We start from the raw sequence: 57671 nt of genomic DNA on the forward strand, positions 1-57671 counted from the left end.
AAATGCTCGTTAAGATTAAATAAAAATCTTACTTATTCAATAAATAAAAAAGGCGAAATTCTGAAGAATTTCGCCTTTTTTATTTTCGCTTATCATTGATCTTATTTCAACTTCTTTTTTACAGCGACTTCTTTATATGCTTCTATAACATCTCCCACCAGAATATCATTATAGTTCTTTATTTGAATACCACAATCATATCCTTTAGCCACTTCTTTAACGTCATCTTTAAAACGTTTAAGTGCTTGTAAAGTACCGTCATGAACTACAATACCATCTCTGATAATTCTAATTTGAGAATCTCTAAAGATTTTACCAGAAGTTACCATACAACCTGCAATATTACCAACTTTAGATATCTTAAAGATTTCTCTGATTTCCACATTACCTGAAACCTCTTCTTTCATCTCTGGAGACAACATACCCTCCATTGCATCTTTAAGATCATTAATGGCAGCATAGATAATAGAATATGTTCTAATATCTACTTCTTCTCTATCTGCTACTGCTCTGGCGTTTCCTTGAGGACGAACATTAAATCCTACAATAATTGCATCTGAAGCCGTTGCTAAAAGTACATCACTTTCTGTAATGGCTCCAACACCTTTATGTAAAATATTTACCTGAATTTCTTCTGTAGATAATTTTTGGAAAGAATCTGTTAAAGCTTCTACAGAACCATCTACATCTCCTTTTAGGATAATATTTAATTCTTTAAAGTCTCCTAATGCAATTCTACGCCCAATTTCATCTAACGTTAATGTTTTCTGTGTTCTTACAGATTGTTCTCGCTGTAATTGAGAACGTTTCGATGCTATTTGTTTTGCTTCTCTTTCGTCTTCAAAAACATTAAATTTATCACCTGCTTGAGGTGCACCATCTAGACCTAAAATTGATACTGGTGTTGATGGTCCTGCTATTTCTAGATTATTTCCTTTATCATCAAACATAGCTTTTACTTTACCACTATGCTTACCTGCTAAAATATAATCTCCAATTTTTAATGTACCTGCTTGTACTAAAATAGTGGTTACATAACCTCTACCTTTATCTAGCAATGCCTCTACAACAGCACCAACTGCATTTTTATTAGGATTTGCCTTTAATTCTAAGACTTCTGCTTCAAGAAGTACTTTTTCTAACAACTCATCAATTCCTTGACCTGTTTTTGCAGAAATATCTTGCGATTGTATGTTACCACCCCATTCTTCTATTAATAAATTCATAGAAGATAATTGTGTCTTTACATTATCTGGATTTGCGTTTGGCTTATCTATTTTATTTATGGCAAATATAATTGGTACACCTGCTGCTTGCGCATGTGAAATGGCTTCTTTTGTTTGCGGCATCACATCATCATCTGCTGCAACCACAATAATTACCAAATCTGTTACTTGAGCTCCACGAGCACGCATAGCTGTAAAGGCTTCGTGACCTGGTGTATCTAAAAATGCTATTTTTTGATCTCCAACATTTACCGAATACGCACCAATATGTTGTGTTATTCCTCCACTTTCGCCCTCAATAACATTGGCATTTCTAATGTAATCTAGTAAAGATGTTTTACCATGATCTACGTGCCCCATTACTGTAATAATTGGTGCTCTTGTTTCTAAATCTTCTGGCTTATCTATTACTTCTTCTATAGATTCTTCTACTTCTGCACCAATAAATTCTACTTTATGGTCAAATTCTTCTGCTACAATAACTAATGTTTCTGCGTCTAAACGCTGATTCATAGTTACCATCATTCCTAAAGACATACACGCAGAAATAATGTTTGTTACAGGAACCTCCATCATTGTTGCAACTTCACTAACTGTAACAAATTCTGTTACTTTTAAGATCTTGTTATCTAATGCTTGTGCTTCTTGTTCTGCTTCTGATTGCTCTCTTCTGGCGTCTCTTTTATTTCTTCTATACTTAGCTCCTTTTCCTTTAGAAGATTTTCCTTGAAGTTTTTCTAACGTTTCTCTAACTTGCTTCTGGATATCTGCTTCTGTTGGCTCTTCTTTTTTAACATTACTAGGTCTTTGGTTGCCTCTTCCTTTAAAACCACCTCTATTGTTACCTGGACCTCTATTTCCAGGTCCTCTATTGCCTGCAGTTCTATTACCAGGACCGCCTGCTTTGTTTACAATACGTTTACGTTTCTTTTTAGGATCAGTGCCATCTTTTTTAGCTTCTGGCTTTTTCTTTTTAGGTTTTTCAAATTGCTTTAAATCAATTTTTTTACCTGTAAAATTAGGTCCATCTAACTTTTTGTATTGTGTTTTTATAGCCTCCGCATTCTCTGCAGTAATCTCTTCTTTTTTCTCTTCTTTTTTTACTGGAGCATCAACTTTAACAGGAGCGACGGTTTTTGGCGCTTTTGGCGCTTCTTCCGTTTTAGGTGTTTTCGGAGCTGGTTTTTCCTTTGGAATTAACTTAGATTTAATAACCAAACCTTCTAATTTAGGAGCTTTTGCTTTCACAACCTCAACTTCTTTTGGCTTTGGTTTTTCTGGCACCACTTCTTTTTTATCCTCAACAGGTTTTTCCACCTCTTTTTTAGGTGAAGGTTTACCTGCAGCATCAATATCTATTTTACCAACTGGCTTAAAGGCTAATTTTTCTGCTTTTGCTTTAAGAACTTCTTCTTTTTTAGCGTCTTCTGCTCTTTTTCTTTCTTGCTTAGCTTCTAGTTCTAAACGAATTGCCTCTTTCTCTTTTCTTTTTTCTTCTCCAACTTCCTTAGATGCCGCTTTTTTGCTTGCATCTGTTTGGAAACCATCAAGAAGTACTTGATAGACAGCACCAGAAATTTTAGTAGTTGGTCTAGATTCAATTTCGTGACCTTTATCTGCTAAATATTCTACTGCTCTATCAAGAGAAATATTTAATTCTCTTAAAACTTTATTAAGCCTCATTGTTTTGCCTTCAGACATATATTATTTTTTAGCCTTTAATTTTGTAAAAATATGACTTTTTACGTTTACTCTATAATTTTTAAACTACATCTTAGTCTTCAAATTCTTCTTTTAAAATTCTTTGAACATCTAAAATAGTTTCTTCTTCTAAATCGGTTCTTTTTACCAATTCTTCCACACTTGTTTCTAAGACGCTTCTTGCAGTATCTAAACCAATTTTCTTGAATTCTGTAATTACCCAGTCTTCAATCTCATCTATAAACTCTGTTAATTCTACATCTTCTTCTTCTAAACCTTCTCTCTTAACATCTATTTCGTAACCCGTTAATTCACTGGCTAAACGAATGTTAACACCACCTCTACCAATTGCTTTAGAAACTTCTTCTGGTTTTAATAAAACGCTTACACGTCCTTTTTTACCATTTTTTTCTTCTTCGTACATCTCAATTTCCATAGAAGTCACTTTTGCAGGACTTAATGCTCTTGAAATAAACAATTGTTCGTTTTTAGTGTAATTAATTACATCGATATTTTCGTTTCCTAATTCGCGCACAATTCCGTGAATTCTAGATCCTTTAACACCAACACAAGCTCCAACAGGATCTATTCTATCATCATAAGAATCTACAGCTACTTTTGCTTTTTCTCCTGGAATTCTTGCCACACCTTCTACAGTAATTAAACCATCAAAAACTTCTGGAATTTCTTGTTCAAATAATTTAGTTAAAAATGCTGGCGATGTTCTAGACAATATAATTGCAGGTTTATTACCTCTTAATTCTACGGTTTTAATTACACCTCTTACGTTATCTCCTTTTCTAAAGAAATCTGAACGAATTTGCTCGCTTTTTGGCAAAACAATTTCATTTCCTTCATCATCTAACAAAATAATGGCATTATGACGAATGTGGTGCACTTCTGCACTATATAAATCGCCTTCTAAATCTTTAAATTGTTTAAATATATTAGTGCTATCGTGTTCGTAAATCTTAGAAATTAAGTTTTGGCGTAATGCTAAAATAGCTCTTCGTCCTAAATCAATCAGCTTTACTTCTTCAGATACATCTTCACCTATTTCAAAATCGGGTTCAATTAATCTTGCTTCTGCTAATTCTATTTCTTCATTATCATCTTCAGAAAAACCATCTGCAACAACTATTCTATTTCTCCAAATTTCTAAATCTCCTTTATCTGGATTGATAATAATATCAAAATTATCATCAGAACCAAACTTACGTTTTAAAGCAGCTCTAAACACTTCTTCTAAAATAGACATTAATGTTACTCTGTCTATACTTTTATTATCTTTAAATTCTGAAAACGAATCAATTAACGCTATATTCTCCATTACATTTTTTGCTTAAAATACAATTTTCACTTTTGCTTCTTTAATATCTATGTAAGCTAAAGTTGCTGTTTTTTCTACAGTTACTTTACCTTTCCCAATTGGTTTAGGTTCTCTAGCTTTCCATTTTAAGACAATTTTATCTTGATCTGCTGCTGCTAAGGTTCCTTCTAATTCTTCTGTTTCGGTTTTTACTTTAAGAATTCTATTTATATTCTTTATGTACTGCCTTTTCTCTTTTAAAGGATATGCAATATCTGGTGTAGTTACTTCTAAAGAAAAATCGGTCTCTTCTCTATCTAAATTACTTTCTACGCTTCTACTAATTCTAATACATTCGCTTAAAGGAACGCCTTTATCGCCATCTACAGTTATCTGTATTTTATTGTTTTCTGATATGTTTAAATCAATTAAAAACAATGTTTCGTTCTCTTGTAACGCTTCCTCTACTAAGTTTTTTACTTTTTTCTGATCCATTTTACACCTTAAAATAAAGTATAAAAAGAGGGGCCTTTATAGCCCCTTCTTTCTTCATTTACATTAAATTTCGATGCAAATATACAAATTGTTTGCGATTTAACAAAAGTATATTTGATACTATATTTTATAGAATATAATCTGTACTTACAAAATTAGACGATTTTTTGTCTAACAACTCTTTTAAAATAGCACTATTGTAAGCTGTATCTTTTGCCGCTACAAAGGTTCTTATAGAAAAAGAACGTAATGCATCATGCACACTTAATGTAGCAACTGCAGAATCTTTTCGACCTGTAAAAGGATATACATCTGGACCTCTTTGTGCAGCACTATTTAAATTTACTCTACACACTAAATTTACCAAAGTATCTATTAAAGGTGCTAATGTTTTTACGTTGCTACCAAACACACTTACTTGTTGGCCATAATTAGAAGCGGCCATATCATCTAGCGGTTCTTGTATATTTTTAAAAGAAACAATAGGTATTACTGGCCCAAATTGTTCTTCTTCAAAAACTCTAGATTCTTTTGATACGGGATATAAAACTGCCGGAAAAATATAATTTTCTGTAGTTTCACCTCCTTTTTTATTAATAATTGCTGCGCCTTTTGCTACTGCATCATCAATTAAACCTTGAATATATGCAGGTTTATTAGGTTCTGGTAATGGCGTTAATTTTACGTTATCTTCCCAAGGATTTCCAAACTTTAAAGCGTCTACAGCTTTTGTAAAACGTTTATTAAACTCGTCTACAATATGCTCATGTACATATAATATTTTTAAAGCCGTACAACGTTGGCCATTAAAAGATGTGCTTCCTGAAATACATTCTGCAATTGCCAAATCTAAATCTGCATCTGGTAAAACAATTCCTGGATTTTTTGCTTCTAAACCTAAAACCAAGCGCAATCTGTTTTTCTGCGGATGATTTTCTTGTATTGCATTTGCTGATTTACTATTACCTATTAAAGCTAAAACATCTACCAAACCTGTTTTCATTATTGGTGTTGCCAGCGTTCTTCCTCTACCATAAATAATATTTACTACACCTGCTGGAAAACTATTTTGAAAAGCTTCTAAAAGTGGCGATAGCAATAAAACACCATGTTTTGCCGGTTTAAAAACGGTTGTATTCCCCATAATTAAAGCAGGAATTAACAGCGCAAAAGTTTCATTTAAAGGATAATTATAAGGCCCTAAACAAAGTACAACGCCTAATGGCCCTCTTTTTATGTGCGCGTAAACTCCACTATGCTTTTCAAACTTTGCAGAATCTCTATCCATTTTTTTGTAGTCTTCAATAGTATCATAGATATATTCTACAGTTCTATCAAATTCTTTTTCTGAATCTGGTAAAGATTTTCCTATTTCCCACATTAATAATTTTACAATGGCTGCTCTTTTGGTTTTCATTTGCGCTGCAAACTTTTCCATAGCTACAATTCTATCTTCAACTCTCATTGTTGGCCATAAACCCTGACCTCTATCATAGGCTTTTACAGCTGCATTTAAAGCATCAATACCTTCTTCTCCTGTTAAATTTGGTACAGTTCCTAAAAGTGTAGGTTTGTATTTTTCTGTAGATGAAATTGTGGAATAAACAGCCGCAGTTTCTCCTGTCCATTTTTTTAATTCTCCACCAACTAAATAGGTATTTTGATTTAAAGGTGTGGTAATTTTATATGTATCTGGAATTTGTTTTAATGTTTCTGTCATAATTTAATTTTAATAAAAATCTTAAAATTTAAGTAGGTTATTTCATCTTCAAAATTATATGAAAATAGTAGGTGAACTATCCTTTGCTATCTTGAAAAACCAAAGGATTATAAATAAATTATTAAAATTGAAGTTTCTTTTAATTTATACTAAAAATTGAAATAAATCTGGCATTTCGTTTAAATATTCACCAAAAAAATTACGCTCTTTCATTCTTTGCATTAATGGTTCTAAATCTGATTTGCATTGTAGTTGTAAACCCACAACTGCTGCCCCATTTTCTCTATTGGTTTTTTTTGTGTATTCAAAATGCGTAATATCATCATTTGGCCCTAAAATATCTACAACAAACTCCTTTAAAGCTCCTGCTCTTTGTGGAAATTTTACAATAAAGTAGTGTTTTAAATTTGCATAAAGCAATGCTCTTTCCTTAATTTCTGCTGTTCTAGTAATATCGTTATTACTACCGCTAACAATGCAAACTACATTTTTACCTTTAATTTTATCTGCATAAAAATCTAATGCTGCAATACTTAACGCTCCTGCAGGTTCTACTACAATAGCATCTTTATTATACAAGTCTAAAATAGTTTGGCATACCTTGCCTTCTGGAACTAGAATTACATCTGTTAAATTTTGTTTACAAATTTCAAAATTTAAATCTCCCACTCTTTTTACAGCAGCACCATCTACAAAAGAATCTATATTTTCTAATGCTGTATTTTTATTGTTTTTTATAGATACCAACATAGAAGGAGCTCCTTCTGGCTCTACACCAATAATTTTTGTGTCTGGTGATAATTCTTTAAAGACAGAAGATAAACCTGCAGATAAACCACCACCACCAATAGAAACAAATACATAATCTATTTTTTCTGTGGCTTTTTTTAAGATTTCTAAACCTACAGTTGCTTGTCCTTCAATTACTTTCTTATCATTAAAAGGATGTATAAATGTTTTTTCTTTTAAATCGCATTCTAATTTTGCTGCATTATAAGCATCATCAAACGTATCACCTTCAATGACAATATCAATAAAATCTTCACCAAACATTTTTACTTGATTAATTTTTTGATTTGGTGTTGGCGAAGGCATAAAAATAGTACCTTTTATTTGTAGCAATTTACAAGACAAAGCTACACCTTGCGCATGATTGCCTGCACTTGCACACACAATACCATTTTGTTTTTCTTCTAAAGTTAAAGAAGACATTTTGTTGTATGCGCCTCTAATTTTATAAGATCTAACCACTTGCAAATCTTCTCTTTTAAAGAAAATGTTTGCTTTAAATTCTTTAGAAAAAGTACTATTTATTTGTAATGGCGTTTTATAAGCAACACCTTTCAGTTTTTTTGCAGCTGCCTTTACGTTTTCTAAACTAGGAAAATAAATTTCGTGATTTTGCATAATCAAATGTAAAAAGAAAACTTATAACTTCTTATAAATTGAGTTTTAAAATAATTGTAAATCTTAAATAATGTTCGCTATTTTGAGTTGTTTCTATTTGATAAAAATTCCTTAAAAAGGAATAATAAAACAACTGCTTAAAGAGGTTTCTATGCTTCTCTTTTTTCTTTATATTTTCTTTGAGATGAAAATGTTATAGATTGAAAAGAAAGCATTCATTACTTTTAAGAAGTAAAAAAACTGTTTTTTAAGCAAAAAAAAAGTACAGTTAAAAACTGTACTTTTTTTTGCTTATTCTGCTTAATTTTAAGCAGATTTTATCACTTTCATTGCAGTCATAGAAGCTCTTAATTCTGCGCCTACTATTTCTACTGGGTGATTTCTAATGATGCTATTAATTTTGATTAATTCTTGGTTATCTACACCATTTTCTGAACTAAATGATTTTCCTATTACATTGGTAGAAACCGTTTTCATAAAATCTGTTAATAAAGGCTTACAAGCATGGTCAAATAAATAACAACCATACTCTGCAGTATCAGAAATTACACGATTCATTTCAAATAATTTTTTACGTGCAATGGTGTTTGCAATTAATGGTGTTTCATGTAAAGACTCATAATAAGCAGATTCTTCAATAATTCCAGCTTCTGTCATTGCTTCAAAAGCTAACTCTACACCAGCTCTCACAAAAGCAACTAATAATGTTCCATGATCAAAATATTCTTGTTCAGAAATTTCTTCACTTGTAATTTCTTGCTTTTCAAAAGCAGTTTCTCCAGTTGCTGCTCTCCAAGTTAATAAGTTTTTATCATCATTTGCCCAATCTTCCATCATGGTTTTAGAGAAATGACCAGAAATAATATCATCCATATGCTTTTCGAATAATGGACGCATAATATCTTTTAATTCTTCTGATAAACGAAACGCTTCTATCTTAGCAGGATTAGATAACCTATCCATCATGTTGGTAATTCCACCATGTTTTAATGCTTCCGTAGTAGTTTCCCAACCATACTGAATTAGTTTTGCCGCATAACTTGCATCAATTCCTTCTTCTACCATTTTATCAAAAGATAAAATAGCACCTGTTTGCAACAAACCACATAAAATAGTTTGTTCTCCCATTAAATCAGACTTTACTTCGGCTACAAAAGAAGAAGCTAATACTCCTGCTCTATCTCCACCTGTTGCCACTGCATATGCTTTTGCTTGTGCCCAACCTTTGTTTTCTGGATCATTTTCTGGGTGAACTGCAATTAACGTTGGTACACCAAAACCTCTTTTATATTCTTCACGTACTTCAGAACCAGGACATTTTGGAGCCACCATAATCACTGTTAAATCTTCTCTAACTTTTGTACCTTCTTCTACAATATTAAATCCGTGAGAATAACTTAATGTTGCTCCTTTTTTCATTAACGGCATTACTGCATTAACTACTTTGGTGTGTTGTTTATCTGGTGTTAAATTTAACACTAAATCTGCTGTTGGAATTAACTCATCATAAGTACCCACAGTAAAACCATTAGAAGTTGCATTTTCATAAGATGCTCTTTTTTCATCTATAGCTGCTTGACGCAAAGCGTAAGAAATATCTAAACCAGAATCTCTCATGTTTAAACCTTGGTTTAAACCTTGTGCACCACAACCTACAATAACTATTTTTTTCCCTAAAAGTACAGCTACTCCTTCTGAAAATTCAGAAGAATCCATAAATCTACATTTTCCTAATTGCTCTAATTGTTTTCTTAATGGTAATGTGTTAAAATAATTTGACATTTTATTTAATTTAGTTATTGTATGTTTTTAACAATGTTGATATTTTCATTTCTTCTTTGGTAACTGCAATTAAACCAGATCTTGTGTATTGCATAATACCAAAAGGTGCTAGTTTGTTGTATAAATTTACAATTTCCTCTTTTTTTCCAGATTTTTCTAAAACAAAAAATTCTTTATTTACAGTTACTATTCTAGCATTACTTTCTTTTATTATATTTTGAATTTGACGTTCTTCAAATAATAATTCAGATTTAATTTTAAATAAGCCGGCTATTTGATAAATAATTTCATCTAAAGTGTGGTAATAAGCTTTAATTACCTCTACTTGCTTTTCTATTTGACCAATAATTTTCTGAATTCCCACCTCATTCATATTTACCACAATGGTAAATTTAGAAACACCATCAATTTCTGATGGAGAAGTATTTAAACTCTCAATATTAATATGTCTTCTTTGAAAAATTGCTGAAATTCTATTTAGCAACCCAATATTATTTTCAGTATAAACTGATATTGCGTATAATTGTTTTTCTTCTGTACTCATACTTTATAATATGATAGAAAAAAGATGATAGAAATAAGATAGCTATCTTTGTTTTACTAAAACCTTTAATCTTTGTTCTTTATGCTCTTTTCTTATTCTTTAATTACTCTAATCTAATATCTGCAACACTTGCGCCAGAAGGAACCATAGGAAAAACATTTCCTTCTTTTTCTACACAAACTTCTAAGAAATAAGCTTCTTTACTTTCCATCATTTCTTTTACAGCTTCCTTTAAATCTGCTCTTTTTACCACTTTTCTAGCTTTTAGATAATAAGCTTCTGCAATGGCTACAAAATTTGGATTTGTCATTTCTGTAGAAGCATAACGCTTGTCAAAAAACAGTTGTTGCCATTGACGCACCATTCCTAAAAATTCATTATTTAAAACCACAACTTTTACAGCTGCTTTTTGCTGAAAAATAGTACCTAATTCTTGTATGGTCATTTGGTAACCACCATCACCAGAAATAGAAACTACTTCGCGTTCTGGAGCCGCCATTTTTGCACCAATTGCCGCTGGTAAACCAAAGCCCATTGTACCCAAACCACCAGAGGTAATATTACTTTTGGTTTTATTAAAGTCTGCATATCTACAAGCAATCATTTGGTGTTGCCCAACGTCTGTTACAATTGCAGCTTCTCCTTTACTTTGTATGTTAATTTCATTAATAACTTCTCCCATAGTTAACCCTTCTTTAGTTGGATGGATGTCGTTTTTAATTACTTTATTGTATTCTATATCGTATAAATCTTTAAATTCTTGATGCCATTCTGTATGAGAATTCTCTTTAATTAAAGGTAAAATAGCGGTTAAACTAGCTTTTGCATCTCCCAAGACAGCAATATCTGCTTTTACATTTTTACTTATTTCTGCAGGATCTATTTCAAAATGAATAACCTTGGCTTGTTTTGCATATTTATTTAAATCGCCAGTAACCCTATCGTCAAAACGCATACCAATAGCAATTAAAACATCACATTCATTGGTTAATTTATTTGGCGCATAATTACCATGCATACCCAACATACCCACATTTAAAGGATGAGAAGTTGGTATAGCAGAGGCTCCTAAAATTGTCCAAGCTGCAGGAATACCTGCTTTTTCTACCAAAGCAATCAATTCTTTTTCTGCTTCACCTAAAACAACACCTTGCCCCCAAATAATAAATGGTTTTTTAGCATTGTTTATCACTTTTGCAGCAGCTTCTACAGAACTTACATCTGTTTTTGGAACAGGATTATAGCTTCTAACTTTTGTACATTTTTCATAAGAAAAATCAAACTCTTCAAACTGTGCATCTTTAGTAATATCTACCAAAACAGGTCCTGGTCTACCACTTTTAGCAATGTAAAATGCTTTTGCTAATGCTGCAGGAATATCTGCTGCTTTAGTAACTTGGCAGTTCCATTTGGTAACAGGTGTAGAAATACCTACAATATCTGTTTCTTGAAAAGCATCTGAACCTAGTAAATGTGAAGGAACTTGACCTGTAATACACACCATTGGTGTAGAGTCTATTTGTGCGTCTGCAATACCTGTAATTAAATTGGTAGCTCCTGGACCAGAGGTTGCTATAGCAACACCAACTTTACCAGAAATTCTTGCAAAACCTTGTGCAGAATGTGTTGCACCTTGCTCGTGACGTGTTAATACATGATGAATTTTGTCTTGAAACTTATATAATTCATCATAAACAGGCATTATTGCACCTCCAGGATATCCGTAAATAATTTTTACTTCTTCTTCGATTAAACATCTAACAATTGCCTCACTACCAGAAATACGTATTGTAGATTTGGTTGTATTTTGTATTGATTTTATGGTTTTTGTTTCCATATTGTATCTTTTTAGATGAGAGAAAAAAGATGATAACCTAAAGACTTTCTAATCTTTTTCTTTTCTCTTTATTTTTTGTCTTTACTCTATTTATTTATTTTCTAAAGCTGCTATACTTAATCGAATTCAGCATAAAAAGCTTAAAAAAAATTTACAAATCTGTAACACAGCCTTTAGAAGCAGATGCTACTGTTTTTGCATATTTGTATAAAATACCTTTTTTATGTTTTGGTTCTGGAGCAACCCATTTTGCTTTTCTTTCTGCTAATTCTTCATCAGAAATTAAAACATTTATAGAATTGTCTTCTGCACTAATTTTAATTTTATCTCCTGTTTCTAATAGTCCGATTGCGCCACCATTAATTGCTTCTGGTGTTATATGCCCTACTACAAAACCATGTGTACCTCCAGAAAAACGACCATCTGTAATTAAAGCTACAGATTTACCTAAACCAGCTCCCATAATTAAAGAAGTTGGCTTTAACATTTCTGGCATTCCTGGACCTCCTTTAGGACCAACGTATCTAATAACAACAACATCTCCTCTTTCTACTTCTCCGTTAGAAATTCCTGTATTAGCAGCTTGCTCACCATCATAAACAACGGCTTTTCCTTCAAATAACAAACCTTCGTTTCCAGAAATTTTTGCTACAGCACCTTCTTCTGCAAGATTACCATATAAAATCTGTAAATTTCCTGATTTCTTTAAAGCATTTTCTTTTTGATAGATAATGTCTTGTTCTTCAAATTCAATTGCTTCTACATCTGCTAAATTTTCTGCTAATGTTTTACCTGTAACCGTCATACAATCGCCATGTAAATATCCATTTTCTAATAAATATTTCATAATTGCAGGAATACCACCAACACCATGAACATCTTCCATTAGATATTTTCCAGATGGTTTTAAATCTCCAATTAAAGGAGTTCTATCACTTACCCTCTGAAAATCATCTAAAGTAAAATCGATATCAGCAGCATGGGCAATTGCTAAAAAGTGCAATACTGCATTTGTTGACCCTCCTAAAGCATTTACTAAAGTAACCGCATTTTCTAAAGATTTTTTAGAAATAATATCTTTTGGCTTTAAATCTAATTCTAACAAGTTTTTTATAGCTCTTGCTGTTCTTTCTGCTTCAGATAATTTATTAGGGTTTTCTGCAGGAATTGATGAATTATAAGGCAATGCAAAACCCATACATTCTATTGCAGATGCCATTGTATTTGCTGTATACATACCACCACAAGCACCAGCTCCTGGTATAGCTCTTTTTATAATTTCTTTATATTCTGCTTCATCTATTTCTCCTGCTACTTTTTGCCCTAGAGCTTCAAAAGCAGATACAATATTTAATTTTTTTCCTTTGTATTTACCAGATGCTGTAGAACCACCATACATCATTATAGAAGGTCTATTTAAACGCAACATTGCAATAATGGAACCTGGCATATTTTTATCACACCCAACAATAGCTACTAATGCATCATAACTTTGTGCATTCATTACTGTTTCCATAGAATCTGCAATAATATCTCTAGATACCAAAGAGTAATTCATACCTGATGTTCCCATAGAAATTCCGTCTGAAACACCAATAGTATTAAATCCTAAACCTACCATATCTGCAATATTACACTCTACTTTAACTTCGTCTTTTAAACGATTTAAGTGCATATTACAAGGATTACCATCATAGCCTGTACTGGCAATACCAATTTGGGCTTTTCGCATATCATCATCTGTTAATCCTGCTGCATATAGCATGGCTTGAGACGCTGGCTGCGATTCATCTTGTGTTAATCTTTTGCTATGTTTATTTAATTCCATCTATTAAATTCTTCAAATTGTTGACTAAATTATTCTATTTCTCTAATTTCTTTGCATTAAATGCAATCTGACTCTTTACACTCATGCCTTACAAAAAATATATAACTAACTTATTTACAGGTGATTAACATTATATTATTATGATACTCAATCCTTAAAATAAATTCAAAAAAAAACTTCCAAATTAAAGGAAGGTTTCTTTACAAATTCTAAAAAGACAGCTTCCATATCAATAGGTAATCGTTACCTTGACAATTGCGTTTAAAGTTATATGTAATATTTGTTGTTTCATGAATACAAACGTATTGTTTTTTTTAAATTATGGTACTTTGACCAGCATGCATGTTTATAAAATTTAAATTACTATCTTCTTGATTTAAGATGTAATCTGCTATAAAATCTCCTACTTTAGATGTTTTTGCAGGATATTTATTTTTACCTTTAATATCTTCTGTGGTAATATTTAAATCTAAAGATTTTTCTACGGCTCTTTCTATAGCATCTGCCTCTTCAGTTAAGCCTAAATGCTCTAATAACATGGCTGCTGATAAAATAGATGCTAGTGGGTTTGCTATATCTTTACCAACTGCTTCTGGATAAGTTCCATGTACTGGCGTAAAAATTGCATTTTCTTCTCCAAAAGAAGAAGAAGCCAAAACTCCTATTGACCCAGAAATTACTGCTAACTCATCAGAAAACAAATCTCCAAACAAATTATCTGTAAGAATTACATCAAATTTAGTGGGTTGCAAAATTAGTTTTTTTGAAGCATTATCTGCATACAAATACTCTAATTTTACATCTTTATATGTTTTAGCAATTTCTGTAACTGTTTTTCTCCACAAACGTGAAGTTTCTAACACATTAGATTTATCTATTAAAGTTACTTTTTTCCTTCTGCCTTGTGCAGCTTTAAAGGCACGGTGTGTAATACGCGTTATTTGATGCACACTATATGTAGAAATATCGGTTGCAATTTCCCCATCTTCACTTAACTCTTTCTTACCAAAATAGCTACCACCTGTTAATTCTCTAAAAACAACTATATCTGTACCTTTTACAATTTCTCTTTTTAAAGGAGAGTTTTTAATAAGCTGACTAAATACTTTAACAGGGTTTATATTGCAGTATAAATCTAGTTCTTTTCTTAAAGTTAACAAACCTTGTTCTGGTCTTATTCTTAAAGATGGATCTTGATCGTATTTTGGATCTCCTATTGCACCAAATAAAATAGCGTCTGCATTTTTACAAACCTCAATTGTTTTTTCTGGCAAGGGATTACCTTCTGTTTCTATAGGTGCAGTACCTAATTGCGCTTCTTCATATAAGAAAATATGATTGTACATTTCTGCAACAGCATCTAAAGCTTTTTTTGCTTGGTTGGTTACTTCTGGACCAATACCATCTCCTGGAATTACAGCTATTTTATATTTCATCTTTTAAAAATATAATAGATATTTTATAGTATTCTAACCAAAGAACAATTAAATCATTGTTATTTTAGAACTTTCACTTACTTTTTTCATAATTTGATGAATATCATCATCCTTAACTTCTTTTTGCTTATCTGCAGTTTCTAAAAAAGTTTTATACGCACTATCTAATTGTACCTTTGTAAGTTCGTAACCTATTTTCTTAGCTCTATACGCCAAAGCTGCTCTACCACTTCTAGCTGTTAAAACAATTGCACTCTCTGTTACTCCAACATCTTCAGGATCCATAATTTCATAAGTTTCCCTGTTTTTTATAACTCCGTCTTGATGAATTCCAGAACTGTGGGCAAATGCATTTGCCCCAACAATAGCTTTATTAGGCTGTACAGGCATACCCATACTTTCTCTTACCATAATAGAGGTATCATATAATAACTTTGTATTTATAGAAGTTTCTAAATTTAAATAAGGATGTTGCTTTAACACCATTACTACTTCTTCTAAAGCTGTATTACCTGCTCTTTCACCAATACCGTTTATGGTACATTCTATTTGACGAGCACCATTAATAACACCAGAAATAGAGTTGGCTGTAGCCATACCCAAATCATTATGACAATGACAAGAAAGTATTACATTATCAATTCCTTTTACATTTTCACGTAAATATTTAATTTTTGCCCCATATTCTTCTGGCAAACAATAACCTGTTGTATCTGGAATATTTAACACAGTAGCACCTGCTTTTATTACAGCTTCGCACACTTTAGCTAAATAAGCATTATCTGTTCTACCTGCATCTTCTGCGTAAAACTCTATATCTTCTACAAAAGATTTTGCATAAGAAACTGCTTTAACAGCTCTTTCTATAACGGCATCTCTAGAAGATTTAAATTTATATTTTATATGAGAATCACTTGTACCAATACCTGTATGAATTCTTGGATGCTTAGCAAATTTTAAAGCTTCTGCAGCTACTTTAATATCGTTTTCTACAGCTCTAGTTAAACCACAAACGGATGCATTTTTAACTATTTTAGCAATTTCTGAAACCGAATTAAAATCTCCAGGACTAGATACAGGAAAACCAGCTTCAATAACATTTACACCTAATAAATCTAAACGTTCTGCAATAACTAATTTCTGTTTTGTATCTAATTTACAACCAGGGACTTGCTCACCGTCTCTTAAAGTTGTGTCGAAAATTTGTACTTGATTATTTTGCATGATTTCTATATTATATATCAAATATATGTATTGTGATTTGCTTATATTTATGAAGTTGCATAAATTCACGATTCCTAAGAGATTCACGAAATATATAAAATACTGAATAACAATATTATATGAGTAAAATCATTACATCCGCCAACCAACAAAATGATGCCCTTTTTGTGCTAATTAAGTCTTTAACTAAATCAGAAAAAAGGCAATTTAACCTATATGTAGGCAGACTTGGTGGTAATGTTGATGCCAAGTTTTTCTCTCTTTTTAAGTTTTTAGAAAAATTAAAAACTTATGATGAAAAGGTTATTATTGGCAGTGGTATTGTTTCTAAACAACAATTATCTAATTTAAAAGCACATTTATACAAACAAATTTTAATTAGTTTACGTTTAAATCCTGCGCATAAAAACGTTAGAATTCAAATTAGAGAACAATTAGATTTTGCTACAGTATTGTATCAAAAAGGATTATACAAACAAAGTTTAAAATTGTTAGAAAAAGCTAAAAACATGGCTTTAGATAATGAAGAAAAAAACATAGCTTATGAAATTGTAGAATTAGAAAAAGTTATAGAAACACAATATATTACTAGGAGTTTAAGCAATAGAGCAGATCAACTTTCTGTGCAAGCCAAAGAATTAAGCCAGCAAAATGTTATTGCCAGTAAACTTTCTAATTTATCACTGCAATTATACAGCCATCTATTACAAAACGGCTATGTGAAAAATGAAAAAGAGCTAGAATTTGTAAACAAATATTTTGCAGAAAGATTACCAAAATACAATTATAACAAACTTGGTTCTCGCGAGCGTTTGTGGTTATTTAAAGCCAACCTTTGGCATAGTTTTTTAGTTCAAGATTTTTTACAAAGCTATAAATACGCTAGCAAGTGGGTTAATTTATTTAAAGAAAACAACAAACTAATTATACTACATCCTGTTTTTTATTTAAAAGGAATTAATTATTTATTAGAAGCCTCTTTTTTAGTTAAAAAAGTAACTACGTTTAAAAAAGAGTTGGCCTTATTTGAACAAAATATTGAAGCAAAAAGTATTCCGTTAAACACCAACACAGAGTTATTAATATTCCAATACTTATATGCTAACAAATTACATTTACACTTTTTAGAAGGTAATTTTATAGAAGGTGAATATTTAGTAGAAATTATTAATGCAAAAATTGAAGTATACAAAAATAGACTAGACAACCACTACATAGTAATGTTGTACTATAAAATAGCATGTTTATATTTTGGCATGGATAAAAACAAAGAATGCATTTTCTATCTTCAGAAAATTATAAAATCTAAAAACTTAAGTTCTGCAGAAGATTTACAATGTTTTGCAAGAATTTTAAATTTAATTGCGCATTACGAATGTGGGTTAGATTACGATTTAGAAAGACAATTTATAGATACTTATAAATTTCTATTAAAAATGGAAAACCTGCAAGAAGTACAAAAAGTGTTTTTAGCCTCTATTAGAGATTTAAGTGATGTTTTTCCTCATGAAATTAAGGGAGAATTTAAAAAAATTCATGCAAAACTTAAAATTTTCGAAAACCATCCTTATGAAAAAAGAGCTTTTTTATATCTAGACATACTATCTTGGTTAGAGAGTAAAATACAGAACAAACCAATTGCATTAATTATTAAAGAAAAAACAAAATTATTAGCAAAATAATTAAATTTAAATAAAATAATGTATTTTATTTTATGAATTTAACAGAAGTTAAAACTAAAATAAAAAAAATCTTTAATACATAAACGTATTTTAATTAATACTACTACTTTTGCTTTGTGCATTTTTCTAAAACAAACATAAAAAATATACAAACCACAACTGTGGTTGCAATCGCTATGGGAAATAATACACGTACTTCTACAATTACCCTTTAGGGGTTCTCTATATTATACAAACTCAGGTAAAACAATTTCGATACAATCGAAAAAAGCATTATAAAACATTAATTTTCATTATTTTATTTCAAACAAAATGAAAGTATTAAAATTTGGCGGTTCATCTGTCGCAAATTCAGAAAACATAAAAAAAGTATTAGCAATTGTTGCTAATGCAGCTCAAAATGAAAAAGTTGCAGTTGTAGTTTCAGCATTTGGTAAAACTACCAATAATTTATTGTCAGGAGCTAATTTAGCTTTAAGCGATATTAAAAAAGCAAAAGAAAATCTTTCAGAAATTGAAGATTTACACAATCAAATTATAGAAGAGTTAATTACAAATAACAAAACAATTATTATAGACAAAGTAACTAGTTTATTTGATAATTTATATTCTATTTACGAAGGTGTTTTTTTACTACAAGAATTGTCAAACAAAACTTTGGCTAAAATTTCTAGTTTTGGCGAAAGATTATCGTCTTATATTATAGCAAACGCAGCTAAAGAAACTTTAGACGCTACACATAAAGAAAGTAGAACATTAATTCTTACAAATGATGATTTTCTAAACGCACAAGTAGACTTTGAAACTTCAAACAAAAATATTAAGTTATTTTTTAAAGAAAATAAACACCAAGTTACACTTTTAGGAGGTTTTATTTCTGCGAACAGCAAAGGAGAAACAACTACTTTAGGAAGAGGAGGCTCTGATTATACTGCTGCCATTTATGCAGCCGCTTTAAACACAAGCGAATTACAAATTTGGACAGACGTTCCTGGTATGTTTACTGCAAATCCTAGAGTTGTAAAACAAGCCTATGCTATTTCAGAAATTTCTTATGAAGAGGCTATGGAATTATCGCACTTTGGTGCAAAAGTTTTGTATCCTCCAACAATTCAACCTGCTTTAAGAAAAGAAATTCCTATTCGTATTAAAAATACTTTTGAACCAGAAAATGTTGGTACTTTAATTTGTAAAAATCCTAAAAACAATAACGAAGTTAAAGGAATATCACATATAGAAGATATTAGCTTAATTACGTTAGAAGGCGGTGGAATGATTGGAATTCCAGGTTTTTCTAAGCGTTTATTTGCAACACTTTCAGTAGCAAAAATAAATGTAGTTTTTATTACGCAAGCTTCATCAGAACACTCTATTTGTGTTGGTGTTTATGAAAACGATGCTACCAAAGCGCAAGCACTTTTAAACGAGACGTTTCATATAGAAATTGATAGAAAAAAAATACAACCAATACAAGTAGAAAATAACTTGGCAATTATTGCTGTGGTTGGAGAAAGCATGAAAAACTACCAAGGTTTAAGCGGACAAATGTTTAGCGCCTTAGGTAAAAACAACGTAAATGTTAGAGCAATTGCACAAGGTTCTTCAGAAAAAAATATTTCTGCAGTAATTAATAAATTCGATGCAAAAAAAGCATTAAACACTTTACACGAGCAGTTTTTTGAAGAAAAAACAAAACAATTAAATCTTTTTGTAACTGGTGTTGGTAATGTTGGCGAACGCTTTTTAGCTCAATTAGAGCAACAAAAAAGATTTTTAAAAGAAAACCTAAAGCTTAAAATTAGAGTAATTGGTCTTTCTAATTCCAGAAAAATGGTTTTTAACAATTCTGGAATCGATTTAAAAAACTGGAAAGAAGCTTTAGAAAATGGAGAACCAACAAGTTTAGATAATTTTTACAACGAAGTTAAAAAAGCAAACCATAGAAATAGTGTTTTTATAGACAACACAGCAAATCAAGCAGTTTCTGAAGTTTATGAAAAATATTTAAGAGATAGCATTTCTGTAGTTACTTGTAATAAAATTGCGTGTGCTTCTAATTATTCAAATTATAAAACCTTAAAAGAAGTTTCTAGAAAATACAATGCCGATTTCTTATTTGAAACTAATGTTGGTGCAGGTTTACCTATAATTGATACGCTTAAAAATTTAATAAATTCTGGTGATAGAGTGCATAAAATTCAGGCAGTATTGTCTGGTAGTTTAAACTTTGTTTTTAATAATTTTAATGAAAACGCAACGTTTCATGATGTTGTAGCACAAGCACAAAAAGAAGGTTTTACAGAACCAGATCCTAAAATAGATTTAAGCGGTATAGATGTTGCTCGTAAAATTTTAATTTTAGCAAGAGAAAGTGGTTATCAATTAGAATTAGAAGACATAGCAAACAATTCTTTTTTAACAGAAGAAAGTTTAAACACAACTAATAATGATGATTTTTATGCTTCTTTAACTAAAAATGAAGCACACTTTCAACAGATATTTAAAGCTGCAAATGACAAAGATTGTAGGTTAAAATATGTTGCTGAATTTGTAGATGGAAAAGCAAATGTTGGATTACAACACATTGCCTCAAATCACCCGTTTTACAATTTAGAAGGAAGTGATAATATTGTCTTATTTTTTACAGACAGATACCCAGAAAATCCTTTAATTATAAAAGGTGCTGGTGCTGGTGCAGATGTAACTGCTTCTGGTATTTTTGCAGATGTAATTAGAATTGCTAATAAGTAAGCAGTCACAAACAGACTGACTGCAAACTGAAGACTGTCAAATGCAAACTGAAAAAATGGATTATTTAAAAATATTTTCTCCGGCAACTGTTGCTAATGTTTCTTGCGGATTTGATTCTATGGGTTTTGCTGTAGATGCCGTTGGCGATGAAATGACCTTTACCAAGACTGCAGAAAAAGGAGTAAAAATAACAAATATTACGGGTGCAAATTTAACCTACAATATAGATGAAAATGCAGCAAGTGCTGTGGTTAAAAAAATGCTATTAGATGCAAATGCAGATTTCGGAATTGCATTAACCATTCACAAAGGTTTTTCTCCTGGAAGTGGTTTAGGAAGTTCTGCAGCAAGTGCTTCTGGCGCTGCTTTTGGCGCAAACCAGCTTTTAGGAAATCTATATTCTGAACTAGAGCTTACCAAATTTGCCATGTTTGGCGAAGAAGTAGCTTGTGGAACCCCAATTGCAGACAATGTTGCTGCAGCCATTTATGGTGGTTTTGTATTGGTTAGAAGTTACGAACCTTTAGAAATTATAAAATTACCAGTTCCTAAAGATTTAAGCGTAGTTGCCATTCATCCACAAGTAGAAATAAAAACAAAAGACGCTAGAGAAGTTTTACCAACAGAAATTCCGTTAAAAAACGCCATTACACAATGGGCAAATGTAGGTGGTTTGGTTAGTGGCTTGTATACAGATAATTACGAGTTAATTAGCAATTCTTTAGTAGATTTGGTTGCAGAACCTGCCAGAAAAGCTTTAATTCCGTTTTTTGACGAAGTTAAAAACAGTGCTGTAAAAGCAGGTGCTTTAGGCGCAGGAATTTCTGGTTCTGGCCCAACCATTTACGCTTTGTGTGAAGGCAAAGAAACCGCGCAAAAAGTATACAAAGCTATAAACGAAACGTACAAAAAAACAAATATAAATTTTACCTTATTTACTTCTAAAGTAAATGCAGCAGGAGTAAAAATATTAGAATAAAATAGTTGTTGGTTTATTGTTTTTGATAGTTGGTTTTAACCAATACTAAAAACTACAAACCAAATGCAAAAAACAAAATTATGAACTACTATAGTTTACATCATAAATCGCCAAAAACAACTTTTAAAAATGCAGTTGTAGAAGGTTTGGCTAAAGACAGAGGAATTTATTTCCCAGAAAATATTACTCCTTTATCTAAAGATTTTATTGAAAATATAGAGAATTACACTAACAATGAAATTGCTTATGAAGCCATAAAACAGTTTGTAGGTGATGAAATTCCAACGGAAAAATTAAAAGATATTATTGCAAACACACTTACTTTTGATTTTCCCGTAGTTCCCGTATCAGAAAATATAGGAACCTTAGAACTGTTTCATGGACCAACCATGGCTTTTAAAGATGTTGGCGCCAAATTTATGGCACAATGTTTAGAGTACTTTAACAAAAAAAACAAGGAAGAAGTTACCGTTTTAGTAGCTACTTCTGGAGATACTGGTGGTGCTGTTGCAAACGGCTTTTTAGGCGCAAAAGGTATTAATGTTGTTATTTTATATCCGTCAGGAAAAGTAAGTGATATTCAAGAAAAACAACTAACAACTTTAGGGCAAAATATTACTGCTTTAGAAGTAGATGGTGTTTTTGACGATTGCCAAGATATGGTAAAAACTGCTTTTTTAGATGAAGAAATTACCAAAACCTTAACCTCTGCAAATTCTATTAATGTTGCACGTTGGCTACCACAAATGTTTTATTTTTTCTTTGCATACAAGCAATTAAAAAAACTAAATAAAGAAATTGTATTTTCTGTGCCAAGTGGCAATTTTGGTAATATTTGTGCAGGAATTATGGCTCAAAAATTAGGCTTACCTGTGAAACATTTTGTAGCTTCTACTAATGTAAATGATACTGTACCTAATTTCTTAAAAGACGGTGTTTACACACCTAAAAAATCTAAAGCAACTATTTCTAACGCAATGGATGTGGGTAACCCAAGTAATTTTATTAGAATTAGAGAATTGTTTAATAACGATTTAGAAACTTTAAAAAATGCGTTTTCTTCTTTTAGTTTTTCTGATGATGCTACGCGTGCTAAAATGAAAGAAATTCATAAAAATTCTGGCTATGTTGCAGATCCTCATGGAGCTGTTGGTTATTTAGGATTAGAAAAATACAACTTAAACGAAAACGAATATGGTGTGTTTTTAGAAACTGCACATCCTGTTAAATTTTTAGATGTGGTTGAAGAAACTTTACCTGTAAAAGTTGCTATTCCGCCACAAATACAAAAAGTAATAAACAATAATAAAGTAGCTATTAAGACGAGTTCTTATGAAGATTTAAAACGCTTTTTACAACAGTAACTATTATTTCCATCGTTCCATAGTTTTTAATTCTGGCTTACCGCCAATTTGCCCAGATCCAGAAGCTACATAAATAGAATTGTCAAACAAAATTGCGCCAGAACCATGCCTGCCTTGTTTTAATGATGGAAAAATTTTCCATTCCAAAGACTTGGTATGCAAACCTTCAACATCATTATGTGCTGTTTTTTGACGACTAGATTCTCCTCCAATAACTAAAATATAGTCTTCATACAAAACAGACATTGCACCTGCTCTTTCTGTTGGAATAGTAGTATTTAACGTAAGCCATTCTTGCAGTTTTATATTGTACACATCAACCTCTGCAATGGTTTCAGAAAAAGTATTTTTAGGCGCTTTAGACAACCTACCTCCTAAAAGATAAATGTTTCCATTATTTTCTACTGCTTGAAAATGATCTCTAGACCTTGGTGCATCTGGTAAAATAGACCAAGTTTTAGTTTTTAAATTATAAGCATCTAACCAGTTTTTATGATCAGATGTATGCCCATTTTTAATACCACAACTTATATAAACAATATCTCCTACAATACAATTACCTGTAGCACCTCTTAAACGCTCTTTTGGTATTTTTCCTTCTATTCTCCAAGCATCTAATTCAGGATTATACACATAAATTGCTTCTATTGGTGTTTCTAGCGGATATTTACCGGTGAATGCTCCTATTACATAAACCTCATTATTATAAACTACCGGCTGAAAATGATGCATTTCTACTGGTGGTTTTGCTCCAATTGTCCACTCTTTTGTCTGGGTATTATAAATGCTTACTGGCTTAATTTTTCTTCCTCCTAGTAAATAAAATTTATCTTTAACAGAAACAAATGCAGCTTCATGCCTTTCTATGGGTTTAGAGTTATTACTGCCACTTACAAACTGCCATGTTTTAATGGTATCCTTACTTTTTTTACAAGAAGAAAATAGCATTACAAAGAGCGTAAAAAATATTGTAAATTTCATAAGTATCAATTACAATACAAATATAGTATTTTCTGTAAAAGCGTAATTTTTGCAGTTTTTAATTGAATTTCTTGTATTTAAACCTGTAAACAAACTAAAAGCAGGCAAAATCAACCGATTTTTATTCATTTGAAAACAAGGTAACTTTATGCGTTGTTTGCCTCTACCTTTAATAAAAACTCCTGGATGAATATGCCCAGAAATAGTAAAAACACCTTCTATTTCTTCAACATTATCATGTACAAATTTTAAATTCTTAATATTTAATTCTGAACTAAAAACTTCAATATCAAACTGCTTATAAATACAATTAGATAAACGATCGTGGTTTCCTTTTATCAATTGCAATTTTAAATTACTAAATTGCTGAAGCCACATTTTAAATTCATCTAAATCTTTGTTGTATCCCGCGTGAAATAAATCGCCCACAACAATTAAATTTTCTGCTTTAAAATGTAGTATTAATTGTTTTAAACGTTCTAAATCTGTGGTTAAAACAGCTGTAGGAATTGGAATACCACTTTTTTGAAAATGCGCAGCTTTACCAATATGCAAATCACTTAAAATTAAACTTTTTTGAGTTTCCCAATATAAAACACGCTGATTGGTAACTTGTAAAATTTCATTTTTTAGTATAATTTCTTTAGTAACTATAGTTAAAGATTGCATTTTTTTTTAGGCTTTTAACGCTTGCTTTTGTATGCGTTCAATGCGCTTACTTAAATCTTCATTAGACATGGTTCCTCTTAAACTGTCTACTTTTAATGGAAAGCTCAAAGGTGTAAAATTCTTGGCTTTTTTCAAAATAATTTTACTTTCAGAAATACGTTGAAATGCTTTTTGCAGTCGTACTTTTTCTAACTCATAATCAAAAACTTCATTATACGCTTGTTTTAGTAATAAATTATTAGGTTCATGATCATTTAAAACTCTAAATATTAAACCAGATGAAGATTGCAGGCTTTTGCTGGTTTTTCTATTACCCGGTTGCGTTTGAATTACCAAACCAGCAACCACAGCAATATCTCTAAATTTTCTTGATGCCATTTCGCTAGCGTTTATACTTGCAGTGACGTCTTTTATTAGATTTTCTTTAGAAAAAATTGCTACAATATTTGCTTCATTTAAAGGAATTTCTTGATCGCTTAACAACTCAAAACCATAATCATTCATGGCAATTGTAAAGGTTAACTTTTTTATTTGGCTAATTCTATATGCAATTAAAGATGCCATAATTTCGTGCACCAATCTACCTTCAAAAGGGTAAGCAAATAGATGAAAACCTTCTTTGGTTTCTATCATTTCTACCAAAAATTCATCGTGTTTTGGTATATGTGAGTTTTGCTCTTGTCTTTTTAATAATGGGTGCAAAAATTTCAACTCTTTTTCTCTATTATTTGGCGTTAATGCATCACTTAATTTTAGTCGTAAAAAATGAGTTAAATAAGATGTTAAAGGCAATCTACCTCCCAACCAACTTGGTGTAATGGCTTTCTTTTTTTTGCTTCGTTTTACCAAAACAGTCATATCTTTTATTTGTTTCACTTCTAAAACTATTCCTCCTAATATAAAAGCATCTCCTTTTTTTAATTTCGATATAAAAAACTCTTCTATCATGCCAATATAACCGCCAGAAAAGAATTTTACGTATAACATAACTTCACTCACAATAACGCCAATATTCATTCTATGCATCATTGCAATTCGTCTACTTTTTACTTTATACAAACCATCTTCTTCATCTAAAACTACTTTGTGAAATTCCTCATACGCGTGCAAAGTTTTTCCACCTTTGGTAATAAAATGAATACACCAATTAAATTCTTCTAAAGTTAAATACTGAAACGCATGAACTTCTTGCAACATTTTAAAAGTTTCATCTCCTTTAAAACCTTCGCCAACGGCTAAAGTTACTAGAAACTGCACCAAAACATCATACGTTAGCACCATTGGCGCTCTAGCTTCAATCTGGTTTTGTTTTACAGCTTCTTTTACAGCTGCAACTTCTATTAATTGCAAAGAATGTGTGGGTACTGCATACATTTTAGAGGTTTCAAAAGGTGAATGCCCACTTCTACCAGATCTTTGCATAAAGCATGCAATACCTTTTGCAGAACCAATTTGTATCACACAATCTACAGGTTTAAAATCTACACCCAAATCTAAAGAAGATGTACAAACTACCGCTTTTAACAATCCGTTTGAAATGGCATCTTCTATAAAATTACGCTGTACTTTGTCTATAGAACCATGATGTATGGCAATTTGCCCAATTAAATCTGGCTCTTCTTCAATTAGAATCTGATACCATAATTCGCTCTGATTTCTGGTATTTGTAAAAATTAAAGTGGTGGTGTTTTCATAAATAATAGGAATAATTTTAGAACTCATTGTTTTTCCTAAATGACCTGCCCAAGACAACTCTTCTACTTGATCTGGCAATAAAGAAGTTATGTTGATTTTCTTCTTTTCTTTGGCACGAATCATGGTAGTTTTTAAAGGATAAGGAATTAGCACATTTTTAGCTTCTTCTAAGTTGCCAATAGTTGCAGAAATGCCCCAAATTCTAGTTTTGTTTGATAAATTTCGAATTCTAGCAATTGCAATTTCTGTTAAAACTCCACGTTTAGAACCTAACAATTCGTGCCATTCATCTACAGCAATACAGTTTACGTTTTTAAACCAACGCGAATTTCTTTTTTGAGAAAACAACAAATGCAAAGTTTCTGGTGTGGTTAACAAAACATCTGGCATTAAACGTTCTTGTTTTCTGCGGATGTTGGTGGGTGTATCTCCATTTCTAACAGCTACTTCCCAATCTAAACCAATTTCTTCTACAGCAGTTGCCATGGCTTTTGCCAAATCTTTTGCCAATGAACGCAAAGGACTAATCCAAATTAATTTTAAGCCTTTTTTGTATTTTTCTGGTTGATTTAAATAATCGATCACAACGGCTAAAAAAACAGAAAATGTTTTACCAAAACCTGTTGGTGCCACTACCATTCCACTAAAATTATTGTGGTAACGTTCCCAAGTTTGCGCTTGAAAACTAAAAGGGGTTTGCCCTTTTTCTTGCATCCAATTTTGAATGATTTGATAACCTTGGGTTTGTTTAAAGTTGCTCAATGGTGGTTTGTGGTTGGTGGTTTTTGGTTTTTAGAACTAACGTCATTGCGAGCTACGAAGCAATCTGCTTATTGAATTAACAGGTTGTTGCTTCACTCTGTTCGCAATGAACTTTTTTTTAACTTGTTTGAATTAATGCTTTTACACTCTCAATGGTATCAATATCTTTTACAGTTTTGTCTCTTCGCCAGCGTTTTATTCTTGGAAAACGTAAGGCAACTCCGCTTTTGTGTCTTTTACTATAGGCAATGCCTTCAAAAGCAATCTCAAAAACTAATGCTGGTTTTACAGTTCTTACAGGTCCAAATTTTTCAATGGCATTTTTATTTACCCATTTAGAGATTTCTGTAATTTCTTTATCGGTTAAACCAGAATATGCTTTGGCAACTGTTACCAATGTATCATTATTTTTAACGGCAAAGGTATAATCTGTGTATTTAGAACTTCTTCTTCCACTTCCTTTTTGAGCGTAAATCATAACTACATCAATAGTTAAAGGATCTACTTTCCATTTCCACCATTCGCCCTTTTTTCTTCCTACATGATATAAAGATGTTTTTTTCTTCAACATTAAACCTTCAGAATTAAAACTTCTGGCATGGTTTCTTAATGCATCTAACTCGTTCCAATTTGTAAAATTGATAATTTCTGATAAATGCAAAATATCATTTTTGTTTTGTTGAAATAATGTTTCTAATAGCATGCGTCTTTCTTGCATAGATTGTGTTCTCAAATCAACTTCATCTAACTCTAAAATATCATACACATAAAAACCAACAGGTACTTCTTCTAATAATTTTTTAGTTACATTTTTTCTATTCAAACGTTTTTGTAAATCGTTAAAAAGCAAAACAGCACTATCTTTTATGGCTAATATTTCGCCATCAATTACAAAATTGCCTTTTAATTTTGCAATGGCTGTTACCAATTCTGGAAACTGTTGGGTAACCAATTCTTCTCCTCTACTCCAAATAAAAACCTCTTCTTTTCTTTTGATGATTTGTCCACGAATTCCATCCCATTTATACTCTACTTGCCAATCTTTTTCATTACCTAAATCTGATAATTCTTTTTCTAGAGCATAGGCAAGACAAAACGGATAAGGTTTAGAATTATCATAATTTATATGTGTGCCATTTATCAAATCTGCAAAAGAAATGGAATTTGGTGTCCAATTACCAATAATACTATGCATCAGTTGGTTGGCATCAATTCCTGATAATTTTGCCAATGCATTTACCAAGTTTTTTTTAGAAACGCCAACTCTAAAACTACCGCCAATTAGTTTGTTAAAAATTAATCTTTCTTGAGATTGCAAACCATTCCAAGCTTTTAAAACATAGGCTTTTTTTTCTTCGTCTGTTTTTGGTTTTAGGTTGATGAGCTCCTCAACCCAAATATGCAGTGGTTTTTCAATTGTATTTTGTGGATTTGGTAATAAAAGTGCAATGGTTTCTCCTAAATCTCCCACTGATGAATAGCTTTCTAAAAACAACCATTCTGGAAGTTGCGTAATTTCCATGACCCAGCTTTTCATTAAATTAGATTTTACAGGCCTGCTTGGTCTTTTTCCTGTAAACAAAGCAATTAACCACAATTTATCTTTGTCTGGTGCTGTTTTAAAATAATTAACCAAAGCATCTATTTTTGCATTGGTTTTATTGGTGATTTCAATTGCGCTAATTAGGTTAGAAAAGTCTTTCATAATTATGCAGTTTCTTTTTTATCTGCTGCTTCTTTCGCCATTTCCTCATCTCCAAATTCGGTTTTTAATTCGTGTGCTTCTATGCCAATTTCATTTAAATATTTAGAAAACACAGCTTGTGAACCGTGCGTTACATATACTTTTTCGGCCTCTGTAGCTTTTACTGCTTGTAAAAGTCCGTCCCAATCTGCATGGTCACTAACCGCAAAACCTGCATCTACGCCTTTCCAACGTCTGTTACCACGAATATGCATCCAACCAGAGCAAATTGCAGTAGCTGCATTTGGTATTCTTTTTAACATTTTAGAACCCAAAAGTGCAGGTGGCAAAATGATGATTTTATTCTGAATATCTGCCTTTTTAAAATCTGGTGTTAGTAAGGTTGTTTTGGGTAAATTAATTCCAGAATTTACAATAGCATTATTTAAATGATTAATTGCATTGTGCACATAAATATCATCTACACCAGCTAACAAACTCATCATTCTTTGAGCTTTACCTAAACTATACCCTAAAAAAACACTGGTTCTATTATTTTGTTGATTTTTAAAAACCCAATCCTGAATTTCTGTTTGTAATTCTTGCTCTGTTTTCCATTTATAAACTGGCAAACCAAAGGTACTTTCTGTAATAAATGTATGGCATTTTACAGGCTCAAAAGGTGTGGTTAAAAAATCTGATTGTGTTTTATAATCGCCAGAAAAAACAACTACATACCCCTTATATTCTAATCTAATTTGAGCAGCGCCAATAATATGACCCGCAGGAAAAAATGAAACTTGAACTCCGTTTATATTTTTAGGTTCATTATATGCTAGACTTTCAATAGAAATATCTTGTCCTAATCTGTGTTTTATAATGGCTTTAGAATCATTATGGCATAAATAATGCTTATTTCCCCATCTTGAATGATCTGCATGACCATGAGAAATAATTGCATAATCTACAGGATACCAAGGATCTAAATAAAATTTTCCAGGTATGCAGTAAATCCCTTTTTTTGTGAATTTTACAAGTTTCAAAAAAACGTTTTTTTTGTTTGTATAAAAATAACGTTTTGCGCACACTTGTTATAAATTATAAGTGCTTTTTAATAATTCTTTAGCTTTTCTATTTTTATTACTTTTAAATTGATAAAGTGTATTGTATAAAGCCGCATAACAGTACAGGATTCTTTTAAAGCTACTTTCTACTAATTTTGATACAAGTCTTTACCTATAAAAGTTTTCATATGTCAATTAAAAAATTACAGTATCCTCTTATCTTATTATTTTGCTTAATTCTTTTGTTTAATTGCCAAACTTCAAAAAAAGAAAAAAATGAGGAGAAGCAACCAAACATTTTATGGCTGGTTACAGAAGACATGGGTCATTATATCCCTTCTTTTGGAGATTCTACTATTGTTACTCCTAATTTAAGCAGGTTGGCTAGTGAAGGTGTAATTTACCCAAATTTATACTCAACATCTGGAGTTTGTGCACCAAGTAGAGCTGCAATTGCAACAGGTATGTATCCGTCTAGTATTGGAGCAAATCATATGCGTACTACATCTTACAGTGAAGTAACTGGCGTACCAAAATATGGTGCAGTGCCTCCTGAATACGTTAAAATGGTAAGTGAAACATTGCGTAAACAAGGTTATTATTGTACAAATAATTATAAAGAAGATTATCAATTTAGAGCGCCTGTTACAGCTTGGGATGAAAGCAGCCCTTATGCACATTGGAAAAACAGAGCAAAAGAACAACCCTTTTTTGCCGTATTTAATTTTACAGACACACATGAATCTGGTTTATTTGAACCTTATGGATTTAGGGAAATAGAAACAAGACATTATTATGCTGGAGATAGATCTTATAATTGGAAAAATAAAGGAAAATCTCATGCAAACAACAGAATGACAGAAGCAGAAACTCCGGTTCATTTATCAAAAGACACTAAATTTAAAGTACCACCATATTTACCAAACAACGCAGTAACCCAAAGAGACCTTTGGAAACTCTACAATAATATTGCAGAAATGGACAAACAAGTTGGTGCTGTTTTAAAGCAATTAGAAGATGATGGTTTATTAGAAAACACTATTGTAATGTTTTATGGCGATCATGGTGGACCAATGCCAAGAGAAAAAAGACTAATTTACGATTCAGGTTTAAAAACACCAATGATTATTCGTTTTCCAAATAAAAAAAATGCGGGTACTAAAAATGAGCAGTTATTAAGTTTTACTGATTTTGCACCTACATTACTTTCATTAAGCAATCAAAAACCAGCTGATTATTTTCAAGGAAAAGCATTTTTAGGAAAATACAAAGCAGAAGAACGCAAATATATACATGCAGCAGCAGATAGGTTTGATGGTTTTACAGATGCTATTAGAGCAGTAAAAGACCATCAATTTAAATACATAAGAAACTACAAACCAGAACAAGGATATTATTTACCTGTTACTTACAGAGAAAGAATACCAACAATGCAAGAATTACTGCGATTGAAAGAAGAAGGCAAATTAACTGATGCACAACAACAATGGTTTAGAGATAAAAAACCAAAAGAAGAATTATTTGATTGCATTAATGACCCTTTTGAATTGAATAATTTAGCAGAAAAACCTGAATATCAAGAAAAATTAGCAGAATTAAGTGCTGAAATGAACAGATGGTTAAAAGAAATAGGTGATAATCCTAATTTAGCAGAAAAAGAATTAGTAGCAAAATTATGGAATGGGAGCAAAACAAAACCAGTTACGTTAGCTCCTATTGTAAACATAAATAATGCTAAAGTTACCATTAGTTGTGCTACTAAAGGCGCTTCTATTGGCTACAAAACAGACCCAAAAGCTAAAAGTTGGCAAGTATACACCACTCCTTTTACCATAAAGCCCAATAGTAAATTAATAGTAAAAGCGCACAGAATTGGTTATGTACCAAGTGAACAAATAGCACTTGACGTTTCTAAATAAAATTATGATGGTTTGCACAAATGCTAATCCTGCAGATTTTATTTGGGATACAACAACCCAAAAATTAACCATCTTAAAATGGGGAAAAGACAAGGCAAATTATCATATTAAAATAACACCTGGAATTCGAAATTTTTAAACCCTTTTTGAAATATAAATTTTAAAAGAGCAATTTTTAAATAACGATAAAATATAAAAATGTATATAAATTTGAAAAAAATCTTATTAATCGTATTGTTTTCATTCGGATTTTCTTGGGTTTCAAAAGCACAAATTGTATTAAAAACAGATTTTACAGATGCTACCAATGCCAAACAAATAATGCCTTATCACTTAAATGTGTACAATAGAATTACACCTATTAATGGAGTAAATCCTACAAATAATAAAAATGCTAAATTCTGTATTGTTAGACCTTTGGGAGGTATTGCTAAAAAAGGTGTTGCAGACATAAGTAAAGATTCTTACAAATGGGATGCTAAATCTAAAAAATTCTATACAGATTTTAGCTTACTAAAAAAACAGTTAGACGGTATTCTAAGCAAAGGGCAAGCAATTCACCAAATTGTATTAGACAATCCTTCTTGGGCATTTCAAAGAAATTCAAAAGGAAAATTAGTTGGTGATTCTTTAAAAGTAGCAACTTACGGAAACGCAGAACCACCAAGAGATTATAAAGCTTGGGGAAACTATCTAAAAAAAGTAATGCAATTTCTTGTAACTACTTATGGAGAAGATAAAATACAAAACATACAATTTAATATTGGTAGAGAAATAGGCACACCAACGCATTGGTCTGGTACAAAAGAGCAGTTTTTTAAGTTTTACAAAACCTCTGTAAATGCAATACATACTATATTTCCAAAAGCAAAAGTTGGTACTCATTTTCTTTGGGGATCTTCTAAAAAAGCTTGGGGTACAGATTTTGTAAAATGGGCAAAAACCAACAAAGCACATTACGATTTTGTTGGGGTTTCTTATTACCCTTTTTATCAACAAGCATCAAGAACAAATTTTAACCAAGTTTACGCAAAAGATTTTGCAGTAATTAAAGATATACCAGAATGGAATCCTAAGGCAAAACTAGAAATGCACGAATATTCTTTAATAAAAAAATTAAGCAAAGCAGGTAATGCTTTTGAAAAAGCACCAGATGCACATCAAAATTCATTTATGCTTGGATTAATGAAAATGTTTTACCAAAACAATATGCAAAATGTATTTCAATGGGGCAATGGCTCTTCATATGCACCAGCGAGTAAATTGTTGTTAGCAATGCAAGGCAACACCTATTTTAAAAGCACAAAACAAGGTAAATCAAAAACAGCAGCCAATTATATAGATGCCATTTTTGCAAAAGATACTCTTAAAAATCAATACAATATTTTGGTGTACAATTATAGTTCAAATCCAAAGGCTGTAAACAAAGAAACACTAAAAATTAGCGCAACTTTAAATGTAGCACCAAAAACAAAACTTAAATATAGAGTAGCTACGTACAATAAAAAAGAAAACAAGGTGTCTTGGTCTAAATGGAAAGAGACCATTACTAAAGGAGATTCCAAAAACAAATCTACCCTAGTATTTAATAAAGATTTAGCAGTATTTTCTTTTTTAAAATATGAGGTTGATATATCTTTCAAAACTAAATAAACACGAACTAAATTAAATATTTTAAAATGAAAAAAATAGCAGTTTTTTTATTGATGGCTCATTTTGGAGCACTATATGCACAACAAGTAAGGCATGTAGAAACCATAAACGATGCATGGCATTTTTACAAAGGTGAAATTAAAACACCTTTTTCTCCTGCAACAACAGTAGATTGGGAAACAGTAACTATTCCTCATTCTTGGAACACAGAAGATATTTTAGATGATGAAGATGGTTATTACAGAGGAGAAGCTTGGTATAAAAAAACAATGGAAATCCCACAAATATATAAGAATCAACAAGTATTTTTATTTTTTGAAGGCGTAAACCAAGTAACTTCTTTATTTGTAAACGGAAAACCTGTTGGAGAAGACCATATTGGTGGTTACACCTCTTTTGCAAGAGATATTACAGCTGCCTTAAAAGCGGGTAAAAATGAAATTGCGATCAAAGTAGACAATGAACATAATGATGAAATTGTACCACAAGCCGCAGATTTCTCTTTCTATGGAGGTATTTATAGAGATTTACATTTAATTATTACCAAACCAGTTCACTTTGATGTAGCAAACCTAGGAGCAAATGCAATTTTTATTAGAACTCCAGAAGTTTCTGCAACATCGGCAAAAGTATCTGTAGAATCTAAATTGGTTAGACCAAAAAAAGGTACCTATTATGTAAAACAATCTTTGTTTGATGCCAATAACAACCTGGTAAAAGAAGTAAAAACCAAAACTAAATTTGGTAAAGATGTTTTTAGCGATTTTTCTGTTGAAAACCCAAAATTATGGTCTCCAGAAAACCCATATTTATATAAATTAATTACAGAAATTGTAGATAAAAAAGGGCTTATTTATGATAGAATTGAAAATCCTATAGGATTAAGATGGTTTCGTTTTGATGCTAAAAAAGGTTTTTTTATCAACGGAAAACCTACAAAATTACTAGGTACTAATAGACATCAAGATTTTTATGGCAAAGCTAATGCAGTTAGCGATGAAATTCATAGAAATGACATGAAATTATTAAAAGAAATGGGAATTAATTTTTTAAGAATTGCCCATTATCCACAAGACCCTGCAATTTTAGAAATGTGTAATAAAATGGGATTTGTAGCTACTCTAGAAATTCCTTTTGTAGACAAAGCAGCAGCTAATGAAGCTGGTAAACAAAACACCATTAAAATGCTTAAAGAAGCTATTCGTTTTAACTATAACAACCCTGCAATTGTAGCTTGGAATTTAGGAAACGAAACCACAATGAAAGCTCCAGAAAAATTAGGAAAAGATTATGTAAAGCATTTTGTAAAAACACACCAGGCTTTAGCAAAAACAATTAAAGAAGAAGACAAAACTAGAAGTTCATATTCTGTATTTTTTAGAGAACCAGCTTACCAAGATGGTTTTGGAATTCGTTTAACAGATATTATTGGGTATAACAAATATTATGGTTGGTATGTAGAAGAATTGGAAGATATTGATAAAAACTTAAGAAGTTTAGTAGAACGTTCTTTAGCTTTAGACCCAGACAAACCATTTATTTTAAGTGAATATGGTGGTGGAGCAGATCCAAGAATTCGTTCTTACAATCCTACTCGATTCGATTTTAGTGTAGAATATCAATTTGATTTGCATAAAGCATACATGAAAACAATTTTAGACATGCCAGAAATTGTTGGAGCAAACGTATGGAATTATGCAGATTTTCAAGTAGAACATCGTAAAGATGCTGTACCTCATATTAATAATAAAGGTTTGGTTTCTGCAACTAGAAAGAAAAAAGATGCTTATTATTTATACCAAGCTTTATTAAAGAAAACGCCATTTTTAGCAATTGCTTCTAAATCTTGGGTAAAAAGAGCTGGTATTGCAGATAATCAAGGTGGTAATGTTGCAACACAACCTATTGTTGTTGTTGGTAATGGTAAAGACGTAGAGTTATTCGTAAACGGAAAATCACTCGGAAAACAACAATTTGATTTTGCAACAACAACTTTTAATGTGCCATTACAACATGGTGAAAATTTAATTGAAGTGGTTTCTAATAAAGATGGTAAAACACTAAAAGATTTTGCAAACATAGAATTTACGCTACAACCTAAAAATTTAAAAAGCAAAAGCAATCCGTTTAAAGAAATTGCTGTAAACATTGGCTCTACTTGTTACTTTATAGAATCTCATAATGTAGATTATTTGTGGATGCCAGATCAAGCTTATACTAAAGGTAGTTTTGGTTATGTTGGTGGCGAATTGTTAAGACACCCAAGCAAAAGAAGAAATACTATTGGTACAGATGTTAGTGTAAAAGGAACAGAAAACGATCCTATTTATCAAACACAATTAATAGGAATAGAAGCCTATAAGTTTGATGTACCTAAAGGTACTTATGAGCTATCTTTAGCTTTAGCCGAATTAAAATCTAAAGAAGATAATAGTATGGATATTTTAGTAAATGGTAAAACCATTTGGTCTAACTTAAATTTAAAAGCTCAGTTTGGAGATGATAGAGGCGTAACCAAACGTTTTTTAATTTCTGTGGATGATGAAAATGGAATTACTGTTGATTTTAAAGCCTTAAAAGGTAAAACAAGATTAAGTGGCGTAAAATTAAGGAAGGTAAATTAATTTAAATACTTCTTACAATACTTAAAAAAAGCCTCTAGATAAAATATCTTGAGGCTTTTTTTAAGCCCGTTTATCTGTAACCAATTTATTGTATCAATTTTAACATATCCAATCAGTACTCTACAGGATGTTAATGACCTATAATTACAGTATCTTGGAAATACATTAAATATTTTTTTATGACAAACAAATTAATAATTTTTAGCATATTTTGTAGCGTACTTGTTTGTGCAACAAACGCGCAAGAGTACCCGTTTAATTTACCAAATACAATTACAGCAACTTTAGATGTAAACACATCTGAAAAAGAAGTGTTTAACAATAAATTGATTGGTTATAATATAGAAGGGTTTAATACGAATACTCAAAAAGATTTTTTAGAATTGGTAAACCCAGTAACTATACGTTTTCCTCATGGAGTTTGGGCAAATTTTTACGATTGGAAAACAGACGGTTATCAGCAAGATAGTTATGACAATAGAAATCATCAAGCCGTATTAAATAACTTCGTTAAATTTGTAAGAGGACATATAAATGGTATTGCTGCATTAAATACCCGAAAGAAAAATAGAACAGGCGGCAAAGGTTATGATATGATGTGGACGTATACCATTAATTTTGATGACGGAGCAAGCAGTGTTGCTAGAGCTAAAAAAGATATGGGCTTAGGCTTAGAAGTTAAAGCGATAGAATTAGGAAACGAGCATTTTTGGAGAGGACAAAGAGCCTTAAGAACAGCAACACCAGAAATGTATTTGGCAGCAGCTACAGAAGTTTCTACAGCTTTAAAAGCAGAATTCCCAGATATTAAACTATCATTACCATTAAGTTGGAGAAGAAGTCACCAAGATTATAACAATACTGTAAAAGGTGATGGTAATTTTTTTGATGCCATTACAATTCATAAATACCTAGGTGCAGATCCAGATGTTCCTGGAGAAAGCAATAGTGCTTATAGCGCTTTGTTAACAGCTAAATTAGAATTAGCAGAAGACGTAAATTGGGTAAGAAGTTTTGCCCCAGGAAAACCTGTTTGGTTAACAGAATGGGGCGTTTCTGCAGGAAGCAATGTACATGGAGGAGCCTGTTTAGGAATGGCAGATGTATTTATGTTTATGGCAGAAAATCAAGATATTTATGAAAGAGCAAATTGGTTTAGTTTTAATCGTGTTTTAAATGCAATGGTAGTTGTAGATAGTAAAAGACAACCCGTTTATCCCTTAAGAAAAAGAGGTTATTTATCAACATATGAAATTATACAAGACGTTTACAGAGACGCTACTATGTTACAAAGCACAATTACAGCTTCCTCTAAATTAACAGTTGCTAGAGGTTCAGTAAATGCTGTAAATGCAAGAGCAACTACAAATGACGCTGGAGAAACAAAAGTTATAGCTGTAAATCTAACCGATAAACCTGTAAGTTTTCAACTAAATTTTAATGGAACTAATTATACTAAAGAATTTAAACACGAGGCTTTAATATTTAATAACTTAGGTTTGGTTAATAGCGTTCCTTACAATAGCAATCAATTAGAAATTGTAAAAGAAGGCTCAGGATCAATTACACTACCACCATTATCCGTTAATAAAATTTCACAAATTTTTAATGTAGAAACTTTGTCTATAGATGAAGTAACGACTTCAAAAAACAATTTAAATGTTTATCCAATACCCAGTAAAAATGGCATTTTCAATTTAAGTAAATCTACTAATTGGACGGTATATTCTATTTTAGGAAGTAAAATAGCAGAAGGAAAAGGAGTATTAATAGATCTATCAGGGTCTCCAAAAGGTTTATACATCTTAAAAACTGATAAAAAAATTATTAAAAAACTATCTTTCAACTAAAAGATATACAGTACAGTACAGGATACACATACTTGTTTTTACCATTAAATTTAAGGTCTAACATATAAAATATAGAATTATGAAAAAAATTACTTTTAAAAATTTAATAGTTTTAGCTTTATGTGCTTTTGCTTTTCAAGCGTATGCACAAGTAGATTTTGAATCAAAAACTTTTTACAGATTAAGAACAGCATTAGCATCACCAGACGAATATAATACTGGTAAAACAGCACCTTTTGCTGGCCAATTCGTATACCCAACAGTTAGACCTGGACAAAACTCTTTAAATTTAACATTATTAAATACAGATACCCCAGATCTTCAACTTTTTGCTTTTGTTGAGTTAGGTGAACAAATGGCAGAATATCCTGCTGAATCTGGTCAAATGTGGCAAGTTTACAATATTGTAAGTAAATTTGAAGAAGAAGGAAGTGGAAATGGTGTTTTAGAATTAAATGAAATAGGTCAATCATCAAGTAGATCTAGACTTAGAGGAAATGGTTTTCCGTTTGACGATGATTTGGCTAAATTTATTGTTGTTGCAGCATCAAGCGATGCAAATGAAACATCTTACCAGCTAATTAATGTTGCTACTATCGGTTTAGAAACAAACGGTAACAGAGCAATTATGCCTGATACAAATTATGAATGGTTAAATTTTCATGATGTAAATTTAGGAGATTTAACAGGTTCTAGACCAAGAATAGAGCAATTTGTTTTTGAAACTGAAACAGGAGAAAAAGTTTTAAGCAACAAACAATTTGATGTGAGTTCTCTTTCTATTGCAAATCCAATTAATAATACATTAAGTATTAAAGGAATCACAGATAACGTAAAACAAGTTTCAGTATTTTCTTTACTTGGTCAGCAAGTATTAACAAAAAAAGTTACTGCACAGTCTAGTTTAGATATTGATGTTACTGGTTTATCTAGTGGTATGTATTTAGTAAAATTAACTGGAGACAATGGTTCTTTTACTCAAAAAGTGATAAAAGAATAGTTCAAAATAATTAAACTTTTAAAAATGACATATTCTTTTCATGAAAGAATATGTCATTTTTTTTTATAAATTCAGGATTGTACAGGATGCTTTGATTACATTATTTTAACTATCTTGGCAAAATATTAACAATTATAAAACATAAAATTATGAAAAAACAATTACTTAAATTAACTTTATTTGTTGCTGTACTTTTTATAGCATCAGCTACTCAGGCGCAAGCTATATTATGGACTAAAGATGCTATTTATAGAATAGGGGCAAGAGGTACTACTTTATTTATGACAATTGATGGAACCACAACCCCAGTTTCATTAAAATGGGCAGAAGAAATAACAACAGGTGATGCATCAACTCAAGAGTTTGCTATAGTAGGTCATAGAACACCAGCCGCTGCTGGTTTAATGGAAATAACAGCAAATGTTGGGGGTAATGTTTGGACTATGTGTATAGATCCAACTACTGTAGCAGATTATCCAAATGTTACGCTAACTGTGGAACAAAGACTTCCTAAAGAGGTTGAAGAAGCAGATTGGTCTGGTTTAGATCAGTTTCAAAGAAGAAAAGCTAAAGTAGATGCAAATGGTGATCCTGATGCAGCAGGATCTAATCCAGCAGGCGCTGTAAACAATGCATTGTTTGTACAGGCAGGTGATGCTCTAAAGAACTCAAGATATGGTGTAATTCCATCTGCAGCGGGTGACCTTGTACAGTTTGATGGTGGAGGAATAGATGTAATTGATTACCATTTTGTAAGAGATTTACCTACAGCAAGTGTTAAAAGCTTTAGTGCAGATGCTTTTACTATTAGTAACCCAGTAAATAATTTCTTAAATATTAGTGGTGAAACTTCTAAAATAAACAAAGTAAACGTTTACTCTATTTTAGGTGGTAAAATGTTATCTAGAAAAATAGATAATCAAAACAACGTAAGTATTAATGTAAACAACCTAGCTTCTGGTTTATACATTGTTGAATTGGTTGGAGAAAGCAGTTCATTTACTAAAAAAATTGTAAAGCAATAATTTTTTAGTAAACACATAAAGTATTTATTATAAATCATTCTATCTTTAAAAAGATAGAATGATTTTTTTTGTTCCAGGAACTACTGTTTTATGTTAGCATAGAAAAAATTCTTTAGTATAAAAAATTTGAAAAAAAACTCAACAAGAAAAAAATATAGCTTTTAAAAATATTTAAAAGCTTAAAGAATTAAGTTGATATTTATAGCTTTTTTAATTTTAAAGCAGAAACAAATCAACACAAAAACAATAAACATCTTTATAAAAATATAAAATAGTTATTTTAGCACAAAAAACAATACCATGCAAAGACTAGCCTTTAAAATGAAATTGAATCCTGGACAAAAAGAAGCGTATACAAAACGTCACAATGAACTTTGGCCAGAACTTAAAAAATTACTTAAAGAAAACGGAGTTAGTGAATATTCCATTTTTTTAGACGAAGAAACCAATACACTTTTTGCATTTCAAAAAGTATCTGGAGATGGTGGCTCGCAAGACTTGGCATCCAAAGAAATTGTAAAAAAATGGTGGGATTTTATGGCAGATATTATGGAAGTAAATCCAGACAACTCTCCTGTTTCTATACCTTTAGAAGAAGTTTTTTATATGCCTTAAGATTTTTAAAAAAACTAAAACTATCTGTTTTAGAAACCTTTAATTTCTAACAGGACATAACAAGATGGTTTATTAGCTTATTTATGGTTAACTTTACGATACTCAAAGTTTTTTAAAAAATAATCATAATATGCATTATAAAAACACCTTTACCACTGCTATTTTTCTTTTTTTAGCATTATTTACTTTTTCTCAAGTAACCTTAGAAAAGGAAGTGAAAATTACCGATTTTGGCTTACATTTTAATGGAAGTAAAGTTAGAAGTGGTTCTAAATTTGATACAAATGATGGAAATACCAGTTCTTATGACTTTTATTTTGGTAGAAATATTTCAGCCCATGGAGATTGCATTAAAACTTCTGGCGATTATGTTTTTATGACATGGTATAGAGGTGGTGAAGAAGATCGTCATGTAATGCTTACACGTTACAACACAGTTACAGGTACAAAAGCTACGATAGAGTTTCCTCACAGGCACACAGGTTTTCAAAACAAACCTTGGATTGGAGAATCTCACAATACTATTGGTTTAGAAGTTAGCCCTTTAGATGGAACAATTCATATGGTATATGACATGCATGCCTATAGCAGAACAAGACCTTCTAACGGTAGTTTAAGTCAAGATTATTTTAGATATTCTTATTCTGTTAAGAATACGGTTTCTTTGCCAGATTCAGAATTTACTTTAGATAAATTTGTTAAAAATAGCAGTGGTGGTTACAAACATTTAAGTTTAAATAGCGGCAGACCAGGGTTTCCAGCAGAAGAATATTCTAAATATGCTGCATTAACGTATCCTCAGTTTTTTCAAAACGATTCTGGAGATTTATTTGTGTATTTAAGAGAAGGTGGTAATAATAATGGAGCGTATAAGTTCTCTAAATATGATGCAGATACATCAACGTGGTCTAATTTTACTCATTTTAATGTATTAAATGCCAGAAGTCAACCAGGAATTACGCACAATTGGGGTCTTTATGGTAATATGAAATATGTAAACGGAAAAATTAGAATTGGTTTCCAAAGAAGATCTGCAAATAATAACGATAAATATCAATATCAGAATGGTGTATATTATGCGTATTCAGACAATCAATCTGGGGCAGATAATTGGAAATCTCATGATGGACAACCATTTTCTTTACCTCTTTTTGATGCGGATAAAATAAAAATAATGGAACCTGGAGATTATGTGCAAACTACACAAACCAGTAAAGTTAATATAGTTGGTGATTTTGATTGGACAGTTACAGAAAATGATGACGTGCATATAATTAGTAAAGTTAGAGATTTACAAAATAATGTAACCAAAACGCTGCATACCTACAAACCTTCAGGAGCATCACATTTTATTACTTCAGAAGATTTTGCTGGCGGAAGCAGAATTTACACCTCTGGAAATAGTGTTTATATTATCGGCTTAAAAAATAATAGAGTTTTTGTTCAAAAAGCAGCAGGAGGCACAAATAGCTTTAGTACTGTATATGAAGCAAGAACCGGCAAAAGCTGGGATCATGGTAGAGCATATATAAACAATGGAAAATTGTACTATTACTTAATGGAAAAAAAATCTGGTAATGCAATGCCTTTGTATCTTCAGGTTATAGATTTAGATGTAGTACAAGAACCATTAAGAGTTACATTAACATCACCTTTTAATGGTCAAAATTATTATGTAGACAAAGCAGTTCAAATTTCAGCAAATGCTTTTGATGATAATGTAGGTATAACAAAAGTAGTATTTAAAATAAATGACACTGCTTTTAATGAAGATACTACCAAGCCATACGCTGTAAGTTGGACGCCAAGTATGGAAGGTGAACATACCATTCAAGCAGTAGCGTATAATAATAACAATGAAACAGTTTCTTCTTCAGAAATAACTGTTAACGCACTAGTTTTTGATCCTACAGCTATAAATGGTAAAGTTTACCGATTTAAAAACGTTGCAACAGGAAAATATTTAAAATCTTCTGGATCTAGCGTAGAGGAAAGTGATTATGTTGCTAACGATGATTCTTTGCATTGGAAATTTGTTAAAACAAATATTGGAGATAAAGAATACTACAATATAGATAGTGAAGTAAATGGAGTTTTAAGAGGTGCAGGTTCTGGAGCAGGAAATACTATAATAAGTACAGGCAGACCTTCACCAAACAGCGATGTGGATAAAGTTTGGACATCTAATTACATAGAAACTGAAGATGTTTATAGATTTAATGTTAAAGATGGCAACAACTTTTTATACCATCAAGATGATGATAGTTTTTATAACATTGTTGCAGATATAAATGATGCCAGAAGTAAATGGTTTTTAGAGTTGGCCAATGAAGCACCATTAAGTATTGCCGACGAAAAAATTGAATTATACTCAGTAGCTATTTATCCAAATCCAGCAAAAAATAACTTTACTTTATCTTTTAAAGGTTTAACAAAAACATCTGTGCAAATTTATGATATCCTTGGAAAGGAAGTTTACAAAACAGTGTCATCAGAAGAAAGCGTTTTAATAAATACTAATAACCGATTTAAATCTGGTGTATATTTGGTAAGAATTATTGGTGATAATCAAAAAGTAATCAATAAGAAATTAATTATAGAATAAAAAAGTGCTTCACTTTAATAATCATCATCCTATTTTTTAAGTAGGATGATTTTTTTTGCGGTATAGCACAGGATACAGTTCAAAAAAAGAGAAAGTATTTTAGAGACTTTAATATATCGCATACACCAAACTTATGAAAAGACGTTCTTTTGTTCAACTTTCTGCATTAAGTAGTTTAGGGCTTTTTTTGCCTTTACATTCTTGTACTTCAAATCATCACAAAGCCATTAACCTAGAAGATTTAACTGCATTTCAAAAACAGTCTTTTGATCTTTTAAAAACTTGGTGTGATGCTATGATTCGCGATCAAGTAAATGATGCAAATGACCCTGTTACAAACGGAACATTATATTGTCATGCTTGTGAAACTGTGCACGGTCGTGCAAACGATGCTGTGTATCCATTTATGTATATGGCAGATGCAACAGGAGAACAAAAATATTTAGATGCTGCATTAAAATTGTTAGATTGGTCTGTAAATGTTGATGGCCCAAAAGGAAGTTGGACCAATGACATCAACCCAAAATCTTGGAACGGAATTACTGTTTTTGGAGCCATTGCTTTAGGTGAAGCGTTGCATCATCATGGTCATATATTATCTAAAGAAGACAAAGCAAAATGGGATGCCAGATTAAAAGAAGCTATTGAGTTTGTGTACAATCGTTTTGATATGCATTTTAGTCATATCAACTATCGTTTTACTGCAGTATACGCCTTGTACTTTTTAGGAACTTATTTTAACGAAGAAAAATACATCAAAAGAAGTGATGAGTTTGCTGCGTTAATTCCAGATTATTTAACAGCACCTAATAAATTAATTTTTGGAGAAGATAAACCAGATAATGATAAAAGTGCAAAAGGTTTATATCCAATTGATATTGGTTATAATGTAGAGGAAACTTTAAATGGTGTTGTGCAATATGCTATCTTAAAAAAAGATGAAAAACTTTTAGACTTGCTTACAGAATCTATGAATGGGCATTTAGAATTTATGTTGCCAGATGGCGCTTGGGACAATAGCTTTGGAACCCGACAAAACAAATGGTCTTATTGGGGCAGCAGAACTACAGATGGTTGTCAGCCTGCGTTTGCACTAATGGCAGATAGAAATCCAGCCTTGGGTACAGCAGCTTTTTTAAGTACAGAATTGTTAGCACGTTGCACAGTAAACGGCCTTTTAGCAGGTGGTTTACATTATGAATCTCATGGCGTAAAACCTTGTATGCATCATACCTTTTCTCATGCAAAAAATTTAGCTTTTGTGCTAGATAATTTAGAGGCTACAAAATCGGTTACTAAAGAAACTTCTGTGCCAAGAAGTACTAATGATGGTGTAAAACATTTTCCAGAACTAGATGTTTGGTTAGGTGCAAGAGGTCCTTGGAAAAGTACAGTCTCTACTTATGATCAAATTTGGAAGAAAAAATACTCAGTTGCAGGTACTGGAGGTGCTTTAAATGTTTTGTGGCACAATAAAGTTGGCCCTTTGTTTACAGCAAGTATGGCAGAATATTTAATGGTAGAGCCAAATAATCAACAACCACAACCAGGAATAGACTTTTGTATTACACCAAGAGTAGAACGTTTTGTAAATGATATTTGGTACACCAATATTCACGATTTAAAAGCTAAAGCAAGTTTTACAGACAAAGATGGAATTATCAACTTTAATGTAGCAACAAACCTAACCAATAGAGAAAAAGAAGTTGTTGCTAACGATTCTGAATTTCAATTGAATTATATTTTTGATAACGAGTCTACAACTATAAAAGCAAAAAGAACAAGTATAGCAGCAAATGGAGATACGTTAGTATTGCCAATTATTTCTAAAACTGGAGAAAAGGTGGTACAATCATCAGCAAATAGTTTAGAAATTCATAAAAAAGAAGGTGTTGTTAAAATAACTTCTAATGTTGCCATACAAATTAAAGAAATGGAAAAGGAACGTATTTTTAATCAAGTACCAGGTATGGAAGTTTTACCATTATTACTCTCTTTCCCTAAAGGAATAACAGAAATTTCTTGTGCTATAACAGTAATTTAAAAAACACTTAATAATCGAGATACAGCAGGATGGTTTTTTTTGAAAAATAAAAGAGATTGCGTAATTATATATTAATCTAATAGTTATTAATAATGCGCAAATCTCTTTTTTTTTATCTATCCATTTTTTCTTTTTTTCTAGTGATGTTGTCTTGTTCTCAAGAAAATATTCAAAAACCAAAAGAATTAACACTTTCAGAAGGTTTTAAAAATCCGATTGGTTTTTACAATCCAAAACCAACTTTTTCTTGGCAATTGCCAGTTTCAGAAAACGTAATGTCACAATCTGCATATCAAATTGTAGTGGCCTCTTCTAAAGATTTATTGCCAGATAATGCCGATTTATGGGATTCTAAAAAACAAGAAAGTGCACAATCAACTTTTATCAACTATAAAGGAGAAACACTAAACTCTCGTCAAAAAGTATTTTGGCAAGTACGTTTTTGGAATCAAAACAACAATGCTTCTGCGTGGAGTAATGTCAATCACTTTGAATTAGGTTTATTAAAAAACTCAGATTGGAATGCAAAGTGGACAGGATTAGATACAGCAAAAGATAGTATAAAAGGTGTGCGTAAATTTTTAATGCACAGGCCACAATATTTAAGAAAAGGATTTGATTTATCATCAGATATAAAATCAGCAAGATTATACATTACCTCAAAAGGTGTTTTTGATGTGCATTTGAATGGAAAAGACATTAGTGACGATGTATTAACACCAGGTTGGACACCATATAATAAGCGAATTGAAACATTAACTTATGATGTTACTCACCTCCTATCTCAAGGAAAAAATGCGGTCTCAGTAGCATTAGCTTCAGGTTGGCACTCTGGGAGAATAAGCAGAGGAAAAGCGGTTTATGAAAACTTTGCATCGCCTAAAGTTTTATGTCAATTAGAAGTTACTTTAAAAGACGGTTCTAAAAAAACAATTATTTCTGATGAAACGTGGAAAGGAACCACCAATGGCCCAATTAGATTGGCAAGCTTGTATGATGGCGAAGTTTATGATGCCAACTTAGAAATACCAAATTGGAATACAGCTAACTTTGAAGATGCTTCTTGGAAAAACGCAGAAATAGAAGCCATTGCAGATAGTGTAAAATTAGAACCAAAACGTCATACAACTGTAAAACAAATGGTTGTTTTAGAAGATGCAGAAATAGTTTCAGCTACTAAAAAAGCAGTAGTTTTTAATTTAAAACAAAATATGGTGGGTGTACCCAAAGTAACTGTTCCTATGAAAAAAGGAGACACTTTAACCATTCGTTTTTCTGAAATGTTATTAGCTGATGGCACTTTTTACACCAAAAATTATCGTTCTGCAAAATCTACAGATTATTATATTGCTGCAAAAGATGGCGTTATAGAATATACACCAAAATTTACCTTTCATGGTTTTCAATATATCCAATTATCAGGTTTTGATGCTGCTGTAAAACCAAATAAAAATTGGGTAAAAGGTTTGGTACAACACTCTGAATTTGATGTAAACGGTACATTTAGTTCTTCTCACGAGAAATTAAATCAACTACAAAGTAATATTACTTGGGGTTTACGAGATAATTTATTAGACATTCCTACAGATTGCCCACAAAGAGACGAACGTTTAGGGTGGACAGGAGATGCACAAGTTATTTCGCCAACGGCAATGTATAATTTTAAAATGCATGCTTTTTGGACAGCTTGGTTGCAAAGTATGCGCGAAACACAATCTGAACACAAAAATGGTTTGGTACCTTTTATTATTCCAGATGTGCTTCAAAATAACAGAGCAAGTTCTGGCTGGGGAGACGCCTGCGTAATTATTCCTTGGGATATTTACAATATTACAGGAGATAAAAGAGTCTTGGAAGAAAATTTTGAAATGGCTAAAAAATGGGTAGGTTATTACCAATCTAAATCAAATAATTACATACCAACCATACATTCTTTTAGAGATTGGCTGCAACCATTTCCTAAAAAAAGTGGAAAAATGGGAAATAGAGGTGATACACCAGGAAGTTTTGTAAATACTGCTTATTTTGCACATTCAGCTCATTTAGTATCTAAAATTGCTGGCGTTTTAGGTAATGTTGATGATGAAAAAAAATACAAAAACTTATATAAAGAAATCGCTTTAGCTTTTGAAAACAAGTTTTTCGATAAAAACGGAAAGTATCAAAACAGAACTCAAACACAAACCAGTTATTTATTAGCCATTTATTTTGATTTATTACAACCAGCAACCAAAATAAAAGCGCAAAAACACTTGTTGGAAACTATTAAAAATGCAGACAATCATTTAGGAACAGGGTTTTTAGGAACACCAATTTTACCTAAAGTTTTAGATGATATGGGCGAGATTGAATTGATGTATAAAATCTTGTTTAAAGAAACCTACCCTTCTTGGTTTTACTCTATAAATCAAGGAGCAACCACAATGTGGGAACGTTGGAATAGTTATAGTAAAGCAGATGGCTACAATCCACAAAGTATGAACAGTTTAAATCATTATGCTTATGGAGCTGTTGGCCAGTGGATGTATGAGCGTATTGCAGGTTTATCTTCTTTAGAACCAGGTTATAAGAAAATTAAAATTGCACCAATTCCTAATCAACCACTAACTGCTGCAGAAGCAAGTGTAAACACACCTTATGGAAAAGCATCTTCTTCTTGGAAAATTGAAAATAATGTATTTTATTTAGAGGCAACGATTCCTCCAAATACAACAGCAGAAATTCATTTACCAAAAACATCCAAGAATAATAAAAATGATGTAAAAATTGTAAATGCTGGTACTTATAGCTATCAAATTAAATTATAAACTAATGGATAATAAACGGAAACAAAAATTATTTTTAGTAGTACTTTTAAGTCTTGTGTTTTTTAGCATGTCTTCTTGTGATCAAAAAGAAACTTTAAAAAAAGCAAATGATTTAACAATCTCAGAAGGCTTCAAAAACCCATTAGGTTTTTATAATGCAACACCTACATTTTCCTGGAAATTACCAGCTTCAGAAAATAATAAAAGTCAATCTGCATATCAAATTGTAGCTGCAACAAAACCAGATTTGTTACCTAACAACCCAGATTTGTGGAATTCTAAAAAACAAGAAACAAACCAATCTACCTGGATCAAATATCAAGGAAAAGAATTAGAATCACGTCAAAAAGTATACTGGCAAGTAAAGTATTGGAATCAAGACAAAGAAGCTTCTTTTTGGAGTGATATCAATCATTTTGAACTGGGATTACTAAAAAATTCTGATTGGCAAGCAAATTGGATTGGCTTAGATACCAAAAAAGAAAAGGTTATGGGTAGCCAAAATAATATTGTACATAGACCACAATATTTAAGAAAAAACTTTAAAATAACTAAAGAAGCAATTGCTGCAAGATTATATATTACAGCAAAAGGTGTTTTTGATGTTGCCATAAATGGCGAAGATGTGAGTGATGATGTAATGCCACCAGGCTACACACCTTACAAAAAACGCTTAGAAACTATTACCTACAATGTAAGCAATCTAATAACAACTGGTGCAAACACAATTGGTATAGAATTGGCGGCAGGTTGGCATTCTGGAAGATTAGGTTGGATGAAATCTTATTGGATAGATACAGAAACTCCAAAAGTTTTAGCACAATTAGAAATTACCATGAAAGATGGTTCTAAGAAAACAATACTTTCTGATGATTCTTGGAAAGCAACAACAAATGGTCCAATTCGTCTTTCAGAAATTTATGATGGAGAAACGTATGATGCCAATTTAGAAATGCCAAATTGGCAAACAGCTAGTTTTAATGATAATAATTGGGCTTCTGTTAACACTTTTCCTATTAAAAATACAATTCGTTTAGAACCAAAAAGACATACAACTGTAAAATCTAAAATAAAATTAGCAACACAAAAAGTTTTTAAAAAAAATGGTGCTGTAATTTTTGATTTAGAACAAAACATGGTAGGTGTCCCTTTTATAAAAGTACCCATGAAAAAAGGGCAAACACTAAAAATTAGATTTGCAGAAATGTTAGCTGCAGATGGTTCTTTTTATACAGAAAACTATAGAGGTGCATTGTCTACAAATTACTACACAGCAAAAGAAGATGGAGTTATTGAGTATATGCCAAAATTTACATTTCACGGTTTTAGATATGTAGAATTAAGTGGTTTTGATACTTCTAAAGAACCTACTAAAGATTGGGTTACAGGTTTGGTACAATATTCTAATTTTGAAAAAAACGGAACATTTACATCATCAAATGAAAAATTAAATCAACTACAAAGCAACATTGTTTGGGGTTTACGAGGTAATTTTTTTGATATTCCAACAGATTGCCCACAACGTGATGAAAGAATGGGCTGGACAGGAGATGCACAAGTTTTTGGACCAACATCTATCTTTAATGCAGATGTATATAAATTCTGGGCAAGTTGGTTGCAAAGTGTTAGAGAATCTCAATTTGATAATGGTGGTATTCCTTGGGTTGTACCAGACGTATTATTTAACAACAAAGTAAGTGCTGGTTGGGGTGATGTAGCTACTATTATTCCTTGGAAAATTTACTACAGAACAGGCGATAAAAAAATTCTTGAAGATAATTTTAAAATGATGAAAGGATGGGTTGCCTATCATGAAAAAAGTTCTAAAAATTACATTTCTAAAATGGGCTTTTTTGCAGATTGGTTGCAGCCATTGCCAGAAAATGGAGACAATAGAGGCGACACATCAAAATCTTTAATAGGTACTGCATTTTTTGCACATTCAGCAAACTTAACTGCAAAAACAGCAAAAGTTTTGGGCAAAACAGCTGAGTTTGAAAAATACAATACTTTGTATAAAACCGTAGCCAAATCTTTTGAAAATAAATTCTTTGAAAACGGCAAAACAAAAGGAGTTACAGAAACACAAACTTCGTATTTATTAGGATTAGCTTTTGGTTTGTTATCTGAAGAAAACAAACCAAATGCAAAAAAACATTTGCTAAGAAAAATAGCAGAAGCAGACAACCACTTGCGTACAGGTTTTTTAGGAACACCTTTATTATCCGAAGTTTTAGATCAAACAGGCGAAATAGATTTAATGTATAAATTACTATTTAATGAAACCTATCCATCTTGGTTTTATTCTATAAACCAAGGTGCAAGTACTATTTGGGAACGTTGGAATAGTTATAGCAAAGCAGAAGGATTTAATCCGCAAAAAATGAACAGTTTAAATCATTACGCATATGGAGCTATTGGCGAATGGATTTATGAGCGTATTGGTGGAATTGCGCCTTTAGAAGCTGGTTATAAAAAAATTAGAATAGCACCAATTCCTAAAGCTCCACTAACTTCTGCAGCTGCCAGTGTAAATGTACCTTATGGCAAGGTTAAATCTTCTTGGAAAATAGAAGGAAACATATTTCAATTAAATGTTACCATTCCTACAAATACGGCTGCAATTGTAACTGTTCCTGCAGATACAACGCAAGATTTACTTTTAAACGGAATAACTTTTAAAGCGAACAAGCATGTGAAATTGTTAAATTCAGGTAAAAACGCTTTCGAATTAGAAGTACAACCAGGTCAATATTCTTTTCAATCAAAAATTAAATAATTAAATAATGAAAATTAAATTCCTTGTATTGGTTCTTTTGGTAATCAGTTCATTTTTAAATGCGCAAGTAGTACAACTAAACGCGCCTATTGCCAATAAAGATGTGGTTTTTATGGAAAATAAAGGTATGGTTTCTGTAGAAGCAGAATACTTTTACAAACAAAGTAAAACAGCTGTTAGGCAATGGTACATTACCGCTAAAAATGCTCAAACTAAAGTTGGCCCAGATAAAGATAAATCTAATCATGCAAATGCAAGTAATGGCACATACATAGAAATATTACCAGATAGCAGAGTAACTCACACAGATAAATTAGTTCCAGGAGAAAACTTTTCTAATAAAGCTGGTGAGCTAGGTGTTTTACATTATAAAGTTAGAATAACAAATCCTGGACGTTATTATGTTTGGGTTCGTGCTTTTAGCACTGGAAGTGAAGATAATGGTTTGCATGTTGGTCTCAATGGAAATTGGCCAGAAAACGGAAAACGTATGCAATGGTGCCAAGGAAAAAATAAATGGACTTGGGAAAGCAAACAAAGAACAAAAGAAGAACATTGTGGCATACCACAACAAATTTATTTAGACATAGATAAAAAAGGTTTGCACGATATACAATTTAGTATGCGAGAAGATGGTTTTGAGTTTGATAAATTTATTTTAACAAAAGACAGTAGCTACAAACCAAAAGATTTAGGCGAAAAAACAACAACGCTTTGGCCTTTAAAATCTTATTATAAGCAAATTGGCGCTTCACTTTTAGAAAACAAAACCTTACCAATTGCAGATTTTCCTATTAAAGGAACAGGATTTTACAAACACGCTGGCGGAAAATGGTTAGGAATAAACCCAAACAAACAAAAAGAAGCACAGGCCACTACTCCATTTCCGTTTAAAAGTGGGAATTATGATATGGTTTTCGTAGCCGTTGGTGAAAATGATGGGCAATCTGAATTTAAAGTCTTAATCAACAATAAAGAATTAGGCACTTTTACACCACCATTAACCAAAGATGTATTTGAAGAAGGAGAAAGAAATAATAAATTATGGAAAAATATAAAATTTAAAAAAGGAGATAAAATTACCGTAATTGCCAAAATAGGCAGTGCAGATGGTAAAGAATGGGCAAGAGCGCGTTGGTCTGGTATTGTGTTTGTACCTGTTGGTATAGGCCAAAGAGTAATTAAAACTCCGTTTGAAGGTACTTTAAAAGTAGCACAAAATAGAGCTCCTGTAATTGATGCTCCTAAAGGGCGTATTGCAGTTGTAGCAGATGGTAACTCTCCAGATCCAGATGATTTAGGTGGCACAGCAGTTTCTTTAGCCTTATTGCGTGCTACAGGTTTAGCAAGTAAATTGGTACATTATTCCCATAGTTGCGATTTGGTGCGTGTAAAAAGAATTTCTGAAAAAGCAGAAATAGAACGTCATGCATTAATGCAAAGTGTTTGCGATGTTACTGCAAGAAGATGGGGAGGTTTTAATAACCTTAAGTTTTTAGATGCCAAATGGAACCAAAAAGAAACCGTAAAAGATTTGGCAAGAGCAATTAATGCTTCTTCCGCAGAAGACCCACTTTGGATTATTGAAGCTGGAGAACCAGATATTATAGGTTTTGCATTAGATAAAAGTTCTAAGAAAAAACACAAATATGTAAAAGTAATTACACACCATCCAGCAAATGATGATGCTGGAGACTTTTACACTTGGCAACAAATACTAGATTTTGGTGTAGAAGAAGTTAGAATTCCAGATCAAAACATTAAGCTAAAAGTTCCTATTAATCAATGGGACTGGGCTAGAGATCATAAAGACAAAAGACTACAGCAAGTTTGGGTATATGGTAAAATGGCAGAAGTAGATGATGTTGTGAAATTTCAAAAAGGAAAATGGGACTGTTCTGATGCAGGAATGCTTTTATATTGGATTACTGGCGCTAATGTAAACAAAGGTTTAAAACAAGGTACTGTTAGCGATGTTAAAAACATACTTTTAAATTTTATTGAAGGTAAAAAATAGAATTACACCTTGTTATAAAATATTATGCATAAAAAACTAGTCATAATCTTACCTTTATTTTTTGTTCTTTTTTTGATGAGTTGCAAACCGCAAAAAAAAACGTTAGCAAAAGAACAAAAACAGAAAGATAGTGTAATAAACAATCCTGTAATTCGTCATATTCGAACGGCAGATCCTTCTGCTCATGTTTGGAAAGACGGAAAAGTTTGGATGTACACTTCTCTTGATATGGAAAACGCAACAATCCACAATTCTATGGATGGTTATCGCGCGTTTTCATCAACAGAAATGGTCTATTGACAAGATTTAACGCAGAAATATTGCCTAGTATAACTACGCTATAAAAAAATACATACCACTGAAGAAGGAGTAAAAATAATCAATTAACAAACCAAGAGACAATCCATCTAAAACATGAAAACCAAATTATTTTCGATAGTTATTTTAATTATTATAGTTGCTTTTTCAAGTTGCAAAAAAGGAACAAATTCAGAAGCTACAGCAGAAAATGTAAAAACTGCTTTAAAAAAACCAAATATAGTTTACATTCTTACAGACCAATGGAGAGGTTCAGCATTAGGTTATGCAGGTAACCCAGATGTAAAAACACCAAATTTAGATGCTTTTGCAAAAGAATCTGTAAATTTCACCAATACAGTTTCTGTAACTCCAGTATGTACACCTCATAGAGCTGCTTTATTTACAGGAAAATTCCCAACTACAACAGGTATGTTTTTAAATGACATTCATTTACCTGCGTCAGAAGAAACTATGGCAGAAATCTTTAAAAAGGAAGGTTACAATACAGCATATTGGGGCAAGTGGCATTTAGATGGTCATGGTCGTTCAACTTATATTCCAAAAGAAAGAAGGCAAGGTTTTGATTTTTGGAGAGCTTTAGAATGTTCTCATAACTACACAAAAATGCCATATTATGATAATGAAAATACAACATTAAAAATTTGGGATAAATATTCTCCATTTGCAATTACAGAAGATGCAAATAAATATTTAGAACAACATGCTAAGGATAAAAATCCGTTTTTAGCTGTAATTTCTATTGCAACACCACATTATCCTCATGGTTCTGCGCCCAAGAAATATAAGGATATGTATCCGCCAGAATCGTTGACATTAAATCCTAATATTTCAGACAATTTTAAAGAAAGAGCACGTAAAGAATTACAAGGTTATTATGCACACGCAACAGCAACAGATGAGGCTATTGGAAATGTAATCAAAAAAATAAAAGAACTAGGATTGTTAGAAAACACCATTATTGTTTTTTCTGCAGATCATGGAGAAATGATGGGAGCTCATGGCGTAAAACCTTTTGTAAAACAATTGGCCTGGGATGAGTCTATACGCGTTCCTTTTTTAATTAGATACCCAAAAATTAATAATAATAAAGGTAAGATTGTAAATGCGCCTTTAACAACTCCAGATATTTTACCTTCTTTATTAGGATTAACCAACACTTCAATTCCAAAAGATATTGAAGGAGAAAACTTAGCAGCGTTAATAAAAAACCCTGATCCAAATGCAGATAGAGCTGCATTAGTAATGCTTATAGCGCCTTTTGGAGCTAATTATAAAGACCAACCTTATAGAGGTATTAGAACCAAACAATATACCTATGTGGTTACACCAAAAGGACCAAGTATGTTTTATGATAATGTTAATGACCCTTTTCAGCAAAATAATTTATTGGGTAAACCTGAATTTATAAATATTCAAAATGATTTAGAATCAAAATTGCACAAGCAATTGCAAAAAATTGGAGACGAAGTAAGACCAAGAGCATATTATATGGAAAAATGGGGCTATAAATTTGATGAAAAACGAAGAGCTATAGATTTTTGGAGTTGGAATGATGGAAAAGGCCAAGTACAATCACCAAAAAAACTTTAAACTAAATTATTTAAGATGAAAAAAGTACTAGTATTATTTTGCATTACTTTTTGTATTGCAAACACTTTTTCTCAAGAAGAAAAACCAAATGTTTTAATTTTTTATGTTGATGATTTACGAGCAGAATTAGGTTGTTATGGAAGTGAAACAGCAATTACACCAAACATAGATAAATTGGCAAAAGATGGTGTTTTGTTTAACAAAGCGTATGTACAACAAGCAATTTGTGCTCCTTCTAGAATGAGTACTTTAACCGGTTTAAGACCAGAAACTTTAGGCGTTTACAGTATTTTTACACCACTTCGTAAAATAAACAAAGCAGTCGTTTCCATGCCACAATTATTCAAGAAAAATGGCTACAAAACGGTTAGTATTGGCAAAGTATATCATCATAGTACAGATGATAAAAAAGAATGGACCAATTACTTTGCAAAAGAACCCAATAGTTACGTAAAGCCAGAAAATATAGCGTTAATAAATCAACTTAAAAAAGAAGGAACCTATAAAAAAGGACCAGCTTATGAGGATGCAGATGTTGCCGATGAAGCTTATAAAGACGGACGAGTATCAAAATACGCTATAGAAACATTACATAAAATTAAAGATGATAAATTTTTAATGTTTGTAGGTTTAAGCAAACCGCATTTACCGTTTAATGCTCCTAAAAAATATTGGGATTTACACGATAAAAGTAAATTTAAAATTCCATCAAGAAATAAACCAGAAGGTATGTATCGTTTGGCATTAAGTAAATGGGGCGAGTTAAAAGGTTATCATGGTATTCCTAAAGAAGGAGATTTAGATGATGAATTAACAAGAACGTTAATACACGGTTACCACGCTTCTGTAAGTTTTATAGATGCTCAAGTGGGTAAAGTTATGCAAACTTTAGAAGCATTAGATTTACGTAAAAATACCATGGTTATTTTTATGAGCGATCATGGATATAAAATTGGCGAATATGGTGCTTGGTGTAAACATTCTAATGCAGAAATAGATGTAAGAGTGCCTTTAATTATAAGTAGAGAAAGTAATTACAAAAAAAGAAAAACTGGCAAAACTTCAAATGCATTGGTAGAAAATGTAGATATCTTTCCAACGTTGGTGGATTTGTGCGGACTAGAAGCACCAAAATCTGATGGTAAAAGTATTTTACCAATTATAAACAAACCGAATAAAAAAGGCGATAAGATTGCAACTAGTGTTTACGCAAGAGGTAAAAAAATTATGGGCGTTACTGCAACAGATGGAAAATGGCGTTATATAGAATGGAGAAATGCTGTAACTCATGAAATTTTAGAAGCAGAGTTATACGAACACAAAAAAAACGTATTGTCTTTTACAAACCTTTCTGGCAACAAAAAACATAAAAAAGTAGAAGTTAAAATGAAAGAACTTCTAGAGAAACAATTTCCTAGAGACAAACCTTTTTTACAAAACGACCAGCCTAGGAAAAGGTAATTTTTTAGTATTAATATCAATTTAACATATAAAAATGTTAAAAAACTTTTTGTGACCATAATTCAGATTTTTAATATCTTTATATTCTTTACTTTTATGTTAAGATTTTAAAGACTAATATTATGGTTGATTTTATAAAAGTAGACACTACCTCTATGGTGCCCAAATATATGCAAATTATAGATTCTATAATTAACAATATAACCACGGGCAATATAAAAATTGGTGATAAAATACCTTCAATTAATAAATTAAGTAAAGATTTTTACCTTTCTAGAGATACTGTAGAAAGAGCATATAGCGTATTAAAAAAACAAAAAGTTTTAGTTTCTGTGCACGGTAAAGGTACCTACGTTGCTCAAAATCAAATAACGTTTAAACCAAATATTCTTTTTCTAGTAAACAAATTAAGTTTGTTTAAAATGGAAGTATATAACGCTTTTGTAAAAGAAGTTGGAGATAACTTTCATGTAGATTTACATAGTTATCATTGTGACGAATCACTTTTTTTAGAACTAATTAACAAGCATAAAACTGCTTATAATTATTATGCCATTATTCCTCATTTTAGAACGGATAACCTTTTGCATAAAACAAGTACAGACAAAGTGCTTAAAGCTATAAATGAATTACCTAAAGATAATCTAGTAATTTTAGATAATAAAGAAACCGAAATTTCAGGAGATTTTATAGAAGTAACGCAAGATTTTGAACAAGATATTATAGCAGCTTTGCAAATTGGTATAGACAAAGTAAGTAAGTACAAAAAAATACATTTGGTCTATCCTAAAGCTACATTTTACCCATATCCTTCAAAAATATTAACAGGTTTTAAAAAATTCTGTGTCCAAAATAATTTCGAATTTGAAATTTTAGAGGAAATAACAGATCAAACTGAAATAAATAATAACAGTTTATTTATTACCATAGAAGATGATGATTTGGTAAAAATTGTAAATAAAGTTAAAAGAAGTAGTTTTACTTTAGGTAAAGAAATAGGTGTAATTTCTTACAACGACAATCCTTTAAAACAATTGTTAGGTATTACTGTAATTACCACCAACTTTTTATCTATGGGAAAAGAAGCTGCTCAATTGATTTTGCAGAAAAAGAAAGAAAAAATAAAAATTCCAGTAAATTTTATAGACAGAGCATCACTATAAATTACGTTTAATATATAGTTTATTTAAGTAAGGAAGTCTGCTATAGACTTCCTTATTT

37 protein-coding genes are annotated in these 57671 nt (G+C 31.4%); 21 read left to right on the forward strand and 16 right to left on the reverse strand.

Going from position 1 to position 57671, the window contains the following annotated elements; translation table 11 throughout:
- Positions 1-101 precede the first annotated feature (101 nt).
- The 11 genes from infB to Q0762_RS03015 all read right to left on the reverse strand — a co-directional run bounded on the left by infB (position 102) and on the right by Q0762_RS03015 (position 16509).
- Positions 102-2927: a translation initiation factor IF-2 gene (gene infB, locus Q0762_RS02965; RefSeq protein ID WP_298763404.1), complete on the reverse strand. Its 2826-nt coding sequence runs from the start codon at positions 2925-2927 to the stop codon at positions 102-104.
- Between the two features lie 73 nt (positions 2928-3000).
- Positions 3001-4257, reverse strand: coding sequence for a transcription termination factor NusA (gene nusA, locus Q0762_RS02970; protein WP_298763406.1), 1257 nt, complete (start codon positions 4255-4257; stop codon positions 3001-3003).
- A gap of 12 nt (positions 4258-4269) precedes the next feature.
- A complete protein-coding gene (gene rimP / locus Q0762_RS02975; protein WP_298763407.1) occupies positions 4270-4731 on the reverse strand; it encodes a ribosome assembly cofactor RimP in 462 nt (153 codons plus the stop codon).
- 127 nt (positions 4732-4858) lie between these two features.
- Positions 4859-6451 (reverse strand): NADP-dependent glyceraldehyde-3-phosphate dehydrogenase, encoded by a 1593-nt coding sequence (locus Q0762_RS02980; RefSeq protein WP_298763408.1) that lies wholly within the window; start codon positions 6449-6451, stop codon positions 4859-4861.
- Between the two features lie 144 nt (positions 6452-6595).
- A complete protein-coding gene (ilvA, locus tag Q0762_RS02985) occupies positions 6596-7858 on the reverse strand; it encodes a threonine ammonia-lyase IlvA (protein WP_298763410.1) in 1263 nt (420 codons plus the stop codon).
- A gap of 306 nt (positions 7859-8164) precedes the next feature.
- Entirely contained in the window at positions 8165-9640 is a 1476-nt protein-coding gene (gene ilvC / locus Q0762_RS02990) for a ketol-acid reductoisomerase (RefSeq protein WP_298763411.1), read from the reverse strand.
- A 10-nt stretch (positions 9641-9650) separates the two neighbouring features.
- Positions 9651-10184, reverse strand: coding sequence for an acetolactate synthase small subunit (gene ilvN / locus Q0762_RS02995; protein ID WP_298763412.1), 534 nt, complete (start codon positions 10182-10184; stop codon positions 9651-9653).
- A 103-nt stretch (positions 10185-10287) separates the two neighbouring features.
- Complete coding sequence (ilvB, locus tag Q0762_RS03000) at positions 10288-12021, reverse strand: biosynthetic-type acetolactate synthase large subunit (RefSeq protein ID WP_298763413.1); 1734 nt, start codon at positions 12019-12021, stop codon at positions 10288-10290.
- 151 nt (positions 12022-12172) lie between these two features.
- Positions 12173-13849, reverse strand: a complete 1677-nt coding sequence (ilvD, locus tag Q0762_RS03005; RefSeq protein WP_298763414.1) for a dihydroxy-acid dehydratase — start codon at positions 13847-13849, stop codon at positions 12173-12175.
- A gap of 314 nt (positions 13850-14163) precedes the next feature.
- Positions 14164-15285: a 3-isopropylmalate dehydrogenase gene (leuB, locus tag Q0762_RS03010; protein ID WP_298763415.1), complete on the reverse strand. Its 1122-nt coding sequence runs from the start codon at positions 15283-15285 to the stop codon at positions 14164-14166.
- 48 nt (positions 15286-15333) lie between these two features.
- Positions 15334-16509 (reverse strand): 2-isopropylmalate synthase, encoded by a 1176-nt coding sequence (locus Q0762_RS03015; protein ID WP_298763416.1) that lies wholly within the window; start codon positions 16507-16509, stop codon positions 15334-15336.
- Positions 16510-16628: 119 nt separating this feature from the next.
- Between Q0762_RS03015 and Q0762_RS03020 the strand changes: the two genes are divergently transcribed.
- The 4 genes from Q0762_RS03020 to thrC all read left to right on the forward strand — a co-directional run bounded on the left by Q0762_RS03020 (position 16629) and on the right by thrC (position 23285).
- On the forward strand, positions 16629-18191 hold the full coding sequence (locus tag Q0762_RS03020; protein ID WP_298763418.1) for a hypothetical protein: 1563 nt from the start codon (positions 16629-16631) through the stop codon (positions 18189-18191).
- Positions 18192-18503: 312 nt separating this feature from the next.
- Positions 18504-20942 (forward strand): bifunctional aspartate kinase/homoserine dehydrogenase I, encoded by a 2439-nt coding sequence (gene thrA / locus Q0762_RS03025; RefSeq protein ID WP_298763419.1) that lies wholly within the window; start codon positions 18504-18506, stop codon positions 20940-20942.
- A 55-nt stretch (positions 20943-20997) separates the two neighbouring features.
- The gene (locus Q0762_RS03030; RefSeq protein ID WP_298763535.1) at positions 20998-21921 is read left to right on the forward strand and encodes a homoserine kinase; all 924 of its coding nucleotides are present in this window, start codon (positions 20998-21000) and stop codon (positions 21919-21921) included.
- Positions 21922-22001: 80 nt separating this feature from the next.
- Entirely contained in the window at positions 22002-23285 is a 1284-nt protein-coding gene (gene thrC, locus Q0762_RS03035) for a threonine synthase (RefSeq protein WP_298763420.1), read from the forward strand.
- Positions 23286-23288: 3 nt separating this feature from the next.
- On the opposite strand, the gene Q0762_RS03040 is transcribed toward thrC, so the two are convergent.
- The 5 genes from Q0762_RS03040 to Q0762_RS03060 all read right to left on the reverse strand — a co-directional run bounded on the left by Q0762_RS03040 (position 23289) and on the right by Q0762_RS03060 (position 30119).
- Positions 23289-24266 (reverse strand): galactose oxidase, encoded by a 978-nt coding sequence (locus Q0762_RS03040; RefSeq protein ID WP_298763421.1) that lies wholly within the window; start codon positions 24264-24266, stop codon positions 23289-23291.
- Positions 24267-24275: 9 nt separating this feature from the next.
- Positions 24276-24935 (reverse strand): ligase-associated DNA damage response endonuclease PdeM, encoded by a 660-nt coding sequence (gene pdeM / locus Q0762_RS03045; protein ID WP_298763422.1) that lies wholly within the window; start codon positions 24933-24935, stop codon positions 24276-24278.
- A 6-nt stretch (positions 24936-24941) separates the two neighbouring features.
- Positions 24942-27392 (reverse strand): ligase-associated DNA damage response DEXH box helicase, encoded by a 2451-nt coding sequence (locus Q0762_RS03050; protein ID WP_298763423.1) that lies wholly within the window; start codon positions 27390-27392, stop codon positions 24942-24944.
- A gap of 118 nt (positions 27393-27510) precedes the next feature.
- Complete coding sequence (locus tag Q0762_RS03055; RefSeq protein WP_298763424.1) at positions 27511-29097, reverse strand: ATP-dependent DNA ligase; 1587 nt, start codon at positions 29095-29097, stop codon at positions 27511-27513.
- 2 nt (positions 29098-29099) lie between these two features.
- Positions 29100-30119, reverse strand: coding sequence for a ligase-associated DNA damage response exonuclease (locus tag Q0762_RS03060; RefSeq protein ID WP_298763426.1), 1020 nt, complete (start codon positions 30117-30119; stop codon positions 29100-29102).
- A 209-nt stretch (positions 30120-30328) separates the two neighbouring features.
- On the opposite strand from Q0762_RS03060, the gene Q0762_RS03065 reads away from it, so the two are divergent.
- From Q0762_RS03065 to Q0762_RS03145, 17 genes are all read left to right on the forward strand, one after another.
- A complete protein-coding gene (locus Q0762_RS03065) occupies positions 30329-32059 on the forward strand; it encodes a sulfatase-like hydrolase/transferase (RefSeq protein WP_298763428.1) in 1731 nt (576 codons plus the stop codon).
- Positions 32060-32063: 4 nt separating this feature from the next.
- A complete protein-coding gene (locus Q0762_RS03070) occupies positions 32064-32198 on the forward strand; it encodes a hypothetical protein (RefSeq protein WP_298763429.1) in 135 nt (44 codons plus the stop codon).
- A 71-nt stretch (positions 32199-32269) separates the two neighbouring features.
- Positions 32270-33712, forward strand: a complete 1443-nt coding sequence (locus Q0762_RS03075) for an alpha-1,4-L-rhamnosidase (RefSeq protein ID WP_298763430.1) — start codon at positions 32270-32272, stop codon at positions 33710-33712.
- A gap of 26 nt (positions 33713-33738) precedes the next feature.
- A complete protein-coding gene (locus tag Q0762_RS03080; RefSeq protein WP_298763431.1) occupies positions 33739-36336 on the forward strand; it encodes a glycoside hydrolase family 2 TIM barrel-domain containing protein in 2598 nt (865 codons plus the stop codon).
- A gap of 179 nt (positions 36337-36515) precedes the next feature.
- Positions 36516-38186, forward strand: a complete 1671-nt coding sequence (locus tag Q0762_RS03085) for a T9SS type A sorting domain-containing protein (RefSeq protein WP_298763432.1) — start codon at positions 36516-36518, stop codon at positions 38184-38186.
- 79 nt (positions 38187-38265) lie between these two features.
- Positions 38266-39186: a T9SS type A sorting domain-containing protein gene (locus Q0762_RS03090; protein ID WP_298763433.1), complete on the forward strand. Its 921-nt coding sequence runs from the start codon at positions 38266-38268 to the stop codon at positions 39184-39186.
- A gap of 149 nt (positions 39187-39335) precedes the next feature.
- On the forward strand, positions 39336-40211 hold the full coding sequence (locus Q0762_RS03095) for a T9SS type A sorting domain-containing protein (protein ID WP_298763434.1): 876 nt from the start codon (positions 39336-39338) through the stop codon (positions 40209-40211).
- Positions 40212-40511: 300 nt separating this feature from the next.
- Positions 40512-40826 (forward strand): L-rhamnose mutarotase, encoded by a 315-nt coding sequence (gene rhaM / locus Q0762_RS03100; RefSeq protein WP_298763435.1) that lies wholly within the window; start codon positions 40512-40514, stop codon positions 40824-40826.
- 130 nt (positions 40827-40956) lie between these two features.
- The gene (locus Q0762_RS03105) at positions 40957-43431 is read left to right on the forward strand and encodes a BNR-4 repeat-containing protein (RefSeq protein WP_298763437.1); all 2475 of its coding nucleotides are present in this window, start codon (positions 40957-40959) and stop codon (positions 43429-43431) included.
- A gap of 133 nt (positions 43432-43564) precedes the next feature.
- Positions 43565-45475 carry a hypothetical protein gene (locus Q0762_RS03110; RefSeq protein ID WP_298763439.1) on the forward strand — a complete coding sequence of 637 codons (1911 nt, stop codon included), beginning with the start codon at positions 43565-43567 and terminating at the stop codon, positions 45473-45475.
- A gap of 143 nt (positions 45476-45618) precedes the next feature.
- Complete coding sequence (locus Q0762_RS03115; protein ID WP_298763441.1) at positions 45619-48282, forward strand: family 78 glycoside hydrolase catalytic domain; 2664 nt, start codon at positions 45619-45621, stop codon at positions 48280-48282.
- A 4-nt stretch (positions 48283-48286) separates the two neighbouring features.
- A complete protein-coding gene (locus Q0762_RS03120) occupies positions 48287-51061 on the forward strand; it encodes a family 78 glycoside hydrolase catalytic domain (protein ID WP_298763444.1) in 2775 nt (924 codons plus the stop codon).
- A 7-nt stretch (positions 51062-51068) separates the two neighbouring features.
- Complete coding sequence (locus Q0762_RS03125) at positions 51069-53078, forward strand: hypothetical protein (RefSeq protein WP_298763446.1); 2010 nt, start codon at positions 51069-51071, stop codon at positions 53076-53078.
- A 75-nt stretch (positions 53079-53153) separates the two neighbouring features.
- Positions 53154-53378 carry a hypothetical protein gene (locus tag Q0762_RS03130; RefSeq protein WP_298763449.1) on the forward strand — a complete coding sequence of 75 codons (225 nt, stop codon included), beginning with the start codon at positions 53154-53156 and terminating at the stop codon, positions 53376-53378.
- Positions 53379-53492: 114 nt separating this feature from the next.
- Positions 53493-54989, forward strand: coding sequence for a sulfatase (locus Q0762_RS03135; RefSeq protein WP_298763452.1), 1497 nt, complete (start codon positions 53493-53495; stop codon positions 54987-54989).
- Positions 54990-55004: 15 nt separating this feature from the next.
- Entirely contained in the window at positions 55005-56450 is a 1446-nt protein-coding gene (locus Q0762_RS03140; protein WP_298763454.1) for a sulfatase, read from the forward strand.
- Positions 56451-56572: 122 nt separating this feature from the next.
- Positions 56573-57613, forward strand: coding sequence for a GntR family transcriptional regulator (locus Q0762_RS03145; RefSeq protein WP_298763456.1), 1041 nt, complete (start codon positions 56573-56575; stop codon positions 57611-57613).
- Positions 57614-57671: the final 58 nt, after the last annotated feature.

Source organism: uncultured Polaribacter sp., assembly GCF_947495205.1.
Taxonomy (GTDB): Bacteria; Bacteroidota; Bacteroidia; order Flavobacteriales; family Flavobacteriaceae; genus Polaribacter.

What these genes read in the sequence shown, in the direction of transcription:
- infB (WP_298763404.1), bottom strand. Translation starts at nt 2,927, where the DNA reads ATGTCTGAAGGCAAAACAATGAGGCTTAATAAAGTTTTAAGAGAATTA.
- nusA (WP_298763406.1), bottom strand. Translation starts at nt 4,257, where the DNA reads ATGGAGAATATAGCGTTAATTGATTCGTTTTCAGAATTTAAAGATAAT.
- rimP (WP_298763407.1), bottom strand. Translation starts at nt 4,731, where the DNA reads ATGGATCAGAAAAAAGTAAAAAACTTAGTAGAGGAAGCGTTACAAGAG.
- Q0762_RS02980 (WP_298763408.1), bottom strand. Translation starts at nt 6,451, where the DNA reads ATGACAGAAACATTAAAACAAATTCCAGATACATATAAAATTACCACA.
- ilvA (WP_298763410.1), bottom strand. Translation starts at nt 7,858, where the DNA reads ATGCAAAATCACGAAATTTATTTTCCTAGTTTAGAAAACGTAAAGGCA.
- ilvC (WP_298763411.1), bottom strand. Translation starts at nt 9,640, where the DNA reads ATGTCAAATTATTTTAACACATTACCATTAAGAAAACAATTAGAGCAA.
- ilvN (WP_298763412.1), bottom strand. Translation starts at nt 10,184, where the DNA reads ATGAGTACAGAAGAAAAACAATTATACGCAATATCAGTTTATACTGAA.
- ilvB (WP_298763413.1), bottom strand. Translation starts at nt 12,021, where the DNA reads ATGGAAACAAAAACCATAAAATCAATACAAAATACAACCAAATCTACA.
- ilvD (WP_298763414.1), bottom strand. Translation starts at nt 13,849, where the DNA reads ATGGAATTAAATAAACATAGCAAAAGATTAACACAAGATGAATCGCAG.
- leuB (WP_298763415.1), bottom strand. Translation starts at nt 15,285, where the DNA reads ATGAAATATAAAATAGCTGTAATTCCAGGAGATGGTATTGGTCCAGAA.
- Q0762_RS03015 (WP_298763416.1), bottom strand. Translation starts at nt 16,509, where the DNA reads ATGCAAAATAATCAAGTACAAATTTTCGACACAACTTTAAGAGACGGT.
- Q0762_RS03020 (WP_298763418.1), top strand. Translation starts at nt 16,629, where the DNA reads ATGAGTAAAATCATTACATCCGCCAACCAACAAAATGATGCCCTTTTT.
- thrA (WP_298763419.1), top strand. Translation starts at nt 18,504, where the DNA reads ATGAAAGTATTAAAATTTGGCGGTTCATCTGTCGCAAATTCAGAAAAC.
- Q0762_RS03030 (WP_298763535.1), top strand. Translation starts at nt 20,998, where the DNA reads ATGGATTATTTAAAAATATTTTCTCCGGCAACTGTTGCTAATGTTTCT.
- thrC (WP_298763420.1), top strand. Translation starts at nt 22,002, where the DNA reads ATGAACTACTATAGTTTACATCATAAATCGCCAAAAACAACTTTTAAA.
- Q0762_RS03040 (WP_298763421.1), bottom strand. Translation starts at nt 24,266, where the DNA reads ATGAAATTTACAATATTTTTTACGCTCTTTGTAATGCTATTTTCTTCT.
- pdeM (WP_298763422.1), bottom strand. Translation starts at nt 24,935, where the DNA reads ATGCAATCTTTAACTATAGTTACTAAAGAAATTATACTAAAAAATGAA.
- Q0762_RS03055 (WP_298763424.1), bottom strand. Translation starts at nt 29,097, where the DNA reads ATGAAAGACTTTTCTAACCTAATTAGCGCAATTGAAATCACCAATAAA.
- Q0762_RS03065 (WP_298763428.1), top strand. Translation starts at nt 30,329, where the DNA reads ATGTCAATTAAAAAATTACAGTATCCTCTTATCTTATTATTTTGCTTA.
- Q0762_RS03070 (WP_298763429.1), top strand. Translation starts at nt 32,064, where the DNA reads ATGATGGTTTGCACAAATGCTAATCCTGCAGATTTTATTTGGGATACA.
- Q0762_RS03080 (WP_298763431.1), top strand. Translation starts at nt 33,739, where the DNA reads ATGAAAAAAATAGCAGTTTTTTTATTGATGGCTCATTTTGGAGCACTA.
- Q0762_RS03085 (WP_298763432.1), top strand. Translation starts at nt 36,516, where the DNA reads ATGACAAACAAATTAATAATTTTTAGCATATTTTGTAGCGTACTTGTT.
- Q0762_RS03090 (WP_298763433.1), top strand. Translation starts at nt 38,266, where the DNA reads ATGAAAAAAATTACTTTTAAAAATTTAATAGTTTTAGCTTTATGTGCT.
- Q0762_RS03095 (WP_298763434.1), top strand. Translation starts at nt 39,336, where the DNA reads ATGAAAAAACAATTACTTAAATTAACTTTATTTGTTGCTGTACTTTTT.
- rhaM (WP_298763435.1), top strand. Translation starts at nt 40,512, where the DNA reads ATGCAAAGACTAGCCTTTAAAATGAAATTGAATCCTGGACAAAAAGAA.
- Q0762_RS03105 (WP_298763437.1), top strand. Translation starts at nt 40,957, where the DNA reads ATGCATTATAAAAACACCTTTACCACTGCTATTTTTCTTTTTTTAGCA.
- Q0762_RS03110 (WP_298763439.1), top strand. Translation starts at nt 43,565, where the DNA reads ATGAAAAGACGTTCTTTTGTTCAACTTTCTGCATTAAGTAGTTTAGGG.
- Q0762_RS03115 (WP_298763441.1), top strand. Translation starts at nt 45,619, where the DNA reads ATGTTGTCTTGTTCTCAAGAAAATATTCAAAAACCAAAAGAATTAACA.
- Q0762_RS03120 (WP_298763444.1), top strand. Translation starts at nt 48,287, where the DNA reads ATGGATAATAAACGGAAACAAAAATTATTTTTAGTAGTACTTTTAAGT.
- Q0762_RS03125 (WP_298763446.1), top strand. Translation starts at nt 51,069, where the DNA reads ATGAAAATTAAATTCCTTGTATTGGTTCTTTTGGTAATCAGTTCATTT.
- Q0762_RS03130 (WP_298763449.1), top strand. Translation starts at nt 53,154, where the DNA reads ATGAGTTGCAAACCGCAAAAAAAAACGTTAGCAAAAGAACAAAAACAG.
- Q0762_RS03135 (WP_298763452.1), top strand. Translation starts at nt 53,493, where the DNA reads ATGAAAACCAAATTATTTTCGATAGTTATTTTAATTATTATAGTTGCT.
- Q0762_RS03140 (WP_298763454.1), top strand. Translation starts at nt 55,005, where the DNA reads ATGAAAAAAGTACTAGTATTATTTTGCATTACTTTTTGTATTGCAAAC.
- Q0762_RS03145 (WP_298763456.1), top strand. Translation starts at nt 56,573, where the DNA reads ATGGTTGATTTTATAAAAGTAGACACTACCTCTATGGTGCCCAAATAT.